Genomic DNA, 57,438 nt, shown 5'->3' with positions numbered 1-57,438 from the left:
GATACCGGTCGACGGCGAGGTGGTCGACGGCGAGGCCGTCGTCAACCAGTCCGCGATCACCGGCGAGAACCTGCCAGTCAGCGTGGTCGTCGGCGCTCACGTGCACGCCGGTTCGGTGGTGGTGCGCGGACGCCTGGTGGTGCGCGCCCGCGCGGTCGGCAATCAGACGACCATCGGACGCATCATCAGCCGGGTCGAAGAGGCGCAGCACGACCGGGCGCCGATCCAGACCGTCGGCGAAAACTTCTCCCGCCGTTTCGTTCCCACCTCGTTCATCGTCTCGGCCATCACGCTGGCGATCACCGGTGACGTCCGCCGGGCGATGACGATGCTGCTCATCGCCTGCCCGTGCGCGGTGGGCCTGGCCACCCCGACCGCGATCAGCGCGGCGATCGGCAACGGCGCGCGCCGCGGGATCCTGATCAAGGGCGGCTCGCACCTCGAGCAGGCCGGCCGGGTGGACGCGATCGTGTTCGACAAGACCGGCACGCTCACCGTCGGCCGGCCGGTGGTCACCAATATCATTGCGCTGCACAAGGATTGGCAGCCCGAGCAGGTGCTGGCCTATGCGGCCAGCTCGGAGATCCACTCCCGGCACCCGCTGGCCGAGGCGGTGATCCGCTCCACCGAGGAACGTCACATCACCATCCCGCCGCACGAGGAATGCGAGGTGCTGGTCGGGCTGGGCATGCGCACCTGGGCCGACGGCCGGACCCTGCTGCTGGGCAGCCCCGGGCTGCTGCGCTCGGAAAAGGTCCGGGTGTCCAAGAAGGCGTCGGAATGGGTGGACCGGCTGCGCCGCGAGGCCGAGACGCCGCTGCTGCTGGCGGTCGACGGCACGCTGGTGGGATTGATCAGCCTGCGCGACGAGGTGCGGCCGGAGGCCGCCGATGTGCTGAAGAAGCTGCGCGCCAACGGTATTCGCCGGATCGTCATGCTCACCGGGGACCACCCGGACATCGCCGAGGTGGTGGCGGGCGAACTGGGAATCGACGAGTGGCGCGCCGAGGTGATGCCCGAGGACAAGCTCGCGGCGGTGCGCGAACTGCAGGACGAGGGCTTCATCGTCGGCATGGTCGGCGACGGCATCAACGACGCCCCCGCGCTCGCGGCCGCCGACATCGGCATCGCGATGGGGCTGGCCGGAACCGACGTCGCCGTGGAGACCGCCGACGTGGCGCTGGCCAACGACGACCTGCATCGCCTGCTCGACGTGCGCGACCTGGGGGCCCGCGCCGTCGACGTCATCCGGGAGAACTACGGCATGTCCATCGCCGTCAACGCGGCCGGGCTGATCATCGGCGCGGGCGGCGCGCTGTCCCCGGTGCTGGCCGCGATCCTGCACAACGCGTCGTCGGTGGCGGTGGTGGCCAACAGCTCGCGGCTGATCCGCTACCGGCTGGATGCGCCGCGGGCGACTGCCACCGGCGACGGCGTTACTCGGTAAACGTGTAGCGGAATACAGTTTCGCGGCGGAAAGGCAATTAACAACATTGCTCGCCGCGCCAGGCACGCACGCCCTGCCACACGGCGATGCCGGCGATCGCGAGCCCCACCGCGGGATCGATCCACCAGGCGCCCGACCACAGCGCCGTCGCGGCGAGGCCGATCAGGACCCCGGCGGCCTGGGCGGCGCACAGATAGTTCTGGATCCCCTCGGCCTCGGTGGCTCCCGAGCCCAGCCGCGCGCCCAGCCGATAGTTGGCCCGGCCCAGCACCGGCATGAGCAGCAGTGCCAGGGCGGTCAGCCCGATGCCGATCGCCGACGTCTCGGCGCGGTGTTCACCGGCCAGCTCGCGCAGGGATTCGGCGGCGATGTACGGCGCGGTCAGCCAGAACGACACCGCGACGCCCCGTTGCGCGCGCCGCTCGGCGCTCGGGGAAAAGGTGCGCGCGCCGCTGAACCGCCACACCACCATGGCGCTGGCCAGCGCCTCCGACGCCCCACCCAGGGCCCAGCCGGTCAGGGCGATCGAACCGACCGAGAGCCCCTGCCACAGCCCGACGACGCCCTCGACGAGCACCACGGCCAGGCTGATCCACGCCAGCCGGCGCGCCCACGCGGCGCCGCGCTGCCAGCCGGCGTCATGCGCGGCGGTGCATTCGCGCGCAAGGGCAGCCGAAGTGGTCATCAGGCCAGGTTAGCGAGCGCGCGGTAGGCCCGGGGCCGCAACACCCGGCCGTGATCGATCTGTGTCGCGCCTGGGCCCGGTCCGCGAGTCGCGGCCGGGCGTTGGTAGTTATTGTGGCTAACCAGTAGACCCGAAGGGATTTCCGCGATGGCGCGCACCGACGACGACACCTGGGACCTGGCGACCAGCGTGGGCGCGACCGCCACGATGGTGGCCGCCGGGCGGGCCCGCGCCACCCGGGACGGGCTGATCGACGACCGGTTCGCCGAGCCGCTGGTGCGCGCAGTCGGTGTCGAGTTCATGACCCGCTGGGCCGCCGGCGAACTCGACTCCACCGACGTCGACGAGCCCGGCGCCGCGTGGGGCATGCAGCGCATGACCGACATGCTGGCCGCCCGCACCCGCTACATCGACGCCTTCTTCGCCGAGGCCGGGGCCGCCGGGATTCACCAGGTGGTCATCCTGGCCTCCGGCCTGGATGCACGCGCCTACCGGCTGCCCTGGGCCGCGGGCACCACGGTGTTCGAGATCGACCAGCCGCAAGTCCTCGACTTCAAGGCCGCCACCGTCGCCGAACTCGGCGCCCGGCCGACCGCCGAGGTGCGCGCCGTCGGCGTCGACCTGCGCCACGACTGGCCGTCGGCGCTGCGCCAGGCCGGCTTCGACACCGCGCGGCCCGCCGCCTGGGCCGCCGAGGGGCTGATCGGCTTCCTGCCGCCCGAGGCCCAGGACCGCTTGCTGGACAACATCACCGCGCTCTCGGCCGACGGCAGCCAGTTGGTGGCCGAGGTCTTCGCGAACACCGGCACCAGCGGGGACGCGCTGAACGCGGCGAGCGAAAAGTGGCGGCAGGGCGGCCTCGACATCGCCCTGGGCGACCTGGGCTTCCCCGGGCCGCGCAATGACGTGGCGGCCTACCTGCAACAGCGGGGCTGGCAGCCGGTGCGCACCCCGCTGAACCAGCTGCTGGCCAACAACGGGCTGCCGCTGCAGTCGACCGACCCCGAGGCACCCTTCGCCCAGAACTACTACTGCACCGCGGTGCTCAACGCGGCGCGTTAACGGAAGGCAGACACCGTGCCCAACAGCAACCCACCCAAGCCGCTCGACGGATTCCGGGTCCTCGACTTCACCCAGAACATCGCCGGGCCGATGGCCGGGCAGGTGCTGGCCGACCTGGGGGCCGAGGTCATCAAGGTCGAGGCGCCCGTCGGCGAGGCGGCCCGCCACATCACCGCGGTGCTGCCCGGCCGCCCGCCGCTGGCCACCCTGTTCCTCCCCCACAACCGGGGCAAGAAGTCGGTGATGGCGGACCTGCGCAGCGACGAGGCCAAGCAGCAGATCATGCGGCTCGTCGATACCGCCGACGTTGTGCTGGAAGGGTTTCGGCCCGGGGTGATGGAACGCATGGGCCTGGGGCCCGACGAGCTGCAATCCCGCAACCCCAAACTCATCTACGCGCGCCTGTCCGCCTACGGCGGCAACGGCCCGCAGGGCAGCCGGCCCGGCGTGGACCTGATGGTCGCCGCCGAATCGGGCATGACCACCGGGATGCCCACGCCCAGCGGCAAACCCCAGATCATTCCGTTCCAGCTCGTCGACGCCGCCAGCGGTCACGTGCTGGCCCAGGCGGTGCTGGCCGCGCTGCTCAACCGCGAACGCCACGGGGTGGCCGACGTCGTGCGGGTCGCAATGTACGACGTCGCGGTCAGCCTGCAGGCCAGCCAGCTGACCATCCACCTGAACAAGCCGAACTCGGAACCCAGGCCCGCCGACTCCACGCCGAAGCCCAAGCGGCGCAAGGGGGTCGGGTTCGCGACCCAGCCGTCGGACGCCTTCAAGGCCGCCGACGGGTATCTGGTGATCAGCGCGTACGTGCCCAAGCACTGGGACAAGCTGTGCGAGATCATCGGCCGCCCCGACATGCGCGACGACGAGCGGTTCATCGACCAGCGCGCCCGCGCGCTCAACTATCCCGAGCTGACCGAGGAACTCGAGAAGGCGCTGGCCGCCAAGACCGCCGACGAATGGGTCCGGCTACTGCAGGACGGCGGCCTGATGGCCTGCCACGCCTACACCTGGAAGCAGGTGGTCGGTACCGAGCTGTTCGCCGAGAACGAGCTCGCCCTGCCGGTCGGCGAGGGTGAGGCCGCGGTCACCGTAATCCGCACCCCGGCACGCTATTTGAGCTTCGACGCATCATCGTCGGGCTATGCGACCGACCCACCCCCGGCCCTCGGGCAGCACACCGAGGAGTACCTGGGCGCACCGCTTTCCGCGCCCTGAGCCTCACGGCGTCAGCTTGACCACCCGGTCGTTGCCGCGATCGGCGACGTAGACGTTTCGGTCCTTGTCGACCGCCACCGCCAAGGGCGTGTTGAGCCCGTTGAACGGCAGCACGGTCGGCGCGTTGGAGCCCGCCGGGAACTTGAGCACGTCACTCTTGTCGTGTTCGGTGACGTAGACCGTGCCGCTGTTGTCCACCGCGATGCCCCACGGCACGGAGATGTTTTGAAACGGCAACTCCGCCTGGGTATTCGAATTGGCGTCGAGCTTGACGATCCTGTTGTTGTCGGTGTCGGCGACGTACACCGTGCCCGCGGCGTCGACGGCGACGCCGTCGGGATTCTTCAGACCGTTGAACGGCAACTCGGTCTGGGTCTTGGATCCCGCCGCCAGTTTCACCACCCTGCTGTTACCGCGGTCGGCGACGTACACGCTGCCCTGGCTGTCGACCGCGACACCCTCGGGATAGCTCAGACCGTCGAACGGCAACACCTTCTGGTCGTTGGAGCCCGCGGCCAGGCTCACCACCCGGTTGTTGAAATCGGCGACGTACACCGTGCCGCCACCGTCGACGGCCAGACCCTGCGGCTGGTACAGCCCGTGGAACGGCAGCACCGTCGTGGCGTTCGAACCGGCCGTCAGCTTCACCACGCGCCCGTACATGCCTTCGCTGGTGACGTAGACATCGCCGGCGCTGTCCAGGGCCACCCCGCCCGGGGACAGGCGGAAGTCAATGCCCTTGAACGGCAGCACACTTTGGCCCGACGCCTCTTGTGGCGGCCCCGAGTTCCGCGTGGACAGGTAACCCGCGACCGCGACGATGAACGCGACGAGGGCGACGAGCGCGATGGCGCCGACGATGATCCACTGCTTGCGTTTGGGGTCCATCGGCATAGGGGGCCTCCTGAAGTCCGGCCCGGACCCGTAGGTGTGGCCGAATGTCGTTGGGGCGGAACGGATCAGTGACGGGTGCTGGCCGGATTGATCGTTCCAGCCGGTGCCGCCCGTCCTCGATGCCACCGGGCCCACCATAGTCTGGGCGCCGGTCCATGACTGCGGCTCGGGTTCCCGGCGCTGGGCCGCGTTCTCCCCCTCGCGCAGGATCGTGGTGGCCTTGCGCTGCTCGGACGTGGTCAGCGCGTCATGGGCGGCCGCGGCGAATTCGCCTGCGGTGCGGTAACGCTCCTCGGGGTTTTTGGCCATGCCCTTGGCGATCACCTGATCCAACGCGGGCGGAAACGCGCCGGGCCGCAACTGGCTGGGCGGCGGGGCCGTCTTCGTCAGGTGCGCGGCGACCAGCCGTTCGATGGTGTCGGCCCGATATGGCGGCGAGCCGGTCAGGCACTCGCTCAAAACGCATGCGAGCGAATAGATGTCGACGCTGTGGGTGACGTCGTCGTCGGTGAATCGCTCCGGGGCCATGTAGTAGTACGTTCCGATCGCCGTCCCCACCTGGGTGAGCCCCGGATCGGTCGCCGCCCGCGCGATGCCGAAGTCCGCCAGGTAGGCGAAGTCGCTGCCGGTGATCAGGATGTTGCCCGGTGTGACGTCGCGGTGGGTCACCCCGGCGGCGTGCGCGGCGTCGAGCGCGGCGGCGACCTGGCGGATGATGGCGATCGCCCGCGGCGCTGCCAGCGGCCCGTCCCGGTGTAACAGCGTGCCCAGATCGACGCCGTCGACGAGCCGCATCTCCACGAAGAATCGCCCGTCGATCTCGCCGTAGTCGTGGATCGGCACCACGTGCGGTTCGGTCAGCCGCCCCGCGATATCGGCCTCGCGCTGCAGTCGCGCCCGGAATTCGGGGTTGTTGGTGAACTGCTGCGAGATCAGTTTGAGGGCCACCATGCGGCGCTTGCGGCTGTCCTCGGCCTCGTAGACCTCGCCCATGCCGCCCTGACGCAGCAGCCGCACCAGCCGGTAGGGGCCGAACCAGGACCCGACTCGCGCGGCCGGCCCGCTATCGCTCACCGTCGAGCCTCCTTCGCTCGTCCTTGACGTCGGTCAGGAAATCGCATTGACCGCGCTCGACAGCTTGGCCGTGAACGAGCTGGGCAGCGGGATGGAGCCGTACTGCTCCAGACCCTCCTGGCCCGGCCCGATCGCGGCCTGCATGAACGCCTTGACGGCCGTGCCCGTCGCCGCGTCCGGATACTTCGAGCAGACGATTTCATAGGTCGCCAGCACGATCGGGTACGCGCCGGACTGCGTGGGCTTGTAGAACGACGAGGTGTCGAGCACCAGGTCGTTGCCCTGCCCCTTGAAGGTGGCCCCGGCGATCGTCTTCTCGACGGAGTCCTTGGTGATCGGCACCGCGTCCGGCCCCGCCGACGTGATGATCGACGCCATGTTCAGCTGCTTGCCCACCGCGAACGACCATTCGTTGTAGGTGATCGACCCCTCGGTGTTCTGCAGCAGCGCCGACGTGCCGTTGTTCCCGGCGGCCCCCTGCCCGACGCCGCCGTTGAACACCTCGCTGCCGCCCTTGCCCCAGGCACCGTCCGACGCGCCGTCGAGGTATTTCTGGAAGTTGGCGGTGGTGCCGGACTTGTCGCTGCGGAAGATGACCGTGATGGGCGTCGACGGCAGGCTGAGGCCCGAGTTGGTCGCCTTGAGCGCCGGATCATCCCACTTGGTGATGGTGCCGTTGAAGATCTTCGCCGCGGTGGGCCCGTCCAGTTTGAGTCCGCTCACGCCGCTGAGGTGGTAGGTGACCGCGATCGGCCCGAACACCGTGGGCAGATCCCACGCCGGCGAACCACACCGCTGCGCCGCCCGGTCGTTCTGACCGGTGGACGGGTCCAGCGCGACATCGGAACCGGCGAGATCGGTTTGGTTGTTCAAGAATTCGGTCACGCCGGCCCCGGACCCGTTGGCGTTGTAGTCGAGCGTGTAACCCGGGCAGGCCCGAACGTATGCGTAGACGAACTGCTCGATGGCGTTCTGCTGCGCGGTCGAGCCGCTGTCTTTCAGGACCTTTTTGCCGCCGCAGTCCACCGGCGCCGACTTGGCGCTCGACCCCGACGAGTTGTCGTCGCCGCATCCCGCCAGCGCGAGCGCGGCGGCGGCCACCATGCCCAGTGCGACGCCAGATCGTCCGACCCTCACGAGACTCCTTTGATCGTCAACAAAAGTTAACCAATCGCGAATATACAAACCCTTGACAAAGAATGAGAGGTTAATGGCCGGTGACTGCGTGCCGGGCGCAAACACGTAGCATCGGTTGTCAATGCGTCGCGAACAACAGTTACCGGCCGCAGTTGCGGCTCCTGTCGCCGATGACGGTGGCCAGCCCATGCGCGCGGTCGACCTCACCCTGGGATTCGGCCCCAAAACCGTCCTCGAGCAGGTCAGCCTGGACTTCCCCGCCCGCTCCGTCACCACCCTGCTGGGCCCGACCGGCTCGGGCAAGACCACCTTCCTGCGCACCCTGAACCGGATGAATGACAAGGTCTCCGGATTTCGGCACACCGGTGACGTCCTGTTGGGTGGGCGCACCATCTTCGCCGGCCGCGACCTGATGGAGTTTCGCCGCCGCGTGGGCATGCTGTTCCAGCGCCCCAACCCGTTCCCCATGTCGATCATGGACAACGTGGTGGCCGGGGTGCGCGCGCACAAAATGGCGCCGCGCAAGGAATTCAAGAACGTCGCCGAGGCCCGGCTCACCGAGGTCGGCCTCTGGGACGCGGTCAAGGATCGGCTCGGTGATTCCCCGTTCCGGCTCTCCGGCGGCCAGCAGCAATTGTTGTGCCTGGCGCGCGCGCTCGCCGTCAACCCGGAGGTGCTGTTGCTCGACGAACCCACCTCGTCGCTGGACCCGACCACGACCGAGAAGATCGAGGGACTCATCCGCTCACTCGCCGACCGGCTGACCGTGATCATGGTGACCCACGACCTCGCACAGGCCGCCCGCACCGGTGACCGGACCGCCTTCTTCTTCGAGGGCAGGCTCGTCGAGGAGGGCCCGACCAAGCAGTTGTTCCTGTCGCCGAAGCATGAGGAGACCGTCCGCTACTTCGCGCCGTTCCGGCCGACACAGGGCTCGGATCAGGGCTCGTCGCACACGGCGGGGGTCTCGGAAAGCGTCTCAGAAAGCCAATAGCGGGAAAGGGTCTCGCCGGAAAGAGGAAGCGAGGACGTGAAGAGTCGTCTGGGTACGCTGCTGGGCCTGGTGGCCATGGCGCCGCCGGTCCTGGGGATCGCGGCTTGCGGTTCGCACGCCGGAACCCCCAGGGGCGGCGCGCCGACCACGGGGCCGGCCGCCGGCAGCGTCGCCACCCTCCCGGCGACGTCCACGATAGAGCTTTCCGAGACCGGCAGCACGCTGCTGTACCCGCTGTTCAGCGAGTGGGGCGCCGCCTACCGCGCGAAGTACCCGAACGTCACCGTCACCACGCAGGGCAGCGGCTCGGGCGCCGGGATCTCGCAGGCCGCGGCCGGCGCGGTCATCATCGGCGCCTCCGACGCCTACCTGTCCGACGGCGACATGGCCGCGCACAAGGGGCTGATGAACATCGCGCTGGCCATCTCGGCGCAGCAGGTCAACTACAACCTGCCCGGCGTGCATCAGCACCTCAAGCTCAACGGCAAGGTGCTGGCCGGCATGTACCAGGGCACGATCAAAACCTGGAACGACCCACAGATCGCCGGCATCAACCCGGGCCTGCAGCTCCCCGATACCCCGGTGGTGCCGCTGCACCGCTCCGACGGGTCCGGCAGCACGTTCCAGTTCACCCAGTACCTGTCCAAGCAGGACCCCGACGGCTGGGGCCGCTCGCCCGGCTTCGGCACCACCGTCGCCTTCCCGGCGGTGCCCGGCGCGCTCGGCGAGAACGGCGACGGCGCCATGGTCACCGGTTGCGCCGCGAACCCCGGCTGTGTGGCCTACACCAGCATCGGCTCGCTCGACGAGGCCGACCAGCACGGGCTCGGTGAGGCCAAGCTGGGCAATGCCTCCGGCAAATACCTGCTGCCCAAGGCCAAGAGCATTGCCGCCGCGGCCGCCGGCTTCGCGTCGAAAACCCCGGCGAACCAGGCGATCTCGCTGATCAACGGCCCGGCCGCCGACGGCTACCCGGTCGTCAACTATGAGTACGCCATCGTCAACGAACACCAGCGCGACGGCGCCACCGCCCAGACGCTGCAGGCGTTCCTGCACTGGACGATCACCGAGGGCAACGGCCCGGCGTTCTTGGACAAGGTTCACTTCCAGCCGCTGCCGCCCGAGATGGTCACGTTGTCGGACGCGCAGATCGCCAAGATCAACGGATAAGCACACAGTCTCAAAGGGACACAAAGGAAAACGAAAGGGAGAAGACCGTGAAAGTTCGTATGAGTAGGTTACTGGCGGCGGCCGCGACCGCGCCCCTGGTGTTGGCCCTCGGGTCCAGCATGGCTGCGTGTGGTTCGAACTCGCAGAACGGCGCGCCGAGCCAGGGTGGGGGCGGCCCGGTCGCGACGACGCCGGCGTCCTCGCCGGTGACGCTGTCGGAGACCGGCAGCACGCTGCTGTACCCGCTGTTCAACCTGTGGGGCCCCGCCTACCACGACAAGTACAACAACGTCACGATCACCACCCAGGGCACCGGCTCCGGGACCGGGATCTCCCAGGCCGCGGCCGGAGCCGTCGCCATCGGCGCCTCCGACGCCTACCTGTCGGAGGGCGACATGGCCGCGCACAAGGGGCTGATGAACATCGCGCTGGCCATATCCGCGCAGCAGGTCAACTACAACCTGCCCGGTGTCACCGAACACATCAAGCTCAACGGCAAGGTGCTGGCCGCCATGTACAACGGCACCGTCAAAACCTGGAACGACCCGCAGATCACCGGGCTGAACCCGGGCGTGAATCTGCCTGCCACGCCGGTGGTTCCGCTGCACCGTTCCGACGGGTCCGGTGACACCTTCCTGTTCACCCAGTACCTGTCCAAGCAGGACCCCGACGGCTGGGGGAAGTCGCCCGGCTTCGGCACCACCGTCGCCTTCCCGACGGTGCCCGGCGCCCTCGGCGAGAACGGCAACGGCGGCATGGTGACCGGCTGTGCCGACACCCCGGGCTGCGTGGCCTACATCGGCATCAGCTTCCTCGACCAGGCCCAGCAGAAGGGGCTCGGCGAGGCGCAGCTGGCCAACGCCTCCGACAAGTACCTGCTGCCCGACGCCAAGAGCATCCAGGCCGCCGCGTCCGGCTTCGCCTCGAAAACCCCGGCGAACCAAGCGATCTCGCTGATCAACGGTCCGGACCCGGACGGCTACCCGATCGTCAACTACGAGTACGCCATCGTCAACAGCGGTCAGAAGGACGCCGCCACCGCCCAGACCCTGCAGGCCTTCCTGCACTGGGCGATCACCGACGGCAACAACGCCTCGTTCCTGGACAAGGTCCACTTCCAGCCGCTGCCGGCCGACGTGGCGAAGTTGTCGGACGCCCAGATCGCCAAGATCAGCGGCCAGTAGGGGTTTGGTGACCGACTTCACGATGGAAGGCGCGCTGCAGCGGATCCGTGGCGTGCGCCGCCCGGGCCTGGCCATCCGCTCCGTGGGTGCGGTGGGCGCGGTGGTTCCGCTGCTCGCGCTGGTGTTCGTGCTCGCGACCCTGCTTCTCGAAGCGCTACCCGCGATCAGGGTCAACGGGCTGCACTTTTTCACCGCCACCGACTGGATCCCCGGCAACACCTATGGCGACGCCGTCGTCACCCGTGGCGTCCGGCATCCGGTCGGCGCCTACTACGGGGCGTTGCCGCTGATCGTGGGGACCCTGGCGACCTCGGCGATCGCCCTGGTCATCGGGGTGCCGGTGTCGATCGGGGCGGCGTTGGTGATCGTGGAGCGGTTGCCGAAGCGTCTCGCGTCGGCCCTCGGGATGGTGCTCGAATTGCTCGCCGGCATCCCGAGCGTCATCGTCGGCCTGTGGGGCGCAATGACATTCGGGCCGTTCATCGCCCACTACGTGGCCCCGGTGATCGCCCGCAACGCCCCCGACGTGCCGGTACTCAGCTACTTTCGCGGCAACACCGGTAACGGGGAGGGCTTGTTGGTGTCCGGACTGGTGCTGGCGGTGATGGTCATTCCCATCATCGCCAGCACCACCCGCGACCTGATCCGGCAGGTGCCGGTGCTGCCCCGCGAGGGCGCGGTCGCGCTGGGGATGACCGACTGGGAGTGTGCGCGGCGGGTGACCCTGCCGTGGGTGTCGAGCGGCATCGTCGGCGCCGTGGTGCTCGGGCTCGGGCGCGCGCTGGGAGAGACGATGGCCGTCGCCATGGTGTCGGGTGCGGTGTTGGGCGCGATGCCGACCAACATCTACGCGACGATGACCACCATCGCGGCCACCGTTGTGTCGCAGCTGGATTCGGCGATGACCGACTTCACCGACTTCGCGGTGAAGACCCTCGCCGAGGTCTCGCTGGTGTTGATGGTGATCACCTTGCTCACGAACGTCGCGGCCCGCGCGATGGTGCGCCGGGTCTCGGGCACCGCGCTGCCGGTCGGACGGGGGGTCTGAGGTGGTCGGTACCCGGCGCAAGGTCCTCAACGCGCTGTTCTGGGCCGCCTGCGTGTGTTGCCTGGCGGTGGTGGTCGTGCCCACGCTGTGGATGCTGCTCGAGGTCATCGGGCGCGCGTTGCCGGTGTTCAAATGGAGCGTGCTGACCGAAAACACCCGCGGCAACGGCGGCGGCCTGCGCAACGCCATCATCGGCACCGTGGTCATCGGCGTCGGGGTCATGTTGGTCGGGGGCACCGTCAGCGTGTTGACCGGGATCTATCTCTCCGAATTCGCCCGCGGCAGAACGCGTTCCCTTCTGCGCGGCGCCTACGAGATCCTGTCCGGCATCCCGTCCATCGTGCTCGGCTACGTCGGCTACCTGGCGCTGGTGGTGAAATTCGGTTGGGGGTTCTCCCTGGCGGCCGGCGTACTGACGCTCTCGGCGATGAGCATTCCGTACATCGCCAAGGCGACCGAGTCCGCGCTGTCCCAGGTGCCCACGTCCTATCGGGAGGGCGCGGAGGCGCTCGGATTGCCGCTCGGCTGGACGCTGCGCAAGATCGTGCTCAAGTCGGCGATCCCCGGCATCGTCACCGGCCTGCTGGTGGCGCTCGCGCTGGCGGTCGGCGAGACGGCGCCCATGCTGTACACGGCGGGCTGGTCGAACTCGGCCCCGACCGGCAAGCTCACCGACTCACCGGTCGGCTACCTGACCTACCCGATCTGGACGTTCTACAACCTGCCGTCGAAGGCGGCGCGCGACCTGTCCTACGACGCGGCGTTCCTGCTGATCGTGTTCGTGTTCCTGCTGATCATCCTCGGACGGCTGATCACCTGGTTCGCGCGGCGCCACTCGGAATCCGAGTAGCCCGATTCCGTTGCGACACAACGTCGTTCAGTTGTACGGTAGCCGCACTACCTGAACGAAGAACTCGTCGATCTGCCGGACTGCCTTCATGAACTGGTCCAGGTCAACGGGTTTGGTGACGTAGGCGTTGGCGTGCAGCTTGTAGCTCTTCAGGATGTCCTCCTCGGCCGAGGAGGTGGTGAGCACGACGACGGGGATCTGGGCCAGGTCGGGGTCGGACTTGATCTTCTCCAGCAGCTGGCGGCCGTCGTATTTGGGCAGGTTCAGATCGAGCAGGATCAGGTCGGGCCGCGGCGCGTCGGCGAACTCGCCGCGCCGGTAGAGGTAGTCGAGCCCCTCCTCCCCGTCGTGGGCGACGTGCAGCCTGTTCTTGAGCTTGTTGTGCTCGAACGCTTCTCGCGTGATGAGCTCGTCCCCAGGGTCGTCTTCGACCAGCAGGATGTCGATCGCTCTGCCTTCGGGCGTTGTCACTGGTGCGCTCCTTCCAAAGCGACTGAGTCCTCTTCCTCGACGGGCTCGGGCATGGGCAACGTGAACTCGAATCGCGTTCCGTCGGTATAGGACGTGTCGATCCGCACGGTGCCGCCGTGGTGCTCGACGATCTTCTTCACCAACGCGAGCCCGACGCCGGTTCCTGCGTACACCTCCCGGCCGTGCAGGCGCTGGAAGATGACGAAGACCTTGTCGGAGAATTCCTCGGGGATGCCGATGCCGTTGTCCGACACGGTGAACAACCATTCGCCGTCGTGGGTGCCCTCGCCGGGCGCGTATTCGATGACGACGCGGGGCGGGCGATCCTTGTGCCGGAACTTGATCGCGTTGCCGATCAGGTTCTGCCACAGCATCGTCAGCAGCGTCGGATCCCCCACGATCTCCGGGAGCGGTTCGGCCGGGCGCACGACCTCGGCGTCGGTTTCTTCGATCGCGATGGCCAGGTTGGCCAATCCGGCGTCGAGCGTCGCGTCGAGCTGCACCTCGGTCTCCGTGGTGCCCAGCCGGCCGACCCGGGAAAAGGTGAGCAGGTCGTTGATCAGGGCCTGCATGCGTTTGGCGCCGTCGACCGCGAATCCGATGTATTCGATGCCGCGCTCGTCGAGCTTGTCGCCGTACCGCTTCTCCAGCAGCTGGCAGAAGGAGGCCACCTTGCGCAGCGGCTCCTGCAGATCATGGGAGGCGACATAGGCGAACTGCTCGAGTTCGGTGTTGGAACGGCGCAATTCAGCGGTCTGTTCGTCGAGCAGGGTTTGGGCCGAACGGGACACGTCGAGCTCTTCGACCATGCGCTTGCGCATGTTCTCGACGTCGATGGCCATGTTGCGAATGTCCTTGGGCCGCTTGGGCGCCGAGATGGTTTCGTCGAAGTTGCCTTCGGTGATGCGGCGGCAGGCCGCGGCCAGATTCGCGATCGGCCGGGTGATCGCCGCGCGGCTCAGCAGCCCCAGCACCAGGGCGGCCCCCAAGACGATCAGCACCATCGCGCCCAGCACCCAGTCGCGCCAGCCGTTGATGTCGTTGAGCTCGTCGACGGCGCCGGCCGCCGCGTCCGCCAGGTGCGTGTTCTGCGTGTCGAAAAGCACTCGGAGACGGTCGAATTTGGCCTTGCCGAGGTCGGCCATCGGGGTGCTGACGACCGCGGGAACCTTGGGGGTCACACCCGCGATGACCGGTTCGGCATAGCTGGTCCGCCAGTCCGCGGCGGCGGTTTCGACCGCCTCCAGGTCGGCCATCAGCTCCGCGCGAGCGCCCACCAGCCGCCGAATCTCGTCGGCGGCCGCCCGTTCGGCGCGTTGCCCGTCGTAATACGGCGCGAGGAACTGCCGGTCGGCGGAGATCAGGTAACCGCGCACGCCCGTTTCCTGGTCCCGCAGGGCCGCCTGCAGGTGGGTCGCCGCGACGCGCGCCGGCTGGATGTCCTCTCCCACCTGGCGCGACACCTGGTCGGTGCGATCCAGCAACACCCCGCCGACGATCGCGCCGAGGAGCACCGTCGCGCCCATGATCCACAGGACGAGGGCCAGCCATCCCCGCACGGTGAGCTGCGCGAGCCGAAGCGGACGCGGTGCCGTCACGTGGTGGTCCTCTCGATTCGGAGCACGGCGATGTCGTCGGTGAGGCCCCCGCGCGGTTCGGCGAGTTTCTGGGCGTCGTCGATGAGGGCGTCGACGAACACCGGGCCGGGTTCGTCGCCGTGTGCGCGGGCCAGCTCGAGCAGGCCGTCCTCGCCGAGCCGCTCCGTCCCCTCCCCCGAATAGCCCTCGTAGAGACCGTCGGTCAGCAACAGCAGGCCGTGCCCGGCGGGCAGCTCAAGCTCGTGGCGCGGCCATTCGCCGGCGTGCAGGCCCAGCGCCGGGCCGCCCGGCGGCTCCACCCACTCCACCGCGCCGCCGCCCTGCAGCAACATCCCCGGATGCCCGGCGCGGATGACGCTGACCGCTGGGTCCTCGGGCGAGATCTCGAGGCTCAGCACGGTGGCGAAGATGCCGGTGCCGGTGCGTTCCGAATACAGCACCCGCTCCAGCTGCCGCATCAGCTCGACGCCGTGCACGCCCGCGAAGGTGAGCGTCCGAAACGCGATCCGCAGCGCGGCACCCAGCGCCGCCTCGTGCGGGCCGTGCCCGGCGACGTCGCCGATCAGGACGTGCACGATCCGGTCGGGGGTCTGGACGACATCGTAGAAGTCACCGCAGAGCAAGGCGTCTTCGCGGCTGGGCCGATAGCGGGCGACGATGTTGACGCCCGGGTTTTCCAGCAGCAGCGGGGAGGGCAGCAGTCCGCGTTCCAGCAGCGCGTTCTCCCGGGCCCGCAGCTGGGTCGCGTGCAGGTCGGCGGCGATGAGTTCGGCGCGCTTGCGCTCGATCGCGTACAGCAGCGCGCGGCGCAGCATCTCCGGCTCGACCCGGCCCTTGACCAGGTAGTCCTGGGCGCCGGCGGCGACCGCCGACGCCCCGAAGTACTCGTCGTTCAGGCCGGTCAGCACGACGATCGGGACGGTGGCGTCCAGCTTGGCGACGCGGTCCAGAGCGTCGATCCCGCTGGCGTCGGGCAGGTGCAGATCCAGCAGCACGCAGTCGGGGCGAGCGGATTCCAGCTCGCGTTCCGCGTCGGCCATCGACTTGGCCCACACCACCCGGATGTCGGTGGCCGCGTCGGTGATCAGGTCCTCCACGAGCAGCGCGTCGGCGCGGTCGTCCTCGACCAAAAGCAACGACAAGGATTGCCAACTCGCCGTCGGCGTGACCGGAGCACGCGCCGGTATCAAATCCCGGCCATCTGTGGACGGGTGTGGGAAGTCATGTTCTCCACTGCAGACCCCCTGGCCGCGGTAAGACCATTGTTCGGTGGCGGTGGTCGGACGGGATCGCCGGTGACTGTTTACCGGCTGTCGGCTTGGACTTCACGCGCCGTGGAGATCCTATGCGGTGCCGGCGACGTTTTCGCAGCGGCCCTGAGGAAGGGAGGAACTCTCAGCGCAGCAGCGCCCGTGACATCACGACCCGCTGAATCTGATTGGTGCCCTCGTAGATCTGGGTGATCTTGGCGTCCCGCATCATCCGCTCGACGGGGAAATCGACGGTGTAGCCGGCGCCGCCGAAGAGTTGCACCGCGTCCGTGGTGACCTCCATCGCGACGTCGGAGGCCAAACACTTCGACGCCGCGGAGATGAAGCCGAGGTGGGATTCGCCGCGCTCGGCGCGGGCGGCGGCGTGGTAGACCATCAGCCGCGCGGACTCCACCTTCATCGCCATGTCGGCGAGCATGAACTGCACGGCCTGGAAGCTGCTGATCGATTGCGCGAACTGCTTGCGGTCCTTGGTGTAGGCGATCGCGGCGTCCAGCGCGCCCTGGGCGATGCCGACCGCCTGCGCGCCGATCGTCGGCCGGGTGTGGTCCAGGGTCGCCAGCGCCGTCTTGAAACCGGTGCCCGGCTCGCCGATGATCCGGTCGCCCGGAATCCGGCAGTCCTCGAAGTACAGCTCGGTGGTCGGCGAGCCCTTGATGCCCAGTTTCTTCTCCTTGGGCCCGACGCTGAAACCCTCGTCGTCCTTGTGCACCATGAACGCCGAGATCCCGTTGGCGCCCTTGTCCGGATCGGTCACCGCCATCACCGTGTACCAACTCGACTTGCCGCCGTTGGTGATCCAGCACTTGGCGCCGTTGAGGATCCAGTCGTCCCCGTCGGCCTTGGCCCGGGTGCGCATCGACCCCGCGTCGCTGCCGGCCTCGCGCTCGGAAAGCGCGTAGGACGCCATCGCCGAGCCGTCCGCGATCGAGGGCAGCACCTGCTTCTTCAGCTCGTCGGAGCCGCGCAGGATCAGCCCCATCGTGCCGAGCTTGTTCACGGCGGGAATCAGCGACGCCGACGCGTCGACGCGGGCGACCTCTTCGATCACGATGCACGCCGCCACCGAGTCCGCGCCCTGCCCGCCGTACTCCTCGGGCACGTGCACGGCGTTGAACCCCGAGGCGTTCAGGGCCTCCAGCGCCTCCTGGGGGAAGCGGGAGTTCTCGTCGACGTCGGCGGCGTGCGGGGCGATCTCCTTCTCCGCCAGCGCCCGGATCGCGGCCCGCAATTCCGTGTGTTCCTCGGGCAACTGGAACAGATCAAAGGTGGGGTTACCGGCCCATCCAGCCATCTCGAGCCTCCTACGCTCTTCTTTGGCGCCCTGCCGAACCGCCCGGCTCCCTGCGCGGGCGCGGCGCGCCTCGTCGCCAAGCTACTAGTCGGTAACTTTACCCTGACGCTGCTGCAGCGCCTCATCCTTGGCCCGCACGGTCTCGGCCAGCTGCTGCTGGAAGTCGGCGATCCGGGCCCGCAGCGCGGGGTCCGACGACCCGAGGATGCGCACGGCGAGCAGGCCGGCGTTGCGGGCGCCGCCGATGGAGACCGTGGCCACCGGGACACCGGCGGGCATCTGCACGATCGACAGCAACGAGTCCAGGCCGTCGAGCCGCGCGAGCGGCACCGGCACCCCGATCACCGGCAGCGGCGTCACGGACGCGACCATGCCGGGCAGGTGCGCCGCCCCGCCGGCGCCGGCGATGATGACCTCGATGCCGCGCCCTGCGGCGTCGCGGGCGTAGTCGAACATCACCTGGGGGGTGCGGTGCGCCGAGACGACCCGGACCTCGGCCGGCACGTCGAACTCGTCCAGCGCCGCCGCGGCGTCGGCCATCACCGACCAGTCGCTGTCGCTGCCCATGATCACGCCAACGCGAGCCTGCTGATCGCTACCCATAATGGCGCCACTCCTCCTCGCGTTTTCCGATCGCAGTGCCCGGTTTATCGTCACCGGCGCGCATGTGCGTCCCATCCATCCGTCCACTGCCCGTGTGACAACCAGTGTGCCGCCAGGTCGGCGCGTTCCCGCAGCTTCGCCACGTTTTCCTGATCCGCCGGGCCGGCGGCGAGGAAGTTGATGTGGCCGACCTTGCGGCCGGGTCGTTCCTGTTTGCCGTACAGGTGGACGCGGGCGTCGGGCATCCGCGCGAACAGGTGGTGCAGCCGTTCGTCCAGGCTCATCTGCGGAGGCCCGGAGGCTTCGGCGGCGCCCAGCACGTTGGCCATCACGGTCAACGGCGCGATGGCATCGGTGTCGCCGAGCGGATAGTCCAGCACCGCGCGCAAATGCTGTTCGAACTGACTGGTGCGCGACCCGTCCATGGTCCAGTGCCCCGAGTTGTGCGGCCGCATCGCCAGCTCGTTGACAAGCAGCGCGCCGTCTGTCGTCTCGAACAGCTCGACCGCGAGCACTCCGACCACCCCGAGCTCGCCGGCCAGCCGCAACGCCAGCTGCTGCGCGTCGGCGGCCAGGTTTTCGGGCAGCTCCGGCGCGGGCGCGATCACCTGCACGCAGATGCCGTCGCGCTGCACCGTCTCGACGACCGGCCACGCCGCCCCCTGCCCGTACGGCGACCGTGCCACCAGGGCGGACAGCTCGCGGCGCAGGTTCACCTGCTCCTCGGCCATCACCGGCACCCCGTCACCGAGGAATGCGGCCGCGATCTCGCGGGCGTGCGAAGGGTCGCGGGCCATCCGCACCCCGCGCCCGTCGTAACCGCCGCGGATCGCCTTCACCACCACGGGTCCGGCTATCGCCCGCGCGAACTCGTCGAGTTCGTCGACGCTGCGGATCTCGGCATAGCGGGGCACCGGGACGCCGAGCGCCTCCAGCCGCCGCCGCATCACGAGCTTGTCCTGGGCGTGCACCAGCGCTTGCGGCGGTGGCGCCACGTTGACGCCCTCGGCGACGAGCTTGTCCAGCAGTTCGGTCGGCACGTGCTCGTGGTCGAACGTCAGCACGTCGGCACCCGCGGCCACCCGGCGCAGGTCCTCGAGATCGGCGTGCGAACCGATCACCACGTCGGGCGCGACCAGCGCGGCCGATTCGCCGGCGTCGGTGGCCAGCACCCGCAGCGTCTGCCCCAGCGCGATCGCCGCCTGGTGGGTCATCCGGGCGAGCTGACCGCCCCCGACCATCGCGACGACGGGGGTGACCCGGGGGACGGCTCGGGCGGCTGCGGGGCGCGATTCGAGGGGGGCTGCGCCCGGCGGGCGTGTACTCGGCACGGCCATCATGGTGTCACGGCTGCGCCGACCGCCGCGAAAGGCGTGTTGACCGGGGCCGACACTGAATTGTTATGTACGATTTTGCGTCGAATTTGTGTCCGTCCGTACACTGACGTGTTGTGTCCTTCGCCGAAGCCACGATCGCGCGTCTGCCAAGGGTTTTGCAGCCCTATTTGCTACGCCACCACGAACTGATCAAATTCGCCATTGTCGGCGGCACCACGTTCGTCATCGACTCGGCGATTTTCTACACGCTCAAGCTGACAATTCTTGAACCCAAACCGGTCACCGCGAAGGTGATCGCCGGCATCGTCGCGGTCATCGCGTCCTACGTGCTGAACCGGGAATGGAGCTTCCGCAACCGCGGCGGGCGCGAGCGCCACCACGAGGCCCTGCTGTTCTTCGCGTTCAGCGGCGTGGGGGTGCTGCTGTCCATGGCGCCGCTGTGGTTCTCCAGCTACGTGCTGCAACTGCGCGAGCCGACGGTGTCGCTGGCCGTGGAAAACATCGCCGACTTCATCTCGGCCTACATCATCGGAAACCTGCTGCAGATGGCGTTCCGTTTCTGGGCGTTCCGGCGCTGGGTATTTCCCGACCAGTTTGCCCGCACCCCCGACAAGGCCCTGGAATCGGCCCTCACGGCCGGCGGTATTGCCGAGATCTTCGAAGACGAGATCGAGGGCGGAAACGTCACCCTGCTGCGCGCCTGGCGCAATCGCGCCGGCCGGCTGGGTCAGCTCGGCGATTCCTCGGAACCCAGGGTGTCGAAGACTTCGTGATACAGCAGCGCGTGCACCTCGCGTAGCCGCGGAATGTCGTAGAACTCCAACGGATCTTGTGACGCCGATTCGATGATCAGGGTCCCGGTGCGAAACATCCGCTCGGTGATCCGGTCGCGGAATTCCACGCTGTTGATCCGGGCCAGCGGGATGTCGATCCCGGTGCGCGTCAACACCCCGTGCCGGAACATCACCCGCCGGTTGGTCACCACGAAATGGGTGGTCAGCCAGCTTCCGAACGGCCACAGCGTCAGCCAGCCGACGATCACCAGCCAGATCCCCCAGATCACCCCGTGGATGATGTTCTTGGCGAGCTGCTCGAAGTGCGTCGAGTTGAGGTAGCCGGAGCCGAACGCCGCCAGCCCGGTCACTCCGATGAGAACCAGCACCGGCCAGATCAACCGCTTCCAGTGCGGGTGGCGGTGCACGATGACGTGCTCGCCCGCGGCCAGCACATTGTCCGGATAGCCCATGCCCGCCGACCTTAGCCGCGCGACGCGACGATCCGCGGGTAACTAGCGCAGATGCACCACGTCGCCGGCGGCGACGACGGCGGTCTGCCCGCCGCTTTCCAGACAGAGCCGGCCCTGGTCGTCGATGGCGGTCGCGGTCCCGTCGATCTGCTTACCGCCGGGCAGGTGGGCGCGCACCCGGTTGCCGAGGGTCAGGCTGCGCGCCCGGTAGTCGGCGGCCAGCGCCCAGTCGGCGCCGCGCGCGGCGCGCCAGGCCACGATGCGCCGCCCCAGCTCACGCAGTAGCGCGGACACCAGCCGGGTGCGGTCGGGTTCGGCGACGCCGAGATCGAGCAGCGACGTCGCGCCGGGCCCGTCGATCTCCTCGGCGGACTGAGTCACGTTGAGGCCCAAGCCGATAACCACCACCGGCTTTGCCACCTCGGCGAGAATGCCGGCCAGCTTGCCCGGCGAATCCGCCGGCCCGGCCAGCACGTCGTTGGGCCACTTGAGCCCCACCCGGGCCCCGGACCCTTCCAGCAGCGGGGCGACGGTGTCGACGACCGCCACCCCGGTGGCCAGCGGCAGCCAACCCCACCCGGTGCTCGGGACGTCGACGACGCTGACACCGACCGACATGGTGATCTGGGCGCGCGGGGTGGCCGACCAGCCGCGGCCGTGCCGCCCCCGCCCGGCGGTCTGGTGCTCGGCGATCAGCACGGCACCGGCGACGTCGGCGCCTGATGCCGCCCGCGCCAGCAGGTCGGCGTTGGTGGATCCGGTCTGCTCGACGACGTCGAGCTGACGCCAGCCCAGCCCGGTGCCGATCAACTCGGCGCGCAGCGCGGCGCCGTCCAGGGGTGCTCGAAATTGATCTCGGTCCGTCACCGCACCCAGCGTAGAACTCAGGGCCGACGGTCGCGCATGTCCAGCACCGCCAGATGGCTGAACAGCATGCTGGTCCCGATCGGGTTGCCGCCCCCGGGATACGCGGTGCCGCTGGGCGCGGCCATCGTGTTGCCCGCCGCGTAGAGGCCCGCGATGGGGTCGCCGGACGGGTCGAGCACCCGCGCCGCGGCGTCGGTGCGCAGGCCGCCCTTGGTGCCCAGGTCCGAGATGCCGAACGCCGCGGCGTGAAACGGCGGTGTGTCGATGGGCACCAGCGGCGAGGCGCCCGCCGAGAACGCGCGATCGAATGCCTCGTCGCCGCGGCCGAAATCCTCGTCGGTGCCGGAGGCGGCAAAACCGTTGAACCGCTTGACCGTTGCCGTTAGCCGCTGGGCCGGCACCCCGATCTTGGCGGCCAGTTCCTCGAGGGTGTCCGCGGAATGCCACAGCCCGGCGGCGACGTACTTCTCGGTCTCGACGATCGAGACGTTGGCCGCCTTGACCGGCGGCACCTCTCCCTCGGAGTCGTCGTAGATCATCCAGTACGGCAACGTGATTGAGCCATCGGCCAGCTGCGCGATGATCTCGCGGCCGGCCCGGTCGTAGGCCCGGGACTCGTTGACGAACCGGTCGCCGTCCTGGTTGACGAAGATGCCGCCGGTGAACCACAGCGCGAAGGCGGACCGGCCGTCGGGATGGGTCATGCCCGGCGACCACCACGCCTGGTCCAGCAGGTCGGTGTCCGCGCCGGCCTCGATGCCGGCCTGCAACGCCAGGCCGCGACTTCCCGGGCCGCCCATGGTGTCTCGCGCCACGCCGGGCACCCCGTACTTCTGCCGAAGCTCGTCGTTGGCTTCGAAGCCCCCGGCGGCCAGCAGCACGCCCCGGCGGGCGCGGATGGCGCGGCGCTGCCCGTCGGTCTCCACGATCGCGCCGGTGACCCGGCCGTCAGAGAGCACGAGTTCGACCAGGGCGGTGTCGCGCCGCAACGTCGCCGTCGGGTATTGGCCGATGGCCTTGAGGAATCGGGCGATCAGCGCGCGGCCCCCGACGTAGTAGTCCGACGGTGGTTGCACGCCGAGCCGGTCGGTGTCCAGCGGCCCGCGGATCGCGTCACGGAATTCGGGGGCGGCGGCCACCGCCAGCGGCTTGGCGGCGATGTGGCGCTGGCCGTCGAGGCGGGCCTTGGGCGCCTTGCCGTAGTAGTCGGGCCAGGGCAGCGGCACGAACTTCAGGTTCGCGTCGGCCTCCAGGTACTCGATCAGCCCGGCGCCGCCGCGGACGAAGGTTTCCTGCAGCTCGCGTGGCGTGCGGTCGCCGACCACGGCGTGGTAGTAGGTGAGCGCGTCCTCGATGGTGTCGTCGGTGCCGGCGCGCACCAGCACCGGATTGCACGGGAACCAGACGCCGCCCCCGCCGGAGTACGCGGTGGTGCCACCGAACTTGTCGGTCGCCTCGACCAGGAGCACGTCGAGGCCTTCGCGCGCCGCGGTGTACGCGCCGGTGACGCCGCCGCCACCCGATCCCGCGACCAGTACGTCGCATTCGTCCGCCCAGTCCGCGGTTTCCAACAGCCGGGCGTCCATCAGCGGAGACTACCTCGCCGCGATCACAGATACTGCTGGCGGCCATGCGACGCGAATTCCGCGTCCAGCGCCCGCTTTTCGTCGGGGCTCATCCGGTGGTACGCGGGCGCTCCCCGCCCGGCCCACCGGTACACCGGTTCGTCGCTGTGCCAGCGCTGTCGTTGCAGCACCCGCTTGAGCACCTTGTTGGAGCCGGTGACGGGCAGGCTCGCGGAAAGCCGCAGGAACCGGGGCGTGCCCTTGCCGCCCAGGTCTTGCTGACGGGACAGGTAAGCGGCGAACTCCGCCGTGTCGAAATTCTCGGGGTCGGCCACCTCGAGGGCCGCCATCACCTGATCGCCGGACCGCGGGTCCGGCACCGCATAAACGCCGGCCGCCACCACGTCCGGGTGCCGGCGCAGGACACGCTCGATCGTCAGCGCGGAGGTGTTCTCGCCGTCGACCCGGATCCAGTCGCCGCGGCGACCGGCGAAGTACAGGAAGCCGGCCTCGTCGCGGTACCCGAGGTCACCGGTCCAGTACCAGCCGTTGCGGATCCGCTCGGCGTCGGCGTCGGCGTTGTTGTAGTAGCCCTCGAACGCGCGGGTGCCCGCCTTGTCAACGATTTCGCCCACTGCCGCATCGGAATTGCGCACCCGGCCGTGTTCGTCGACGACCGCGGGCGGGCAGTCCGTCAGCGTCTGCGGATCGACCACCGCGACGCCGGGGTGCGCCGGCCGGCCCAGCGCCCCGGGCGGCGCGTCCGGATCGTGTGTGACCGCACCGCCACCCTCGCTGGAGCCATAGCCCTCCAACAGTTCCGCGCCGAAGCGGCGCCGGAACTCGGCCTGGTCGTCCGGCGACGCCTCGGTGCCGAACCCGCGGACCAGTGGGTTGTCGGCGTCGTCGGGCCGCTCGGGGGTGGCCAGCAGATAGGCGAGTGCCTTGCCGACGTAGGTGAAAAACGTCGCGCCGAAGTAGCGCACGTCGGGCAGAAACCGCGACGCCGAGAAGGCGGGCGTCAGGCACACGGTCGCGCCGTTGGCCAGCGCCGGCGCCCACAGCGCCATGATCGCGTTGCCGTGGAACAGGGGCATGCAGCAGTACTCGACGTCGGCGCGGACATGGCCGAACTTCTCGCTGGCCGTGTGCGCGATCGCGGCCAGCCGCCCCTGACTGCATTTGACGGCTTTCGACGCGCCCGTCGTCCCCGAGGTGAACAGCAGCAGGAACAACGACTCCGGGCCCACCCCTGCCGCGATCACGGGTTCACAGCGGTGGGCATCGATGCGACGGCGGTAGCCGGGGTCGTCGACGCGCACAAACCGGTCCGGCCGCAGCTGCAAGTCGAGCCCGCTCAATCGCTGGATCCCCGCGGAGTCGGTGACGATCATCTGGCAATCGGTGTGGCGAATCTCGGCGGCCAGCTCGGTGGCGCCCCGCGTCGGGTTGATGCCCACCACGGTCGCCCCCACCAGCGCCGCGCCGCCGAGCCAGAAAACGAAGTCGGGCACGTTCTCCAGCAGCACCCCGATGTGAAACGGCCCCTGGGAAAACGATCTGCGGCGCATCGATCGGGCCAACGCGCCGCGCGCGGCGGATTCGCGGACCACCTCGTCCCAGGTCCAGTCGCGCTCGCGGGTGCGCAACCCGATGTGTTCGTCGCCGAGGCGGTCGAGGAGCATCGTCGCGATGTCGGCGGCCATCTCAGGCCGACGCGTGCACGAGGTCCAGGTACTCCTGCGGGAGCTCGTCGCGGGACACCTTGGTCACGCTGACCACGCCCGGATTGTAGGAGTCCTCACCAATGATCTTGCCGCTCTTGTCGATTGGCCACAGCAGCAGCTGCCGGAACACCACCAGGTAGTCCCCGTCGGGGTCGTCGACCGGCATCCCGAGGATGCGGGACAGTTCCGCCGCGGGGTACAGCTGCTTGAGCAGACCCTCGGTCACCAGGCAGTCGTCGTCGACGACGAGCCGCTGCACCTCGAACTCGAGAATGTTGGTGCGGGTCGCCAGGAAGTCGGCGTAGTAGGCGCGCACCCCGTCGGTGGCCTTGGCGCCCACATCCTCGGCGCCGTGCCAAAAGTGGTAGGCCGGCTCGGGGCTCAGCGTCGCCATCAACCGCTCCAAATCCGGTGCGGCCTCGGCCTTCATGTGCTCGATCACCACGCTCAGCACCGCCCGGTGCCGCTCGTTGGTGGTTGCGGCCAGCCGCCTCTGAAGCGGTTCCCAGGTCCGGTTGGGGTCGATGATCGCCATGGCGTCATCATCACGAATTCGACGGCTCGCGGTCATCCGCCACGCGTCGACCGTATTCGCCGATCCTCCCGACGACCGTCGGTCAGGGTTGTTCCGGCTCCGCGAGTTCGGCCGAGGACAGCGCGATCCGGCGGATCATGAGTACCAACGTGGCGGTGAACCGGTCCATCGGATCGCCCAGGTCCCATCCCATCTGCGACTCGACATGCGCGAGCCGCGCCGCGACCGTGCTGTGGTGCAGATGCAGTTCGGCGGCCGTGCGCCGCAGCGACCCGAAAACGAAGAAGGCCTCCACCGTGTCGACGTCGAGGGCGCCCGTCGGCGACGCAGCGATCTCGTTGACCCGCAATACATCTCGCTGCCGACGCACCCGCTCCAGGGGAATGTCGGCCAACAGCTCCAGCGCGCTGAGCCGCTCGTAGGCGACGGCGCGCCTGCCGTAACCGGTCGAGGACGCGAAGCGCAGCGCGCCCAGAGCCTGATGCCACGACGTCGCGGCGGCCAGCGCGTCGACGCTGGCACCGATGCCGACCCAGGGCCCCCGGCTCGAACCCACGTTCCGCGGTCCCGGGAATGCGGTGACGATCGCGTTTTCGAGCCCGTCGGACAACGCCCGGGTGTCGATGGTCCCCTGGCACAGCACGGCCGTCGCGTTCCCGATGGCGGTCGAGCGCACCGACGAGCCCGGAAGTTGGTGCGCGATGATCCGCAGCGCTTCGGGCGGGGAATCCGCGGACACCGCAAGGACGCAGAGGTTGCGCTTTTCGTCCAACCCGAGCAGGCGAACGGCCCGCACCCGGTCCTCCCGACGCTCCTTGCCGGACAGCACGACCTCGAGCAGCGCGGGATCCCCGATGTGCAGCTCGCCCGACACCCCGGTGCGTGTCGCCACCGCGCGCAGGGTGTGGCCCACCCGATCGAGCAGCACCGGGTCGAGGGCGTGGCCGGGGCCCTCGCGTTCCAGCCACACGCTCGGCTCGTCCGCGGGCGCCGGCGCCGGCGGCGGATCGGCGTCCGGTTCCAGGCGGCCGGTCGCGTCGTAGCGGATCACCGTGCCCGATGCCCATCGCGCACCGACCGGGCATTCGGCCAGCAGCGCCGCGCGACGCACCACCGTGTCAGCGTTGGCTGCCGACTCGTGAAGCCGGTCGAAGCAGGAGATGATCGACAGCACGGAGGCGGAATCTGATCCCAGTTCCGACATCCGCACCGGATCGGCGTTCATCAGCGGAGGTTACCGTCATCGCCCTTCACCGGGGCGGGCTACCAGCCACGCTAAGCTCGTCTCCCATGACGAGCGTTACCGACCACACTGCGGAGCCCGCTGCCGAACACACCATCGACATCCACACCACCGCGGGCAAGCTGGCCGAACTGCACAAGCGCCGCGAAGAGTCGCTGCACCCGGTGGGTGAAGAGGCCGTCGAGAAGGTGCACGCCAAGGGCAAGCTGACCGCCCGCGAGCGCATCCTCGCCCTGCTCGACGAGGACTCGTTCGTCGAGCTCGACGCGCTGGCCAAGCACCGCAGCAAGAACTTCGGCCTGGAGAACAACCGCCCGCTCGGCGACGGCGTGATCACCGGCTACGGCACCATCGACGGCCGCGACGTGTGCATCTTCAGCCAGGACGCCACCGTGTTCGGCGGCAGCCTCGGCGAGGTGTACGGCGAGAAGATCGTCAAGGTCCAGGAGCTGGCGATCAAGACCGGCCGCCCGCTGATCGGCATCAACGACGGCGCCGGCGCCCGCATCCAGGAGGGCGTTGTCTCCCTGGGCCTGTACAGCAAGATCTTCCGCAACAACATCCTGGCCTCCGGCGTCATCCCGCAGATCTCGCTGATCATGGGCGCGGCCGCCGGCGGGCACGTCTACTCCCCCGCGCTGACCGACTTCGTGGTCATGGTCGACCAGACCAGCCAGATGTTCATCACCGGGCCCGACGTCATCAAGACCGTCACCGGCGAGGACGTCACCATGGAGGAGCTCGGCGGCGCCCACACCCACATGGCCAAGTCGGGCACGTTGCACTACGTCGCCTCCGGTGAGCAGGACGCCTTCGACTGGGTGCGCGACCTACTGAGCTACCTGCCGCCCAACAACGCGACCGACGCGCCCCGCTACGCCGAGCCGCATCCGCCGGGCGCCATCGAGGACAACCTCACCGAGGAGGACCTCGAGCTGGACACGCTGATCCCGGATTCGCCCAACCAGCCCTACGACATGCACGAGGTCATCACCCGCATCCTCGACGACGACGAATTCCTGGAAGTCCAGGGCGGTTACGCGCAGAACATCGTCGTCGGGTTCGGCCGCATCGACGGCCGGCCGGTCGGCGTCGTGGCCAACCAGCCGACGCAGTTCGCCGGCTGCCTGGACATCAACGCCTCGGAGAAGGCGGCGCGGTTCGTGCGGACCTGCGACTGCTTCAACATCCCGATCATCATGCTCGTCGACGTGCCGGGCTTTTTGCCGGGAACCGGCCAGGAATACAACGGCATCATCCGGCGCGGCGCCAAGTTGCTGTTCGCCTACGGCGAGGCCACCGTCCCCAAGATCACCGTCATCACCCGCAAGGCCTACGGCGGCGCCTACTGCGTGATGGGGTCCAAGGACATGGGCTGCGACGTGAACATCGCCTGGCCCTCGGCGCAGATCGCCGTGATGGGGGCTTCGGGCGCCGTCGGCTTCGTCTACCGCCAGCAGCTCAAGCAGGCCGCCGCCGACGGCAAGGACGTCGACGCGCTGCGCCTGGAATTGCAGCAGGAATACGAGGACACCCTGGTCAACCCGTACGTCGCCGCCGAGCGCGGTTACGTCGACGCGGTGATCCCGCCGTCGCACACCCGCGGCTACATCGGCACGGCGCTGCGCCTGCTGGAACGAAAGATCGCCCACCTGCCCCCCAAGAAGCACGGGAACATTCCACTGTGAGTGACGAAAACGGTTCTGCGGCAACCCCAGCCGCGCCCGAGCCGCACGAGCCGCACATTCAGATCCTCAAGGGCGAGCCCACCCTCGAGGAGGTGGCCGCGCTGGTCACGGTCCTGGGCTGCGCCGGCGGCGCGCCGGAGCCCGAACAGCCCGAGCAGACCCGCTGGGGCCTCCCGGTCGACCGGCTCCGCTTCGCGATGTCCAACTATCAGCGGCTCACGTTCCAGCAAATGACGCATATGAGGCATTGACCCGCCTGGTGCTGGCGTCGGCCTCGGCCGGCCGGCTCACGGTGTTGCGTCAGGCGGGCATCGATCCGCTGGTCGTGGTGTCCGGCGTCGACGAGGACGCCGTTGCGGCCGCGCTGGGTCCCGATGCGTCGCCGTCCGACGTGGTGTGCGCCCTGGCCCGGGCCAAGGCCGAACAGGTCGCCGCCGGGCTCGATGGCACCGTGGCGGCCGATTGCGTTGTCATTGGCTGTGATTCGATGCTTTTCCTCGACGGCCGGCTGTGCGGCAAGCCCGGATCGGCCGAGGCCGCCGCGAGCCAGTGGCGCCGCATGGGCGGGCGGTCCGGTGGCCTGCACACCGGGCACTGCCTGCTGCGCCTGCGCGACGGCGCGATCCTCCATCGTGAGATCGAATCTGCTTGCACCACAGTGCATTTCGCTGAACCGACGGACACTGACCTGCGGGCCTACGTGGCCGGCGGCGAACCGTGGCACGTGGCGGGCGGCTTCACCCTCGACGGCCTGGGCGGCTGGTTCGTCGACGGAATCGAGGGCGACCCGTCCAACGTGATCGGCGTGAGCCTGCCGCTGCTGCGGCGCCTGCTGGAGCGGGCCGGGCTGGCGGTGTCCGCGCTCTGGGCCTCCAACTGACGCCGGGCGTCGACCGGTGGGGCCGATCCCGCTGAAACGACGACGACTACTCGACGTTGGTGACGAAATCTCGGGATGAGTAGGCTCGGCAGCGTGGCATTACCCCCCGATCCGAGCGCGACATTGTCGAATTACGCCCACCCCGAGCGACTGGTCACCGCCGACTGGCTCTCCGCCCACCTGGGCACCCCCGGCCTGGTGATCGTCGAGTCCGACGAGGACGTGTTGCTCTACGACGTGGGCCACATCCCCGGTGCGGTGAAAATCGACTGGCACACCGACCTCAACGACCCCCGGGTGCGCGACTACATCGACGGTGCCCAGTTCGCGGAGTTGATGGACCGCAAGGGCATTTCCCGCGACGACACCGTGGTGATCTACGGCGACAAAAGCAACTGGTGGGCCGCCTACGCGCTGTGGGTGTTCACGCTGTTCGGTCACCCTGATGTGCGCCTGCTCAACGGCGGTCGCGACCTGTGGCTGGCCGAACGCCGGGAGACCACGCTGGACGTCCCCACCAAGACGTCCACCGGCTACCCCGTCGTCACGCGCAACGACGAGCCCATCCGCGCCTTCAAAGACGACGTGCTGGGGATTCTCGGCAGCCAGCCGCTGATCGACGTGCGCTCGCCGGACGAGTACACGGGCAAGCGCACGCACATGCCCGAGTACCCCGAGGAGGGCGTGCTGCGCGGCGGCCACATCCCCACCGCCCGGTCGATCCCGTGGGCCAAGGCGGTCGACGAAAGCGGCCGCTTCCGCAGCCGCGAGGAGCTCGAGGAGCTCTACGGCTTCCTCGAGCCGGACGACAAGACCGTCGTGTACTGCCGCATCGGTGAACGGTCCAGCCACACGTGGTTCGTCCTGACGCATTTGCTGGGCAAGCCCGGCGTGCGCAACTACGACGGGTCCTGGACCGAGTGGGGCAACACCGTGCGCACCCCGATCGTCGCGGGCTCCGAACCGGGACAGGCACCGGGGCGCGTCTCCGTCTGATGGGTGCGCCATGAGCATGCCCGCGCCGCTGGCCGAGGTGGTCTCCGACTTCGCCGAGGTCGAGGGCCAGGACAAGCTGAAGCTGCTGCTGGAATTCGCCGACGAGCTGCCCGACCTGCCGCCCGAGCTGGAACAGCAGGCCATGGAGCCGGTGCCCGAGTGCCAGACCCCGTTGTTCCTGCACGTCGACGCCAGCGACCCGAACCGGGTGCGACTGCACTTCAGCGCGCCCGCCGAATCGCCGACCACCCGGGGCTTCGCGGCGATCCTGGCCACCGGTCTGGACGAGCAGCCCGCCGCCGACATCCTGGCGGTGCCCGAGGATTTTTACGACGACCTCGGGCTGGCCGCGCTGATCAGCCCGCTGCGGTTGCGCGGCCTGTCGGCGATGCTCGCCCGCATCAAGCGCAGGCTGCGCGAGTCGGCCGGATAAACCCGGACCGCCTCGTCGGCCCAACGGCGCGGCGCTTAGACTTCCCGAGAACTCGTTGTAAGAAATTCTCTTAGAGAAGCCCGCAGAAATACGTCTGCGACCGATGCCATACAGGAGGCGCAGTGGCCAGTCACGCCAGCTCGAGGATCTCCAAAGTGCTCGTCGCCAACCGCGGCGAGATCGCTGTCAGGGTGATCCGCGCGGCCCGCGATGCGGGCCTGTCCAGCGTGGCGGTGTATGCCGAACCCGACGCCGACGCGCCCCACGTGCGCCTGGCCGACGAGGCGTTCGCATTGGGCGGTCAGACGTCCGCGGAGTCCTACCTGGACTTCGGCAAGCTCCTCGACGCGGCCGCCAAGTCCGGCGCCAACGCCGTCCACCCCGGCTACGGATTCCTCTCGGAGAACGCCGATTTCGCCCAGGCGGTCCTCGACGCGGGCCTGATCTGGATCGGCCCCAGCCCGCAGTCCATCCGCGACCTCGGTGACAAGGTCACCGCCCGCCACATCGCCGCGCGCGCCCAGGCCCCGCTGGTGCCCGGCACCCCCGACCCGGTCAAGGACGCCGACGAGGTGGTGGCCTTCGCCGAGGAGTACGGCGTGCCGATCGCGATCAAGGCGGCGTTCGGCGGCGGTGGTCGCGGCATGAAGGTGGCCCGCACCATCGAAGAGATCCCCGAGCTGTTCGAGTCGGCCACCCGTGAGGCCGTCGCGGCGTTCGGCCGCGGCGAGTGCTTCGTCGAGCGCTACCTGGACAAGCCGCGCCACGTCGAGGCGCAGGTGATCGCCGACCAGCACGGCAACGTCATCGTCGCCGGCACCCGCGACTGCTCGCTGCAGCGCCGGTTCCAGAAGCTCGTGGAAGAGGCGCCTGCGCCGTTCCTGAGCGACGCGCAGCGCAAGGAGATCCACGAGTCGGCCAAGCGGATCTGCAAGGAGGCCCACTACTACGGCGCCGGAACGGTCGAATACCTGGTCGGCCAGGACGGCCTGATCTCCTTCCTGGAGGTCAACACCCGCCTGCAGGTCGAGCACCCGGTCACCGAGGAGACCGCGGGCATCGACCTGGTCCTGCAGCAGTTCAAGATCGCCAACGGCGAGAAGCTGGACCTCACCGAAGACCCCACCCCGCGCGGGCACGCCATCGAGTTCCGGATCAACGGCGAGGACGCCGGGCGAGGCTTCCTGCCCGCACCCGGCCCCGTCACCCGCTACGACATTCCCACCGGGCCCGGTGTCCGACTGGATTCCGGCGTCGAGGCCGGTTCGGTGATCGGCGGGCAGTTCGACTCCATGCTGTCCAAGCTGATCGTGTACGGCGCCACCCGCGAGGAGGCGCTGGCCCGCTCCCGTCGCGCCCTGGACGAGTTCCACGTCGAGGGCCTTGCCACGGTCATCCCGTTCCACCGCGCGGTGGTCTCCGACCCCGCGTTCATCGGTGACGGCGAGAGCTTCTCGGTCCACACGCGCTGGATCGAGACCGAGTGGGACAACACCATCGAACCGTTCACCGGCGGCGAGCCCCTGGACGACGACGCCGACGCCCGGCCCCGCCAAAAGGTGGTCGTGGAGGTCGGTGGCCGCCGGCTCGAGGTGTCGCTGCCCGGAGATCTGGCGCTGTCGGGCGGCGGGGGCGGCGGCGAGGCCGGCGTGATCCGCAAGAAGCCCAAGGCACGCAAGCGGGGGGCGCACGCCGGTGCGGCCGCCTCCGGCGACTCGGTCACCGCGCCCATGCAGGGCACCGTGGTCAAGGTCGCGGTCGAGGAAGGCCAGGAGGTTGCGACCGGCGACCTGGTGGTGGTCCTCGAGGCGATGAAGATGGAGAACCCGGTCACCGCGCACAAGGACGGGGTCATCACCGGTCTCGCGGTCGAGCCGGGCGCCGCCGTCACGCAGGGCACGGTGCTGGCCGAGATCAAGTAGCCGTCCCTGAGAGACTTCACAGGGAGCGTTGTCGCCCCTGGCTACCGCGAGTAGGGTGGCGAGCAAGGTTGAGTTCACAGCCGCCCGGGATACGTCGTTGGCGTGGGGACAGGCGAAACTCCCTGCTCCATCGAACTTTTTAACATCGGCTGACGTATTCCTGACGATTCCGTAGCAGGAATCCTGCTCAACAGGATGGAGTCAGCAATGTCTGTGGCCCAATCGTGGCAACAAAGCCGCACAGCGCAGTTCACCGCCCGGTGGGGCCCGGTGGGCACCCTGATCACGGTCGACGGCGAGCTCGACGCGGCCAACGCGGATCAGCTCGCCGCGTACGTCCAACAGAGCGTCAACCGCTCCCGGCGGGTCATCCTCGATTTGCGCGGCCTGAAATTTGTTGGCACCGCCGGCTTTTCGGCGCTGCACCGGATCAACGTGGTGTGCTCGGCCGCCCAGGTGTCGTGGGCCATGGCCCCGAGCCCGGCGGTGGCCAGGTTGCTGCGCGTCTGCGACCCGGACGGCACGCTGCCGGTGACGACGCAAAAGGCCGAGCCGCTGCTCGAGCCGCTACGGGTCGACGACGACGAAAACCGCCGGCCGCTACTGCAACTGGTCCCGCAGCCGCGTTAGCGATTTCGCCAGCAGGCGTGACACGTGCATCTGTGAGATGCCGACCCGCTCGGCGATCTGTGTTTGCGTCATCGACTCGAAGAACCGCAGCACCAGCACCGTTCGCTCCCGCTCGGGTAACGCCTCGAGCAACGGGCGCAGCGATTCCTGGTCCTCGATGCGGTCCAGGCCGGTGTCCACGTCGCCGAGGGTGTCGGCGATCGCCCGAGCTTCCTCCTCTTCGCCCCCGCCGCCGCTGTCGATCGACAAGGTGTTGTAGGAGCTGCCGGCGACCAGGCCCTCGACGACCTCTTCGCGGTCCATCTCGAGTTCCGCGGCGAGTTCGGTCGCGGTGGGCGCGCGGCCCAGCCGTTGGGACAAATCAGCGGTCGCGGTGCCGAGCCTCAGGTGCAGTTCCTTGAGGCGCCGCGGCACCTTGACCGACCAGCTGTTGTCGCGGAAGTGGCGGCGGACCTCGCCCATGATCGTGGGCACCGCGAACGAGACGAAGTCGGAACCCGCGTCGACGTCGAACCGCACCACCGCGTTGACCAACCCGACGCGCGCCACCTGGACGAGGTCGTCGCGTGGTTCGCCGCGGCCCTCGAAGCGGCGCGCGATGTGGTCGGCCAGCGGAAGGCAGCGTTCGACGATCTTGTCCCGTTGGCGCTGAACTTCCATGGAGTCGGGCGCGACGGAGGCCAACTCCCGGAACATGTCCGGAACATCGGCGTATTCGTTCGGGCGCGAGACCGAACCGCCGGCAGCTCGCGGTGTCACCTGCTGGAGGCCGCCCGTCGCGCCGTCAGCGTGATGCCGAAAACACTGCCGGTTTCATTGGGTTCGCGACCATCGTGAAAAGTCTGGACGTCGTCGGCCAACGACGTCAGCACATGCCAACTGAAGCTGCCGGGCGCCACCACATCGTGGGTGTCGCACGCCGCGGAGGCCTCCACCACCAATTGGTCGTCCTGCGGATCGACCACGACGCTCAGCGTGGCGTCGGGAGTGGCCGAGCGAATCAACCGGGTGCACACCTCATCGACCGCGAGCCGCAGGTCCGCCACCGCGTCGAAATCCAGGTCCTCGAAGGTGCCGATCGCGCCGACCAGGGTGCGCAGCATCGCGAGGTTCTCCAGCCGCGCTGCGACGTGAAGTTCGACGGCGCGATGGCCGCGCGGACGCTTGTTAGCGTGCAATCCAGCATCGTTCATATGGTCTCCCGGCATGGTTTGACTGACACTACTACTGCTCCGCAGCCCGCCGTGGACCGTGCGTTCGAGCCGGTTAGTCATGATCGCCGCCGGGTATTCGGCCCGCTATGGACGGGCCTGAGACGACCGATACGGATCGGACGCGCCGGTACAGGCGCGTCGCGGTAATCGCCGGGGTCACGCTGATCGTTTTGCTCGTGGTCGCGGTAGGCATTTATGTCGGTGTGTTCGTGATTCTGTCCCCCATGATGGGGTGACGACGTCTTAATCCGAGCAGACGCAACCGTTCCGGCACTCATCATGGTGCCCTCCTGATACCCACTCGGCGCCGCCCGTAACCTCGGATTCGGGTTTCCCGCAAAATCTCACAACGGGTGGCGTCATAGCAGGTCACCCGTGGGAAACGGCGGTTCGGCGCTTGGCGCTGGACGGTCTCCTAGCTGGCGGGCCGCTGCCGTAGCACCTCGGGATGTTCGGAGTACCAGCGATCCGCGAGCCGGCGTATCCGGCGGTGCTCCAACCCCAACCAGATCAGACCCAACACCGCGGCGATGACGGCGGTGACGCCCGCGGTCATGCCCTCGTGGTGGTGTCCGGTCGCGAAGGCCGCAAGGCTTCCGCAGGTGCCGATCACCCCTGCGACCACTAACAGGTACCCCGGCCAGTGCAGGACGTCGATCAGCGACTCGCCGGCGAGCGGCCGCGTGGTCCTGAGATGGTCGACGGGGTCGTGATAGGTGTCTCCCATTGGCTGCTCCTCACCGCACCATCAACGTTAGATCGCGGGAAAGCAAACCTAAAGGGCCAGTACCGGACCGGCGATCGGGGCGACACCCATGGCGACCATCAGCGCCATGACGGTCAGCAAAAACCAGCCCGCGCCCTGCCATCCCCACCAGGTCCCGCGGGCCTTCCACACGCGGTAGGTGCGCACGAAAGCCCAGATCCCGGCGGCCAGCGCGATCATCGGGCCGCCGAACGCCAGCAGGGTGCGCTGCGGCGGGCCGCAGGCCACCGTGTCGACGCCCCCGGTCGGACACGTGCTCACCCACACCGCGGCGATCAGCAGGAAACCGACGGCAGCTGCCGTGGCCGCGGCGGCGAACCTGACGGCGGCGAGCACCTCGCGGTCTTCCTGCCCTAGGCGGTCACCGCCCGGTCGCTCGCCTGCTTTCTGCATGGTCCTCACCTCCCCAGATTCAGGCCCAGATTCGGCTCCTGACGTGCCCCGCCCCTGGCCCCGCCTATGTTCATCGCTCGCCGCGCCGGTTTGGTTACAAGCCTGCCCGGCGGCTCTAAGAAATACCCTCTGACAAACCGGGGCAAACGGGCTCGGCCTCAGGTCAGGGCAGGGCGGTCAGGGCGTCGCGAATGGCCCGCATCGCCGCGTCGATGTCGGCCCGCGTGACGGTCAGCGCCGGGCGGAACCGGACGCCGTCGCGACCCGAGGGCAGCGCGATCACCGCGCGCTGCCACAGCAGCCGGATCAGCTCGTCGCGGTCGGCGGCGGTGGGCAGGCTGAACGCACACATCAGCCCGCGGCCGCGGGGATCGAGGACGACGCCGGGGAACTCGACACCGAGTTGCTCGAGGCAGCCCAGCAGGTGGGCGCCCTGCGTGGCGGCGTGCCCGAACAGATCGTCGGCCTCGATCACCTCCAGGATCCGGCGGGCGCGCACCATATCGGCCAGGTTGCCGCCCCATGTCGAGTTCAGCCGGGACGGCACCGCGAACACGTTGTCGGGAACCTCGTCGACGCGTCGGCCCGCCATGATGCCGCACACCTGGGTCTTCTTGCCGAACGCGACCACGTCGGGTTGCACGCCGAATTGCCGGTAGGCCCATGCGGTTCCGGTCAGGCCGCAGCCGGTCTGCACCTCGTCGAAGATCAGCAGGGCGTCGTGCCGGTCGCACAGTTCGCGCATGGCGGCGAAGAACTCGGGCCGGAAGTGACGGTCCCCGCCCTCCCCCTGGATGGGTTCGGCCACGAAGCAGGCGATGTCGTGCGGGTGGGCGTCGAAGGCCGCGCGGGCCTGGGTCAGCGACGCGGCCTCGAGCGCGGCCACGTCGATCCCCGGGCGAAGGTAGGGGGCGTCGATGCGCGGCCAGTCGAACGTGGGGAAGCGGTCCACGGTGACCGGGTTGGTGTTGGTCAGCGACAGCGTGTAGCCGCTGCGGCCGTGGAAGGCGCCGCGCAGGTGCAGCACCCGGGAGCCCAGTGCGGGGTCGACGCCGCGCGCCTCGTTGAACCGGCTCTTCCAGTCGAACGCCACCTTGAGCGCGTTCTCCACCGCGAGCGCCCCGCCGTCGACGAAGAACAGATGCGGCAAGGCCGGGTCACCCAGGACGCGGGCGAACGTCTCGACGAACCGGGCCATCGCCACCGAGTACACGTCGGAATTGCTGGGCTTGTTCAGCGCGGCCGCGACGAGCTCCGCCCGGAATTCGTCGTCGCCGGCCAGCGCCGGGTGGTTCATGCCCAGCGCCGAGGAGGCAAAGAACGAGAACATGTCGAGGTAGCGCCGGCCGTCCCGGGCGTCATAGAGGTAGGAGCCTTCGGAGCGGTCCAGATCGAGCACGAAGTCGAAGCCGTCGACCAGCATGCTGCGCGCCAGCACCTGATGGACGCGGGCGGGATCGCGGCCGGGATCCGCGCGCCGGCCGGCGCGGGCGAAACGTTCCAGGGCGGCCGTCATGACGCCCATGCTACGGGTGAAGTGCCTAATTTTTACACTATTATCGAACTATGCCAGGATAATTTATGGAATATGCTGCCGATCTGTGTAAAAAGTATTCAAAATGATGGTACTGCGGGTCTTGACGTTCGCGGCCGTCCGGATCCGCTGCAACAGGTCCTCGAGCGCTCGGGCGGAGGCGACGCGCACGAGCAGGACGTAGCTTTCTTCGCCGGCGACCGAGTGACACGATTCGATCTCCTCGATGTGCTCGAGGCGAGCGGGCGCATCATCGGGTTGAGAGGGATCCAGAGGAGTGATGGCCACGAACGCCGACAGCAGGTGCCCCACGGACTCCGGGTCGATGCGCGCCGCGTATCCGGCGATGACGCCGCGGGCCTCGAGCCTGCGCACCCGCGACTGGACCGCCGAGACCGACAGCCCCGCGCTCGCCGCCAGCTCCGCCAGCGTCGCGCGTCCGTCGGCAACCAGCTGCCGCACCAGGATCCGGTCGACATCGTCGAGCGTCTCACTCATGGCCGGAGACTATCGCAGGAACGGCGCGCCGTGAGCCCCGCGAAATGGCTGCGGACGTGGCAGCTTCGGGCGCTGTTCGCGGAGGGCCTCTCGGCGATGTACGCCGCCGAGGTGCCCGCCTACGGCACCCTGGTCGCGGTGAGCGAGATGGTCAACGCCGATTTCGTGGGCCGCCACACCGATGCCGAACGATTCGGCTCGCTGCGGCGGGTCACGGCCGAGCGGCACGGCGCCATCCGCGTCGGCAACCCGGCCGAACTGGCCGCGGTCGCCGACCTTTTCGCCGCGTTCGGCATGGTGGCGGTCGGCTACTACGACCTGCGCTGCGCGGCCTCCCCCGTCCCCGTGGTGTCGACCGCCTTCCGTCCTGTCGATGCAAACGAGCTGTCGCTCAACCCTTTCCGGGTGTTCACCTCGATGCTGGCAACCCGCGATGCGCGCTTCTTCGACCGTGATCTGCGCCGCCGCGTCGACACCTTCCTGGCGCAGCGCCGGCTGTTCGATCCCGCATTGCTCGCCTGTGCGCGCGCCGTCACCGCCGAGGGCGGCTGCGCCGGCGACCGGGCGCGCGAATTCGTCGCGGCGGCGGTGGCGGCGTTCGCCTTGTCCAACGAGCCCATCGACAAATCCTGGTACGACCAGTTGTCCCGGGTGTCCGCGGTCGCCGCCGACATCGCCGGCGTCGGCTCCACCCACATCAACCACCTGACGCCGCGTGTCCTCGACATCGACGAGCTGTACCGCCGGATGACTCGGCGCGGCATCGCGATGATCGATGCCATCCAGGGGCCGCCGGGCACCGGCGGGCCGGCGGTGTTGTTGCGCCAGACCTCTTTTCGCGCCCTGGCCGAACGCCGGCGGTTCCGCGGCGCGGACGGCCGCATCAGCGAGGGGGCGCTGCGGGTGCGCTTCGGCGAGGTGGAGGCCCGCGGTGTCGCGCTGACGCCGAAGGGCCGCGCGCGATACGACGCGGCGATGCGCGCTGCCGACCCGGCCGCGGTGTGGGCGGATCACTTTCCGCCCACCGACGAGCAGATGGCCGCCGAGGGGCTCGGCTACTACCGCGGCGGTGACCCGTCGGCGCCGATCGTCTACGAGGACTTCCTGCCCGCGTCGGCCGCGGGCATCTTCCGGTCGAACCTGGACTTCGACGGCCAAACCGCGGACGTGCCAGATGAATCCGGCTACGACGCGCAATGGCTGGCCGGGGCGATCGGCCGCGACATCGCTGACCCCTATGCCCTCTACGAGGAGGCCTGCGCATGACCACCGAGCAGTTACGCGCCCGGGTGCTGGGCGCCTTCGACGCGATCGGCGTCACCGCGAGCCTCGGCGAGCCGGACGCCCGTGGGTTGCCCGCCGGGACACCGATCACCGGCGAGGTGCTGTTCACCGTCGAGCCCACCACGCCCGAGCGCGCCGAGCGGGTGATCGCCGAAGCGGCGCAAGCGTTTTCGGTGTGGCGAACCACGCCCGCGCCCGTCCGCGGCGCGCTGGTGGCGCGGCTGGGCGAGTTGCTGACCGAGTACAAGGACGAGCTGGCCACCCTGGTGAGCGTCGAGGTAGGCAAGATCAGCTCCGAGGCGGCCGGCGAGGTGCAGGAGATGATCGACGTCTGCCAGTTCGCCGTCGGTCTGTCGCGCCAGCTCTACGGCCGCACCATCGCGTCGGAACGCCCGGGGCACCGGTTGCTGGAGACCTGGCACCCGCTCGGCGTGGTGGGGGTGATCACGGCGTTCAACTTCCCGGTCGCCGTGTGGGCATGGAACGCCGCCCTGGCCCTGGTGTGCGGGGACCCCGTGGTGTGGAAGCCGTCGGAGCTGACGCCGCTGACGGCGCTGGCCACCCAGGCGCTGATCGCCCGGGCCTCGGCCGATGTCGGTGCCCCGCCCGCGGTGAGCTCCCTGGTGCTGGGCGAGCGCGACCTCGGCGGGCTGCTGGTGGACGACCCCCGGATCGCGCTGGTGTCCGCGACCGGTTCGGTCCGGATGGGCCGAGAGGTCGGCCCCCGCGTCGCCGCGCGGTTCGGGCGGGTGCTGCTGGAATTGGGGGGCAACAACGCCGCAATCGTGACGCCGTCGGCCGACCTGGACCTCGCGGTGCGGGCCGTGGTGTTCGCCGCCGCCGGAACCGCCGGTCAACGCTGCACCAGCCTGCGCCGGCTCATCGTCCACGAATCGGTGGCCGACGAGGTGGTGGACCGGGTCGTGTCCGCCCTGCGGCAACTGCCCATCGGCGATCCGTCCGCATCGGGGACGCTCGTCGGTCCGCTGATCCACGAGACCGCCTACCGCGACATGGTCGGGGCGCTGGAATGCGCGCGCGCCGACGGCGGCGAGGTCATCGACGGCGACCGCCGGCACCCGCCGGGTCGCGAACAGCCGAGCGCCTACTACGTCGCGCCGGCCGTGGTGCGCATGCCCGCCCAGACCGCGATCGTGGCCAGCGAGACGTTCGCGCCGATCCTCTACGTGCTGACCTACGACGAGCTGGACGACGCGATAGCGCTCAACAACGCCGTGCCACAGGGACTTTCGTCGTCCATCTTCACCACGGACCTGCGCGAGGCCGAACGGTTCCTGGCCGAATCCGACTGCGGAATCGCCAATGTCAACATCGGCACGTCCGGGGCGGAGATCGGCGGCGCGTTCGGCGGTGAGAAGGAGACCGGCGGCGGGCGGGAATCCGGCACGGACTCGTGGAAGGCCTACATGCGCCAAAGTACCAATACCGTCAATTATTCCGGTGCGTTGCCGCTGGCCCAGGGGGTGCAGTTCGGATGAGGCCGATGAATCCATTGTGGCCGTCGTCTCATGTCGTATGAGTACTATCTGACACATGCCGACAGCCCGAAGGCGTCTATCCCCCGAGGATCGGCGCGCTGAGCTGCTCGCTTTAGGGGCAGAGGTTTTTGGGAAGCGACCTTACGACGAGGTCCGCATCGATGAGATCGCGGAACGCGCCGGGGTGTCGCGGGCCCTGATGTACCACTACTTCCCCGACAAGCGAGCGTTTTTCGCAGCGGTGGTCAAGGACGAGGCCGACCGCCTCTACGAGAACACCAACATGGACGACGTCACCGGTCTGACCATGTACGAGGAGATCCGGGTCGGCGTGCTGGCCTACATGGCCTACCACGAGCAGAACCCGGAGGCGGCGTGGGCGGCCTACGTCGGGCTGGGCCGGTCCGACCCGGTTCTGCTGGGCGTCGAGGACGACGCCAAGAACCGCCAGATGGAACACATCATGTCCCGGATCAACCGGCTCATCGCCGAGCTGCCCGCAGCCAGCATGGAACCCGACGTCGAGCGGCACCTGCGGGTGATCCTGAACGGCTGGCTGGCGCTGACCTTCGAGATCTGCCGGCAACGGATCATCGACCCCACCACCGACGCCGACAAGCTCGCCGACGCGTGCGCGCACGCGCTGCTGGACGCGATCGCACGCGTGCCCGAGATCCCCGAGGAGCTCGGCGAGGCGATGTCCACCTCGCGGCTCTGAGCGCATCATGTCGGTCCCCGTTGGCACCATGGGTGGGTGAGCACTCGCACTGATTCCGGGCCACCCGGCCCCTCCGACCCCCTGGGCCGGTTCAGTGCCGTCACCCGCGAGTGGTTCACCGGCACCTTCGACGCCCCGACCACCGCCCAGGCGCAGGCGTGGAACGCCATCGCCGACGGCCACAACACCTTGGTGATCGCCCCCACCGGCTCCGGCAAGACGCTGGCGGCGTTCCTCTGGGCGCTGGACAGCCTCGCCGGCTCGGCCGACCGCCCGCGGGGCACCCAGGTGCTCTACGTGTCCCCGCTCAAGGCGCTGGCCGTCGACGTCGAGCGCAACCTGCGCACCCCGCTGGCCGGGCTCACCCGCATCGCCGAACGCCGGGGCCTGCCGCCGCCGGACATCAGCGTCGGCGTGCGCTCCGGCGACACCCCGCCCGCCACCCGCCGCCAGCTCATCAACCGGCCCCCCGACGTGCTGATCACGACCCCGGAGTCGCTGTTTTTGATGCTCACCTCCGCGGCACGCGAAACGCTGGCCGGGGTGCAGACGGTGATCGTCGACGAGATCCACGCCATCGCCGCCGGCAAGCGCGGCGCGCACCTGGCGGTGTCGCTGGAGCGCCTCCAGGACTTGTCACAGGCGCTGCGGGAGGGCAAGCCCGCCCAGCGGATCGGGTTGTCGGCGACGGTGCGTCCGCCCGAGGAACTCGCCCGGTTTCTGTCCGGTGCTGCGCCGACGACCATCGTTGCGCCGCCGTCGGCCAAGACCGTGGAGCTCACCGTGGCCGTGCCGGTGCCCGACATGGCCAATTTGGCGAACAACACGATCTGGCCCGACGTGGAAAACCGGCTGGTCGATCTGATCGAGGCGCACAACTCGACCATCGTGTTCGCCAATTCGCGGCGGCTGGCCGAACGACTTACCGCCCGCCTCAACGAGATTCACGCCGAGCGCAGCGGCGTGGAACTGTCCACGGACGCCAACCCCAAGGTGGCCGGGGGCGCGCCGGCGCACATCATGGGCTCGGGTCAGACCTACGGCGCCGACGCGATACTGGCGCGCGCCCACCACGGGTCGGTCAGCAAGGAGCAACGCGCCCTGGTCGAAGAGGACCTCAAGCGCGGGCTGCTCAAGGCGGTGGTGGCCACCTCCAGCCTCGAGCTCGGCATCGACATGGGCGCGGTCGATCTGGTGATCCAGGTGGAGGCGCCGCCGTCGGTGGCCAGCGGGCTGCAACGCATCGGGCGGGCCGGGCATCAGGTCGGCGAGGTGTCGCAGGGCGTGCTGTTCCCCAAGCACCGCACCGACCTGATCGGCTGCGCGGTCAGCGTGCAGCGCATGCTGACCGGCCAGATCGAAACGATGCGGGTGCCCGCCAATCCACTCGACATCCTGGCGCAGCAGACCGTGGCCGCGGCCGCGCTCGAGCCGCTCGACGCCGACAAGTGGTTCGACACGGTGCGCCGGGCCGCCCCGTTCGCGACGCTGCCGCGCAGCGTGTACGAGGCCACCCTGGACCTGTTGAGCGGCAAGTACCCCTCCACCGATTTTGCCGAGCTGCGGCCGCGGTTGGTCTACGACCGCGACACCGGCACCTTGACCGCGCGCCCCGGCGCGCAGCGGCTGGCCGTGACCTCCGGCGGGGCCATCCCCGACCGCGGGCTGTTCACGGTGTATTTGGCCTCTGAAGCCGAAAAGCCTTCGCGCGTCGGTGAACTCGAAGAGGAAATGGTCTACGAGTCGCGGCCCGGGGACGTGATCTCGCTGGGCGCCACCAGCTGGCGGATCACCGAGATCACCCACGACCGGGTCCTGGTTATCCCGGCGCCCGGGCAACCGGCCCGGTTGCCGTTCTGGCGCGGTGACGGGGTGGGCCGCCCGGCCGAGCTGGGCGCCGCACTCGGCGCGTTCACCGGGGAGCTGGCCGGCCTCTCCCGGGAGGAATTCGAGACCCGTTGTGCCGGGCTGGGTTTCGACGCCTACGCCACCGACAACCTGGTACGCCTGCTCGACGAGCAGCGGACCGCCGCAGGAGTGGTGCCCACCGACACCACCCTGCTCGTCGAGCGGTTCCGTGACGAGCTCGGTGACTGGCGGGTGATCCTGCACTCGCCGTACGGGCTGCCGGTGAACGGACCGCTGGCGCTGGCGGTGGGACGGCGGCTGCGGGAACGCTACGGCATCGACGAGAAGCCCACCGCGTCCGACGACGGTGTCGTGGTGCGGTTGCCCGACACGGTGTCCGATTTCGCATCGGACACGGGTGAAACTCCGCCCGGCGCTGACCTTTTCGTATTCGACGCCGACGAGATCGATCCGATCGTCACCGACGAGGTGGGCGGCTCGGCGCTGTTCGCGTCGCGGTTCCGCGAGTGCGCGGCCCGCGCCCTGCTGTTGCCGCGCCGCCACCCCGGCCGCCGCTCGCCGCTGTGGCAGCAGCGCCAGCGCGCCGCCCAGTTGTTAGAGGTGGCCCGCAAATACCCCGACTTCCCCGTGGTGCTGGAGACCATCCGCGAATGCCTGCAGGACGTCTACGACGTCCCCGCCCTGGTGGCGCTGATGACCGGCATCGCCCAGCGCAGGGTGCGGGTCCTGGAAGCCGAAACGGCCAGCCCGTCCCCGTTCGCCGCGTCGCTGTTGTTCGGCTACGTCGGCGCGTTCATGTACGAGGGCGACAGCCCCCTGGCCGAGCGCCGGGCCGCGGCGCTGTCGCTGGACAGCACGCTGCTGGCCGAGCTGCTGGGCCGGGTGGAGCTGCGCGACCTGCTCGATCCCGACGTCATCGCCGCCACCGGCCGTCAGCTGCAGCACCTTTCGGCCGAGCGGGCCGCCCGCGACGCCGAAGGCGTCGCGGACCTGCTGCGGCTGCTGGGCCCGCTGACCGCGGAAGAGGTCGCCGCCCGCAGTGACGTCGCCGACGGCAAAAGCGTTGCCGGCTGGCTGGAGGGCTTGCGCGCCGCGCGGCGCGCGCTGACGGTGTCGTTCGCGCAGCGCAGCTGGTGGGTGGCCATCGAGGACATCGGGCGGCTGCGCGACGGCATCGGCATCCCGGTTCCGCTGGGCGTGCCGGCCGCCTTCACCGAGGAGGTGGCCGACCCGCTGGGCGAGTTGCTGGGCCGCTACGCGCGCACCCACACCCCGTTCACCACGGCCGAGGCCGCCGCGCGTTTCGGGCTGGGGCTGCGGGTGACGGCCGATGTCCTGGGCCGGCTTGCCGCTGACGGCCGGCTGGTGCGCGGCGACTTCGTCGCCGCGGCCGAAATGCCCGGCGCGCCCGTGGCCGGGGGCGAGCAGTGGTGTGACGCCGACGTGCTGCGCATCCTGCGGCGGCGATCGCTGGCGGCGCTGCGGGCCCAGGTCGAGCCGGTCAGCACCGCCGCTTACGGGCGGTTTTTGCCCGCCTGGCATCACGTGGGCGCAGCCGAATCCGCGCGCACCCCAGGCCATTCCGGCCTGGACGGGCTGGTGTCGGTGATCGATCAGCTGGCGGGTGTGCGAATGCCGGCGTCGGCCATCGAGCCGCTGGTGCTGGCCCCCCGGGTCCGCGACTACTCCCCCGCGCTGCTCGACGAACTGCTCGCCACCGGCGAGGTCACCTGGTCGGGCGCCGGGACGATTTCGAGTAGCGACGGCTGGATCGCGTTGCATACCAGCGAATCAGCGCCGTTGACGCTCGCCGGGCCCGCCGATATCGACCTGGGCGACGCCCACCGCGCCATCCTGGACATGCTGGCCGGGGGCGGCGCCTACTTCTTCCGTCAACTCGCGCAAAGCGGGTTCGCCGACGCCGAGCTCAAAGCCGCACTGTGGGAACTGATCTGGGCCGGCTGGATCACCGGCGACACGTTCGCCCCGGTCCGCGCGATCCTCGGCGGCACCGGAACCCGCAAACGCTCCCAGCCGGCGCACCGGTCGCATCGCCCCCCACGGCTGAGCCGCTACAGCGTCGCGCACGTGCAGGCCCGGCCCGCCGACCCGACCGTGGCCGGCCGATGGTCGATCCTGCCCGCCCCCGAGCCGGACTCCACCCTGCGCGCCCACTACCAAGCCGAACTGTTGCTGGGCCGCCACGGCGTACTGACCAGGGGCGCGGTGTCCTCCGAGGGCGTCTCCGGCGGGTTCGCCACCCTCTATAAGGTGCTCAGCGCCTTCGAGGACGCGGGGCGGTGCCAGCGCGGCTACTTCATCGAGTCGCTGGGCGGGGCGCAGTTCGCCGTCGCGTCGACCGTCGACCGGCTGCGCACCTTCAGCGACGGCGTCGACCCGGAACGGCCCGAGTACCGGGCGATCGTGCTGGCCGCGGCGGACCCGGCCAACCCGTACGGCGCGGCGCTGCCCTGGCCCGCCGCCGGCGGCGAGGGCGCGCGCCCGGGCCGCAAGGCCGGCGCGCTCGTCGTGCTGGTCGACGGCGGGCTGGCCTGGTTCTTGGAGCGCGGCGGGCGCTCGCTGCTGACCTTCACCGACGATCCCGCGGCCCACCAGGCGGCGGCGGCGGCCCTGGCCGATCTGGTGGCCTCCCGCCGCGTGGCGGGGATGCTGGTGGAGCGCATCGACGGGGTGCCGGCCCTGGCGCCCCGCGCGGACGGGTCCGGCCCCCTGAGCGCGCTCGCCGAAGCCGGATTCCACACGACGCCACGCGGGATGCGACTGCGCTGAGATGCCCGAAGGCGACACCGTCTGGCACACCGCCGCCGTGCTGCGCGAGCACCTGGTCGGGGGCACCCTGACCCGTTGCGACGTCCGGGTGCCGCGGTTCGCCACCGTCGACCTCACCGGCGAGGTGGTCGACGAGGTTGTCAGCCGCGGGAAGCATCTGTTCATCCGGGTGGGGCGGGCCAGCATCCACTCGCATCTGAAGATGGAGGGCAGCTGGCGGGTCGGCGCCCGCCCGGTGCGGGTCGACCACCGGGCGCGCATTGTCTTGGAGACCGGCACCGTCCGGGCCGTCGGCGTCGACCTGGGCGTGCTGGAGATCCTGGATCGCGACCGGGACGGCGAGGCCGTCGCGCACCTGGGACCCGATCTGCTGGGCGAGGATTGGGACGCCGCGCGGGCCGCGGCGAACCTGACGGCCGATCCGCGGCGGGCGATCGCCGAGACGCTGCTGGATCAGCGGGTGCTGGCCGGGATCGGCAATGTCTATTGCAACGAACTGTGTTTTGTCAGCGGGCATCTGCCCACCGCGCCCGTCAGCGCCATCGCGGATCCACGCCGACTGGTCTCTCGCGCACGAGAAATGCTGTGGCTCAATCGTTTTCGTTGGAATCGCTGCACCACCGGCGACACCCGCAGCGGGCGCCAGCTCTGGGTCTACGGGCGCGCCGGGCAGCGCTGCCGTCGCTGCGCGACGCAAATCAAGGTCGACGACACCAAAGAGCGGGTGGCCTACTGGTGCCCGTCGTGTCAGCGCTAGTCCCGTGCGTGCGCGAGGAAAAACTGGGCGATGGCTTCCGACCCGTCCAGCGCGTGCGTGGTGGGTCCGATGACGGCCGCGGGCAGGTATTGCTTGCCGCCCGGCCAGGTGTGCCCGCCCTTGTCGACCTTGTAGAAGACCACCTCGGTGGACGCCGAGCACGACGCGGAGACGAACCGGCGGACGACCGTGCCATCCCGGACGTCGGGCAGCACCTCCATCGACGGGTCGCCCGTGCACCCGTCCGCCGCACGCCACTTCGCCACCATGGCGTCGGCCGAGATGGAATGGCTGAGCCCGCCGCGGCCCCGGACCGCGCCGCCCTTGAAGGGCACCAGCGGGTCGGCGGTGCCGTGGGCTTCCCACACCGACACCGGCCGAGACGGGTTGCACGCCACGCCCACGCCCAACGTTCCGGCGACCGGCGCCGCCGCGGCGAAGACGTCGGCGCGATCGCAGGCCAGCCGGTTGGACATGAAGCCCCCGTTGGACATCCCGGTGACGAAAACGTGTCCGGGCGCGATGTTGTAGTCGTTTTGCAGCTTGCCCACCAACCCGACCAGGAAGGCCACGTCGTCGATGTGGCGGCGATCCGCGGGCGACGCGCCGCGGCCGTCGGCCCAGCTCTTGTCGTACCCGTCGGGGTAGACGACCAACAGGTCGTGGGCGTCAGCAACGGAGTCGAATCCCGTCAGCGCGCGCTGGGCGATCCCGGTTCCGCCGCCCCCGTGCAAACTGAGCACCAGACCGATGGGGTCGCCCGCCGGCACGTGCAACATGTAGGTTCGGTCCATGCCGCCGGATCGGAACGTCCCGGAAACGTCGCGAGCGCTTGCCGCCGACACGTGCCGGACCCCGCATCCGACCACACATATCGCCACCACAGCGAGCCACAACCATCGCGCGTTCGGCATGTTGTCAGGGCGCCGGCGGCGCGGCGACGGACAGACGCCGGTTACGCGGCGCCGAAGACGGAGCAAACATTGATGTGGCACGGACCGCATTATGCGTGTTACCCCCTCGGGTAACGCCGCGGCGTGCGAGCATTCGAACTGGCCCCGCCTTCAGCAAGCTACGGCTCTTCTGTTCCACGGGAGTATCACAAATGACGAGCACCCAGATCCGCAAGCCCGGCCGGGCGCGGTCGCTCTTGGCGATCGGCGCCGTGCCGGTAGCCGGGCTACTCGGCGCCATGGCGACACCGGCGAGCGCGCATGCCACCTCCGCCGATGACGCGTTCCTCGCCGCGCTGAAAGCCAAGGGGATCAACTTCGAGTCTCCCGAGGCGGTGGTCAACTCCGGTCACACGGTGTGCCACGAACTCGATTCGGGCCAAACGCCGGAACAGGTCGCCAACAACGTGCTGTCCAGTAGTTCGCTGGACAGCTATCACGCCGGTTACTTCGTCGGCGTCAGCATCAAGGCGTACTGCCCCAAGTACGCGGCGGCGGCATCCGGGTCCTGAAATTTACAGCCGGTTGACAGTCTGGTGACCAATTCGCGGCTAAAGTTGGAACATCCGAAACTAATGTGACGAGCACAAGGCCAAAATGATTCCGAAACTTTTGGTCGGTGTTGCGGGTGTTGCCATCGTTCTTGGCGCTTCCGGCTGGACCGCAGCATCGGCCAGCACCGACCCTAATCCCTTCAGTCATCTCAGCTGCGCCTGCAAGGAGTCAGATCCGCCAGGCAGCCCCGCCCAGCGGGACAAAATCAGCACGGGCATCCAGCACGGTCTTTCCGCCTCACCACCCGTCGCGCAGTGACCGCCTCGCGGGCCTAGAGCCAGTCGCGACGTTTGAACATCACGTACAGCACCACCATCAGAACGGCGATCACGCTGGTGCTGGCGGCGAATCCGGCCGCCGTACCGAAGCCCGGGTAGGGAACGTTCTGCCCGTAGAACCCGGTGATCGCCGTCGGCACGGCGATGATGGCCGCCCACCCCGTCAGCTTCTTCATGACGGTATTCAGCCGGGCGTCCTGCAGCGACAGGTTGGTCTCGAAGATCGTGGTGATCATGTCGCGCAACGACTCCGTCCATTCGGACACCCGCAACACGTGGTCGTAGAGGTCGGCGTACAGCGGGTCGAGCTGCCGGTCGGTGCCATCCGAAATGCGGTGGTGCTGAATCGAATTGACCACCTCGCGCATCGGTAGCGCCACGCGCCGCAGGTTCACCAGGTCTCGGCGAAGCCCGAAGGTGCGGCGCTGAAAGTCGCCCCTGCGCGAGGTGCCGTCGAACAGTTCGTCCTCGATGGCCTCGATGCCGTCGTCGAGGGCCTCGACGGCGGCGAAATGGCTGTCGACCACCACGTCGAGCAGGCCGTGCACCAGGGCGCCGACACCGTAGGCCTGACCGCCGATCTCCTGCCATCGCCGAGACACCTGCGCCATGTCGAAGTCGGGCGTCAGGCGCACGGTGATCAACCCCTGCGGCAGCACGAACGCCGAAATCCGGTGCATTGACAGCGTGCGAACGCGGGCGTCGACGACATTCGTTGCGCCGCAGTCAATCTCGGCGGCGTAAACGGTGAAGAAGGTGTGGGTTTCGTAGCCGGTGGATTTCACCCGTTCGGCCGCCGCCACGGCGTCTTCGACCGCCCAGCGGTTGAGGCCGAGTTCGCCGGCCAGGCCGCTCAGGGTGTCGTGGTCGGGATTGCACAGGTCGGCCCACACGAGGGTGTCGCGCTCGGTGAGGTAGGTCGAGATTTGGTCGAACTCGAAGTCGTCCTGCGCCTTGCCGGCGCGCCACACGCGGCCCTGGATCTGCGGAGCGGTCTGCACCACGCGATCTTCTCAGCCGGCCGACGGCGGACGGTGCATCACGGTGCCCGGAAGCTCCGCGCCGTACTCGATGTCGTCGTAGTCGCGGCCCTTGCGCCGGCGCCCGCCGCTCGCACCCCGGCCCGGGCGCACCGGTGCCATCGGGAGCATGGGTGGTTGCGCGCCGCCCGGGGGAAGCGGGGAGGCCGCCGAGGCGAGCTGCACCGGCGCCTGCGACGGCGCCAGCATCCCCACCGTCGCGGGCGGCATCGTCAGGTGGCCCAACGCTATTCCCACACCCAGCGTCGCCCGCGGCGCCAGGGACGATCCCGCGGCGCCGATCGCGCTGACGAGTCGCGTCTCCGCCGACGCCAACGCCGCGGCTCCGTCCGCCAGCCCCGGAGCGATATCCTCGCCCAACGACTGAAACGCGTGGGCGGTGGCCAATTGCGCCCACACACCGAGGATGTTGACGGGTACCCCGCTCGCGATGAATTGGTTTCCCCAGGTGCTCCAATACCCGAACCAGCCCTCGTTGGGGTCGAAAGCGTCTGCGGCGGTTGACCCTTGGCTGATCGAGTCGGCGGCCAGGATTTGCGCCCCGGAATTGCTCGTGGTCGTCGCCTGCATCACGGCGGCCTGTGTCGTTGCCCCCGACGGGTTCGCCACCTGGGGCGGCGGTGAGAACTGGGGCAGTTTGACGGCGCCCGCCGAGGTCGCGGCGTAGCGATACATGGCGGCCGCGTTGTTCACCCACATCGCGTGGTACTCGGCCTCGGTTTCGGCGATGGCCGGGTAGTTGACCCCGAAGAAGTTGGTGGCCAGCAGCATCGCCAGGCGCGCCCGGTTGGCGGTGACCAGCGATGGGTGAACCACCGTCCAGTGGGTCCATTCGAACGCCGCGGCAACGACTTCCACCGACGCGGCGGTCTGCTGGCACTGCTGCGCGGTGAGCCGCAACCAGGCGAGATAGGGCTCCAGCGCCTGGGTCATCGCCGTCGACGACGGACCGTGCCACGTCGTGGACAGCCACGACAGCTCCGCGGTGTAGCTGCTGGCCGATTGCTCGAGCTCGGCGCTCAATTCGTGCCAGAAGCCGGCGGCTTCGATAAGTGACCAAGCGCCGGGTCCGGAGTGGATCAGCGCCGAGATGATCTCGGGCGGCAGTATCCCAAAATCCATGAACCTTTACCTTGGGGAAGAAGGGGGTGGGGCGAACGCCGCGCGTGGGCGCTGGTACTGGTCGCCTTTGACCGATTGGGCCGGCCTGGTGGATGTGAGCGGCGCTCGCGGTGGCGCGACGCCAACGTCAATGTCATCCGGCCGACGGATTTCGAGGCATCACTTTGCCTTTGACCTCGCGGCCCACGGCAACGTCCTCGTACTTTTGCTGTTTACGTTTTCGCCAGCCGGTGCCCGCCGAGGCGGTCGGCGGCGGCACCATCATCGGCATCATGGGAAAGCCCGTTTCGGCGGCGGGCAGCGGGGAGGCCGCGGACGCGAGTTGCACCCCGGTCGGCGTGCCCGGCAGCAGGCCCACCACGGCCGGCGGCGCGGTCAGCTTGCCCAGCGAGACGCCGACGCCCAACGCGCCGGTCGGCGCCGAGGCCCCCGCGCCGATGCCCTTGATCGCGTTGGCCAGCGTGGCCGAGCTCAGTCCGAGGCCCTCGGACAGGCCCGAGCCGATGTCGCCACCGACGGACGCCACTCCTTGGGCGGTCGCCAACTGCGCCCAGACGCCGAGCATGTTGACGGGGAAGCCGGACGAGATCTCCTGGTTTCCCCAGGTGCTGAGCCAGCCGAACCAGCCGCTGTTGGGATCGAAGCTGCCAAGACCGTTGAGAGCGTCTCCCACGTTCGACCCACCCGAGCCGGAGTCCAAGAGGTTGGCGTTCATCACCGCGGCCTGTTGGTTGGCCGTTCCGTCGGGAGTGGTGTCGGGAAGCGGCGAGGTGAACCGGGACAGCTGCCCCGTCGCCTGCGACGTCGTCGCCTGATAGCGGGTCATCGCCGCGGCGTTGTTCGCCCACATGGTCTGGTATTCGTTTTCGGCCTCGGCGATCGCGGCGGTGTTGGTGCCGAACCGGTTGGTGGCCAGCAACTGCCGCAGGCGGGTGCGGTTGGCCGTGACGATCGAAGGATGAACCACGGTGGACCGGGTGGCGCTGAACGCGGTGGCCGCGGCCTCCGCCGAGGTGGCCATCTGCGCGGACTGCTGCGCGGTCTCGCGCAGCCACAACAGGTACGGCTGGACGGACTGCAGCATCGCCATCGCGGACGGGCCGTCCCAGGATTCGATGAGCGAGGACAGCGTGGAGGCATAGGTGGAGACCGAATTCTCCAGCTCGACGGCCAGGCGCTGCCAGGCGCCGGCGGCCTCGATCAGCGAGCCCGCTCCGGGCCCGGTGTGGATGAGCGTCGAGGTGACCTCGGGGGGTGCTAGTAGATCCATCACGTCTCACAATGCCCACGCTGAGAACGCCTCAGCAAATTTCCGTTAACCAGGCCGCGAAAAAGCCCCAAACTCTTCTACATCGGTGCCTGCCACCTGCGCTCGGTTACCTCCCAGTTCGACCGCGGGCCGCTAGGACACCCTATACCCCCAGCAACGAACCCTCCTCCCATTTAGTTGACCAGGGGCTATGCCCCCACCGCTCACCGGAAGTGGGGCCCGCTATCACACGGTGACCGACGCCCCCCGGTTCACCGTGACGATCCGGTCGCCCAGGCCGCGACGCTGCATCTCCCGGGTGAAGTCGGCCAGCGGCGACGCAAACACCGCGTAGTCGTCGAAGTGCACCGGGACGGCCTTCAACGGGCTGAGCATCGCGACGAGTTCGGCCCCCTGATGGCCGTCCATGGTTACGGTCAGCCCGAACGGAAGCCGCGGGCCGGCCGGCAGCCGGGTGCCGCCGAGGTGCAACATGCCCACGTCGATCGGGTCGAAACGCGCCGGAATCTCTTTCAGCTCCTCGATCAGCAGCGTGTCCCCGGAGATGTAGAGCCGGCGCCGTGGCGAGCCGTCGGCGCCGCCGACCTCGAGCATGGTGCCCATCACCGGCGGCAGCAGGCGTTGGCTCCAGCCCGGTGCGTGGCGCCCGGGCAGCGACGTCAGCGTCAGCGCGGTGTCGCCCTTGGTGATCGTGTGCTGCTGCCAGGTGTGCAGGCCGCGCGCCTGCGCGAAGCCGCGGCGGTGCAGGCGTTTGGCCGCGTGCGGCGTCGTGACGACGGGCAGGCCGTGGTCGAGACCCCGCTGCGACACACGATCCCAGTGGTCGCCGTGCAGGTGGGAGAGCACGATCGCGTCGACGGGCGGAAGGTCGTCGATGCTCAACGCCGGCTCCTTCAGGCGCTTGGACACCAGCCCGTGGCCGAGGTAGGCGCGTTGCCCGCGGTGCAGGAAGTTCGGGTCGGTCAGCAGCGTCAGCCCGCCGACGGAGATCAGCGTGGTGGCGTTGCCGACGAACGTGACGGTGATGTCCATAGGCGCGGGCTACCCGATCCCGGCTGGTCCATGCCGCGGGTGGCCCGGGTCAGTCGATGTGCGTCGGCGGGTCGGCGAACGCGAAATCCGTGGGGCGCTGGTCGGGACCCATCACGTCGCAGTGGTTGTCGGGCACCAGGTAGGAACTGGCGCCGTTGGGAATCAGGCGGGTGACGGCCACGCAGCGCTGCCAGGTGCCGTCGGGCTGGACGGGCCCGTCGCACTTGCTGAGAACGCCTCCCCCGTACTGGCAGCCGGCGCCGGCCGGTGGCGCCCCCGCGATGAGCCCGGCGGCCATCAACAGGGCCGCCGCCGATCCCGAAACGATGCCGCGCTTTATGGTTGCCTCCCGACGACCAAACCAGCAGACACGACGCTACCGCGTAGGCGGGTGTTTTGCTCACGGATCAGCGCAGGGTGCGGTCGGTCTTGGTGACGCAGCGGTAGAGCTCCTCGCGGTAGGGAACCGCGGTGGCGGCGACGACCCCGGCGCCGACCTCGCGCCCGCTGTCCTCGGCGGTGCTGACGTCCGGGCTCAGGGGCAACCAGGCCCTCACGGTCCGGCTCGGCGGCTGACGAACGTGCGACGCTCCCCGCCGCGCGGGTCGGTGAACTCGATGCGCTGCGCCAGCAATCGCAGCGGCGTGCTGAAGTCATCGGCAGCGACGTCAATCACGTTGGGGTACAACGGGTCCCCCTCGATGGGTATCCCCAGCGAGGCCATGTGCACGCGCAGCTGGTGGGTGCGTCCGGTGCGGGGGGTCAGACGGTAGAGGCCGTCCGCGGACACCAGCTCCACCAGTGTCTCGGCGTTGGGTGCACCCGACTCGCAGACGGCCTGCAGCTGACCCCGGCGCTTGGCGATGCGGCTGTGCACCACGCGCGGCAACCGCAGCGCCGGGTCGACGGCGGCCCGGGCCAGGTACGTCTTGCGCACCAATCCCCGCGCGAACAGCGTCTGGAATGCGCCGCGCACCTCGCGGCGCGCGGTGAACACCAGCACCCCGGCGGTCAGCCGGTCCAGCCGGTGCGCCGGGCTCAGCTCGGGCAACCCGAGCTCGCGGCGCAGCCGCACCAGCGCGGTCTGCGCGACGTGGCGTCCCCGCGGCATGGTGGCCACGAAGGGCGGCTTGTCGACGACCACGAGGTCGTCGTCGTGATGGAGCACCGGGATCTCGAACGGCACCGGCACCTCGTCGGGCAGCTCGCGATAGAGGTAGACGCTCGCCCCGGCGGGCAGCACGGTGGCGGCATCGATCACCGAGCCGTCGGCGCCCACCACTTCCCCGGCCAGCACCTTGGCGCGGGCCCGCGCACCGAACCGGGCGGTCAGCTCGGCCAGCACCGGCCCGCCGTGCAGCCGCACCCGCGCCGGGCCGAGCCCGTCGCGCACGGGAAGCGGGGCGGGCCTCAATTGAGCGGGACCGGCTCGAGGATCTCGGCACGCGCCTCGGGGGCGCTGGCCCGCAACTCGTCTGCCGAAACGTCGTCGGGCTGGGCCTGGGACAGCACCTCGGCCTCCACCCGGGCGGTGTAGTTGGCGACCTCGCGGTCGATGTCGGCCGCGGACCAACCCAGCACGGGCGCAACCACATTCGCGACCTCGCGGGCGCAGTCGACACCGCGGTGCGAGTATTCGATGGAGACGCGCATCCGGCGGGCCAGGATGTCCTCCAGATGCAGGGCCCCCTCGGCGGTCACGGCATACAGCGCCTCGACCCGCAGGTAGCCCGGCGCCTCCTTGATCGGGTTGAGCAGGTCCGGGCTTCCGTCCGCCACCGCCAGCACCTCACCGATCAGCGACCCGTAACGGTCCAGCAGGTGGCGCACCCGGTAGGGATGCAGCCCCTGCAGCTCGGCGACGTGCTCGGCCTGGTTGATCAGCGCGAAGTAGCCGTCGGCCCCCAGCAGGCTGACCTTCTCGGTGATCGACGGCGCCACCCGGGCCGGAATGAATTGGGCCGCAGCATCAATCGCGTCCGCGGCCATCACCCGGTAGGTGGTGTACTTGCCGCCGGCGATGGCCACCAGGCCCGGCGCGGGCACCGCCACGGCGTGCTCGCGGGACAGCTTCGAGGTTTCCTCGCTCTCCCCCGCCAGCAGCGGTCGTAGCCCCGCGTACACCCCGTCGATGTCGGCGTGGGTCAGCGGGATGGCCAGCACCGTGTTGACCGTTTCCAGGATGTAGTCGATGTCGGCCTTGGTGGCCGCGGGGTGCGCCAGGTCGAGATCCCAGTCGGTGTCGGTGGTTCCGATGATCCAGTGGCTCCCCCACGGGATGACGAACATCACCGACTTCTCGGTGCGCAGGATGATCGCGACGTCGCTGACGATGCGGTCGCGCGGCACCACGACGTGCACACCCTTGGAGGCGCGCACCTGAAATCTCCCTCGCTGCTTGGACAATGCTTGGATCTCGTCGGTCCACACCCCGGTCGCGTTGACCACGACGTGGCCGCGGACCTCGGTGACCGCGCCGTCCTCGGAGTCGCGGACCCGCACCCCGGTCACCCGATCGCCCTCGCGCAGCAGGGCGACGACCTGGCTGGAGGTCCGCACCACCGCGCCGTAGTGCGCGGCGGTGCGCGCGACGGTCATGGTGTGCCGGGCGTCATCGACAACCGTGTCGTAGTAGCGGATTCCGCCGATCAGCGAGCTGCGCTTGAGTCCCGGGCTCAACCGCAACGCGCCCGCGCGGGTCAAATGCTTTTGCGCAGGAACGGATTTCGCGCCGCCCAGCCGGTCGTAGAGAAAGATGCCGGCCGCGATGTAGGGGCGCTCCCACACCCGGTTGGTCAGCGGGAACAGGAACGGCATCGGCTTGACCAGGTGCGGGGCCAGCGTGGTCAGCGACAGCTCGCGCTCGTAGAGCGCCTCGCGCACCAGGCCGAACTCCAGTTGCTCGAGGTAGCGCAGGCCGCCGTGGAACATCTTCGACGAGCGGCTCGAGGTGCCCGAGGCGAAATCGCGGGCCTCCACCAGCGCCACCTTGAGCCCGCGGGTCGCGGCGTCCAGCGCGCAGCCCGAGCCCACCACGCCGCCGCCGATCACCACCACGTCGAACTGCTCGGCGCCCAGCCGTTCCCAGGCCGCCCGGCGGTGCTCCGGACCCAGCACGGACACCGGCGAGCTTCGCTGGGTGGACGCGTGGATCGGATCAGCCACGACCTGGGCTCCTCACTGAAGAAACTCCCTCGGTTACTCGTCAGTAGGGACGTGCTGCACCCAAGGCTAGCCGCTGTCGACGGCGGCGACCCGCTGCGCCCGGCTGCGCCGCGCTGGCGATCACCGCTAGTCGAGGTCGTCGTGCGCCATCAGGCGCCGGGCGGCCTCGGTGATCGAGCCGGACAGCGACGGGTACACCGCGAGCGTCTGTGCCAGCTCGTTGACGGTGATGCGGTTCTGCACGGCCACGGCGATCGGCAGGATCAGCTCGGAGGCGATGGGCGCCACCACCACCCCGCCGATGACCACGCCGGTGGACTTGCGGCAGAACACCTTCACGAAACCCTGCCGCAGCCCGGACATCTTCGCGCGCGCATTGGTGCGCAGCGGAAGCATGATCGTGCGCGCCGACACCGAACCGTCGTCGATCATCGTCTGCGGCACGCCGACGGCGGCGATCTCGGGGCGGGTGAATACCGTCGCCGCCACCGTGCGCAACCGGATCGGGCTGACGCCCTCACCCAGCGCGTGATACATCGCGATGCGGCCCTGCATGGCGGCGACCGAGGCCAGCGGCAGCAGGCCGGTGCAGTCACCGGCGGCGTAGATCCCGGGCACCGAGGTTCGCGACACCCGGTCCACGGTCAGGTAGCCGCCGCGGTCCAGCTCGATGCCGACCCGCTCCAGGCCCAGGCCATCGGTGTTGGGCACCGAACCGATCGTCATCAAGGCGTGGCTGCCCTCCACGGTGCGCCCGTCGGTCAGGGTGACCAGCACGCCGTCCCCGGTGCGGGTGACCGACGCGGCGCGGGCGTTCTTCACCAGCTTCACGCCGCGCTCGGAGAACGCCGCCTCCAGCACCCGGGCGGCGTCGGCGTCCTCGTACGGCAGCACCCGGTCGCGGCTGGCGACGACCGTCACCGGCACACCCAATTCGGTGTAGGCGTGCACGAACTCCGCGCCGGTGACACCCGACCCGACCACGATCAGGTGCTCGGGCAACGCCTCCAGGTCGTAGAGCTGGCGCCAGGTCAGGATGCGCTCGCCGTCGGGCTGGGCCGACGGCAACACCCGCGGGCTGGCGCCGGTGGCGATCAGCACCACGTCGGCCTCGTACTCGCTGGTGCTGCCGTCCTCGGCGGTCGCCTTGATGTTGTGGCGGGCCAGCCCGGGCGTGGGGTCGACGAGCTCACCGCGGCCGGCGACCACGTGCACACCCACGCTGAGGAGCTGGTCGGTGATGTCGGCCGACTGGTCGGTGGCGAGCTGCTTGACGCGGGCGTGGATCTGTCGCAGCGAGAGCTTGGCGTCGTCGATGTCGATCTCGAACCCCAGCCGCGGCGCCCGGCGCAGCTCGGTGCGCAGCCAGGTCGACGCGATGAACGTCTTGGACGGCACGCAGTCGTCCAGGACGGCGGCCCCGCCGATGCCCTCGGAGTCGATGACGGTGACGTGGGGAGGATCGAGGTGCCTAGCAGGTAAAGCGGCGGCCACCAGCGCGGCTTCGTAACCGGCCGGGCCGCCACCGAGGATCACGATGCGGGTCGCCACAGCCCTAACCTAACGAAGCCGGCCGCACCCCGCCCAACGCTCGGGGGAAGACCGGGCCAGCCCGGACGTCTAAGC

Annotated in this window: 52 protein-coding genes and 1 pseudogene (1 of these 53 only partly in view); 22 read left to right on the top strand and 31 right to left on the bottom strand. The window is 69.4% G+C overall.

Annotated elements, in window-relative coordinates; genetic code table 11:
• Positions 1-1,447, top strand: partial view of a manganese-exporting P-type ATPase CtpC gene (gene ctpC, locus ACZ50Z_RS00265; protein WP_464481743.1) — the 3' portion only. It extends 785 nt beyond the left edge of the window; only the last 1,447 of its 2,232 coding nucleotides appear in the window; the start codon falls outside the window, past its left edge; its stop codon occupies positions 1,445-1,447.
• 37 nt (positions 1,448-1,484) lie between these two features.
• On the opposite strand, the gene ACZ50Z_RS00260 is transcribed toward ctpC, so the two are convergent.
• Positions 1,485-2,132: a cation efflux transmembrane domain-containing protein gene (locus tag ACZ50Z_RS00260; protein ID WP_464481742.1), complete on the bottom strand. Its 648-nt coding sequence runs from the start codon at positions 2,130-2,132 to the stop codon at positions 1,485-1,487.
• Positions 2,133-2,279: 147 nt separating this feature from the next.
• Here ACZ50Z_RS00260 and ACZ50Z_RS00255 point away from each other — a divergent pair, with 147 nt between their 5' ends.
• The gene (locus ACZ50Z_RS00255) at positions 2,280-3,194 is read left to right on the top strand and encodes a class I SAM-dependent methyltransferase (protein WP_464481741.1); all 915 of its coding nucleotides are present in this window, start codon (positions 2,280-2,282) and stop codon (positions 3,192-3,194) included.
• Positions 3,195-3,209: 15 nt separating this feature from the next.
• The gene (locus tag ACZ50Z_RS00250) at positions 3,210-4,418 is read left to right on the top strand and encodes a CaiB/BaiF CoA transferase family protein (RefSeq protein WP_464481740.1); all 1,209 of its coding nucleotides are present in this window, start codon (positions 3,210-3,212) and stop codon (positions 4,416-4,418) included.
• Positions 4,419-4,421: 3 nt separating this feature from the next.
• Here ACZ50Z_RS00250 and ACZ50Z_RS00245 read toward each other — a convergent pair whose 3' ends face one another.
• Both ACZ50Z_RS00245 and pstS (ACZ50Z_RS00240) read right to left on the bottom strand, forming a co-directional pair.
• Positions 4,422-6,386 (bottom strand): serine/threonine-protein kinase PknD, encoded by a 1,965-nt coding sequence (locus tag ACZ50Z_RS00245; protein ID WP_464481739.1) that lies wholly within the window; start codon positions 6,384-6,386, stop codon positions 4,422-4,424.
• A 33-nt stretch (positions 6,387-6,419) separates the two neighbouring features.
• Positions 6,420-7,523, bottom strand: coding sequence for a phosphate ABC transporter substrate-binding protein PstS (gene pstS / locus ACZ50Z_RS00240; protein WP_464481738.1), 1,104 nt, complete (start codon positions 7,521-7,523; stop codon positions 6,420-6,422).
• A 187-nt stretch (positions 7,524-7,710) separates the two neighbouring features.
• Between pstS (ACZ50Z_RS00240) and ACZ50Z_RS00235 the strand changes: the two genes are divergently transcribed.
• Genes ACZ50Z_RS00235 through pstA form a run of 5 tightly spaced genes read left to right on the top strand, consistent with a single transcriptional unit; the run spans position 7,711 to position 12,769 of the window.
• A complete protein-coding gene (locus ACZ50Z_RS00235) occupies positions 7,711-8,517 on the top strand; it encodes an ATP-binding cassette domain-containing protein (protein WP_464481737.1) in 807 nt (268 codons plus the stop codon).
• A 36-nt stretch (positions 8,518-8,553) separates the two neighbouring features.
• Complete coding sequence (pstS, locus tag ACZ50Z_RS00230; protein WP_464481736.1) at positions 8,554-9,687, top strand: phosphate ABC transporter substrate-binding protein PstS; 1,134 nt, start codon at positions 8,554-8,556, stop codon at positions 9,685-9,687.
• A 59-nt stretch (positions 9,688-9,746) separates the two neighbouring features.
• The gene (pstS, locus tag ACZ50Z_RS00225) at positions 9,747-10,871 is read left to right on the top strand and encodes a phosphate ABC transporter substrate-binding protein PstS (protein WP_464481735.1); all 1,125 of its coding nucleotides are present in this window, start codon (positions 9,747-9,749) and stop codon (positions 10,869-10,871) included.
• A 22-nt stretch (positions 10,872-10,893) separates the two neighbouring features.
• Positions 10,894-11,919: a phosphate ABC transporter permease subunit PstC gene (gene pstC, locus ACZ50Z_RS00220; RefSeq protein WP_464486017.1), complete on the top strand. Its 1,026-nt coding sequence runs from the start codon at positions 10,894-10,896 to the stop codon at positions 11,917-11,919.
• Between the two features lies 1 nt (position 11,920).
• On the top strand, positions 11,921-12,769 hold the full coding sequence (gene pstA, locus ACZ50Z_RS00215; RefSeq protein ID WP_464481734.1) for a phosphate ABC transporter permease PstA: 849 nt from the start codon (positions 11,921-11,923) through the stop codon (positions 12,767-12,769).
• A gap of 27 nt (positions 12,770-12,796) precedes the next feature.
• Here pstA and ACZ50Z_RS00210 read toward each other — a convergent pair whose 3' ends face one another.
• The 6 genes and pseudogenes from ACZ50Z_RS00210 to ACZ50Z_RS00185 all read right to left on the bottom strand — a co-directional run bounded on the left by ACZ50Z_RS00210 (position 12,797) and on the right by ACZ50Z_RS00185 (position 19,346).
• A complete protein-coding gene (locus ACZ50Z_RS00210) occupies positions 12,797-13,240 on the bottom strand; it encodes a response regulator (protein ID WP_464481733.1) in 444 nt (147 codons plus the stop codon).
• Positions 13,237-14,838, bottom strand: a complete 1,602-nt coding sequence (locus tag ACZ50Z_RS00205; protein WP_464481732.1) for a sensor histidine kinase — start codon at positions 14,836-14,838, stop codon at positions 13,237-13,239. Before ACZ50Z_RS00205 ends, ACZ50Z_RS00210 begins: the two co-directional genes overlap by 4 nt.
• A complete protein-coding gene (locus ACZ50Z_RS00200; RefSeq protein ID WP_464481731.1) occupies positions 14,835-15,980 on the bottom strand; it encodes a PP2C family protein-serine/threonine phosphatase in 1,146 nt (381 codons plus the stop codon). Before ACZ50Z_RS00200 ends, ACZ50Z_RS00205 begins: the two co-directional genes overlap by 4 nt.
• Before the next feature lie 253 nt (positions 15,981-16,233).
• Positions 16,234-17,403, bottom strand: a complete 1,170-nt coding sequence (locus ACZ50Z_RS00195; protein ID WP_464481730.1) for an acyl-CoA dehydrogenase — start codon at positions 17,401-17,403, stop codon at positions 16,234-16,236.
• A gap of 84 nt (positions 17,404-17,487) precedes the next feature.
• Complete coding sequence (purE, locus tag ACZ50Z_RS00190) at positions 17,488-18,006, bottom strand: 5-(carboxyamino)imidazole ribonucleotide mutase (RefSeq protein ID WP_464481729.1); 519 nt, start codon at positions 18,004-18,006, stop codon at positions 17,488-17,490.
• Positions 17,999-19,346: pseudogene (locus ACZ50Z_RS00185) on the bottom strand (5-(carboxyamino)imidazole ribonucleotide synthase). The gene purE and the pseudogene ACZ50Z_RS00185 overlap by 8 nt, the downstream one beginning before the upstream one ends.
• 110 nt (positions 19,347-19,456) lie before the next feature.
• Between ACZ50Z_RS00185 and ACZ50Z_RS00180 the strand changes: the two are divergent.
• Positions 19,457-20,116, top strand: a complete 660-nt coding sequence (locus tag ACZ50Z_RS00180; protein ID WP_464481728.1) for a GtrA family protein — start codon at positions 19,457-19,459, stop codon at positions 20,114-20,116.
• Here ACZ50Z_RS00180 and ACZ50Z_RS00175 read toward each other — a convergent pair.
• The 6 genes from ACZ50Z_RS00175 to ACZ50Z_RS00150 all read right to left on the bottom strand — a co-directional run bounded on the left by ACZ50Z_RS00175 (position 20,071) and on the right by ACZ50Z_RS00150 (position 26,508).
• A complete protein-coding gene (locus ACZ50Z_RS00175; protein ID WP_464481727.1) occupies positions 20,071-20,589 on the bottom strand; it encodes a PH domain-containing protein in 519 nt (172 codons plus the stop codon). The genes ACZ50Z_RS00180 and ACZ50Z_RS00175 overlap by 46 nt on opposite strands.
• Before the next feature lie 42 nt (positions 20,590-20,631).
• The gene (locus ACZ50Z_RS00170; RefSeq protein WP_464481726.1) at positions 20,632-21,456 is read right to left on the bottom strand and encodes a biotin--[acetyl-CoA-carboxylase] ligase; all 825 of its coding nucleotides are present in this window, start codon (positions 21,454-21,456) and stop codon (positions 20,632-20,634) included.
• A 17-nt stretch (positions 21,457-21,473) separates the two neighbouring features.
• The gene (locus tag ACZ50Z_RS00165) at positions 21,474-23,042 is read right to left on the bottom strand and encodes an FAD-binding protein (protein WP_464481725.1); all 1,569 of its coding nucleotides are present in this window, start codon (positions 23,040-23,042) and stop codon (positions 21,474-21,476) included.
• Positions 23,043-23,065: 23 nt separating this feature from the next.
• On the bottom strand, positions 23,066-24,727 hold the full coding sequence (gene casI / locus ACZ50Z_RS00160) for a steroid-22-oyl-CoA synthetase (protein WP_464481724.1): 1,662 nt from the start codon (positions 24,725-24,727) through the stop codon (positions 23,066-23,068).
• Between the two features lies 1 nt (position 24,728).
• Positions 24,729-25,283: a nuclear transport factor 2 family protein gene (locus ACZ50Z_RS00155; RefSeq protein ID WP_464481723.1), complete on the bottom strand. Its 555-nt coding sequence runs from the start codon at positions 25,281-25,283 to the stop codon at positions 24,729-24,731.
• 82 nt (positions 25,284-25,365) lie between these two features.
• Complete coding sequence (locus ACZ50Z_RS00150) at positions 25,366-26,508, bottom strand: PucR family transcriptional regulator (protein ID WP_464481722.1); 1,143 nt, start codon at positions 26,506-26,508, stop codon at positions 25,366-25,368.
• 65 nt (positions 26,509-26,573) lie between these two features.
• Between ACZ50Z_RS00150 and ACZ50Z_RS00145 the strand changes: the two genes are divergently transcribed.
• From ACZ50Z_RS00145 to ACZ50Z_RS00115, 7 genes are all read left to right on the top strand, one after another.
• The gene (locus ACZ50Z_RS00145; protein WP_464481721.1) at positions 26,574-28,214 is read left to right on the top strand and encodes an acyl-CoA carboxylase subunit beta; all 1,641 of its coding nucleotides are present in this window, start codon (positions 26,574-26,576) and stop codon (positions 28,212-28,214) included.
• A complete protein-coding gene (locus ACZ50Z_RS00140; RefSeq protein WP_464481720.1) occupies positions 28,211-28,465 on the top strand; it encodes an acyl-CoA carboxylase subunit epsilon in 255 nt (84 codons plus the stop codon). The genes ACZ50Z_RS00145 and ACZ50Z_RS00140 overlap by 4 nt, the downstream gene beginning before the upstream one ends.
• Entirely contained in the window at positions 28,462-29,094 is a 633-nt protein-coding gene (locus ACZ50Z_RS00135) for a nucleoside triphosphate pyrophosphatase (protein ID WP_464481719.1), read from the top strand. The genes ACZ50Z_RS00140 and ACZ50Z_RS00135 overlap by 4 nt, the downstream gene beginning before the upstream one ends.
• A 93-nt stretch (positions 29,095-29,187) precedes the next feature.
• Positions 29,188-30,090: a sulfurtransferase gene (locus ACZ50Z_RS00130; protein ID WP_464481718.1), complete on the top strand. Its 903-nt coding sequence runs from the start codon at positions 29,188-29,190 to the stop codon at positions 30,088-30,090.
• A gap of 10 nt (positions 30,091-30,100) precedes the next feature.
• The gene (locus tag ACZ50Z_RS00125; RefSeq protein ID WP_464481717.1) at positions 30,101-30,523 is read left to right on the top strand and encodes a SufE family protein; all 423 of its coding nucleotides are present in this window, start codon (positions 30,101-30,103) and stop codon (positions 30,521-30,523) included.
• A 122-nt stretch (positions 30,524-30,645) separates the two neighbouring features.
• On the top strand, positions 30,646-32,445 hold the full coding sequence (locus tag ACZ50Z_RS00120; RefSeq protein ID WP_464481716.1) for an acetyl/propionyl/methylcrotonyl-CoA carboxylase subunit alpha: 1,800 nt from the start codon (positions 30,646-30,648) through the stop codon (positions 32,443-32,445).
• Between the two features lie 195 nt (positions 32,446-32,640).
• Positions 32,641-33,075 carry an STAS domain-containing protein gene (locus ACZ50Z_RS00115; protein ID WP_464481715.1) on the top strand — a complete coding sequence of 145 codons (435 nt, stop codon included), beginning with the start codon at positions 32,641-32,643 and terminating at the stop codon, positions 33,073-33,075.
• On the opposite strand, the gene ACZ50Z_RS00110 is transcribed toward ACZ50Z_RS00115, so the two are convergent.
• The 6 genes from ACZ50Z_RS00110 to ACZ50Z_RS00085 form a co-directional block, all read right to left on the bottom strand.
• A complete protein-coding gene (locus ACZ50Z_RS00110) occupies positions 33,046-33,834 on the bottom strand; it encodes an RNA polymerase sigma factor SigF (RefSeq protein WP_067166076.1) in 789 nt (262 codons plus the stop codon). The genes ACZ50Z_RS00115 and ACZ50Z_RS00110 overlap by 30 nt on opposite strands.
• A complete protein-coding gene (locus ACZ50Z_RS00105; RefSeq protein WP_067166079.1) occupies positions 33,831-34,268 on the bottom strand; it encodes an ATP-binding protein in 438 nt (145 codons plus the stop codon). The genes ACZ50Z_RS00110 and ACZ50Z_RS00105 overlap by 4 nt, the downstream gene beginning before the upstream one ends.
• Before the next feature lie 436 nt (positions 34,269-34,704).
• Positions 34,705-35,016 (bottom strand): protein UsfY, encoded by a 312-nt coding sequence (usfY, locus tag ACZ50Z_RS00100; protein WP_201358427.1) that lies wholly within the window; start codon positions 35,014-35,016, stop codon positions 34,705-34,707.
• A gap of 48 nt (positions 35,017-35,064) precedes the next feature.
• Positions 35,065-35,448, bottom strand: coding sequence for a hypothetical protein (locus ACZ50Z_RS00095; protein WP_464481714.1), 384 nt, complete (start codon positions 35,446-35,448; stop codon positions 35,065-35,067).
• A 163-nt stretch (positions 35,449-35,611) separates the two neighbouring features.
• Positions 35,612-36,964: an L-lysine 6-transaminase gene (lat, locus tag ACZ50Z_RS00090; protein ID WP_464481713.1), complete on the bottom strand. Its 1,353-nt coding sequence runs from the start codon at positions 36,962-36,964 to the stop codon at positions 35,612-35,614.
• A 63-nt stretch (positions 36,965-37,027) separates the two neighbouring features.
• Complete coding sequence (locus ACZ50Z_RS00085; protein WP_464481712.1) at positions 37,028-37,480, bottom strand: Lrp/AsnC family transcriptional regulator; 453 nt, start codon at positions 37,478-37,480, stop codon at positions 37,028-37,030.
• A 30-nt stretch (positions 37,481-37,510) separates the two neighbouring features.
• On the opposite strand from ACZ50Z_RS00085, the gene hglS reads away from it, so the two are divergent.
• Genes hglS through nei2 form a run of 5 tightly spaced genes read left to right on the top strand, consistent with a single transcriptional unit; the run spans position 37,511 to position 46,397 of the window.
• Positions 37,511-38,746 carry a 2-oxoadipate dioxygenase/decarboxylase gene (hglS, locus tag ACZ50Z_RS00080; protein ID WP_464481711.1) on the top strand — a complete coding sequence of 412 codons (1,236 nt, stop codon included), beginning with the start codon at positions 37,511-37,513 and terminating at the stop codon, positions 38,744-38,746.
• Entirely contained in the window at positions 38,743-40,263 is a 1,521-nt protein-coding gene (gene amaB, locus ACZ50Z_RS00075) for an L-piperidine-6-carboxylate dehydrogenase (protein WP_464481710.1), read from the top strand. Before hglS ends, amaB begins: the two co-directional genes overlap by 4 nt.
• 55 nt (positions 40,264-40,318) lie before the next feature.
• Positions 40,319-40,981: a TetR/AcrR family transcriptional regulator gene (locus ACZ50Z_RS00070; protein ID WP_464481709.1), complete on the top strand. Its 663-nt coding sequence runs from the start codon at positions 40,319-40,321 to the stop codon at positions 40,979-40,981.
• A gap of 36 nt (positions 40,982-41,017) precedes the next feature.
• Positions 41,018-45,640, top strand: a complete 4,623-nt coding sequence (locus ACZ50Z_RS00065; RefSeq protein ID WP_464481708.1) for an ATP-dependent helicase — start codon at positions 41,018-41,020, stop codon at positions 45,638-45,640.
• Between the two features lies 1 nt (position 45,641).
• Positions 45,642-46,397, top strand: coding sequence for an endonuclease VIII Nei2 (gene nei2, locus ACZ50Z_RS00060; RefSeq protein WP_464481707.1), 756 nt, complete (start codon positions 45,642-45,644; stop codon positions 46,395-46,397).
• Here the strand turns inward: nei2 and ACZ50Z_RS00055 are convergent.
• Positions 46,394-47,311, bottom strand: coding sequence for an extracellular catalytic domain type 1 short-chain-length polyhydroxyalkanoate depolymerase (locus tag ACZ50Z_RS00055; RefSeq protein WP_464481706.1), 918 nt, complete (start codon positions 47,309-47,311; stop codon positions 46,394-46,396). The genes nei2 and ACZ50Z_RS00055 overlap by 4 nt on opposite strands.
• Positions 47,312-47,502: 191 nt before the next feature.
• Between ACZ50Z_RS00055 and ACZ50Z_RS00050 the strand changes: the two genes are divergently transcribed.
• Positions 47,503-47,862: a DUF732 domain-containing protein gene (locus ACZ50Z_RS00050; RefSeq protein WP_464481705.1), complete on the top strand. Its 360-nt coding sequence runs from the start codon at positions 47,503-47,505 to the stop codon at positions 47,860-47,862.
• Between the two features lie 314 nt (positions 47,863-48,176).
• On the opposite strand, the gene ACZ50Z_RS00045 is transcribed toward ACZ50Z_RS00050, so the two are convergent.
• The 9 genes from ACZ50Z_RS00045 to ACZ50Z_RS00005 all read right to left on the bottom strand — a co-directional run bounded on the left by ACZ50Z_RS00045 (position 48,177) and on the right by ACZ50Z_RS00005 (position 57,363).
• Complete coding sequence (locus tag ACZ50Z_RS00045) at positions 48,177-49,184, bottom strand: magnesium transporter CorA family protein (RefSeq protein ID WP_464486016.1); 1,008 nt, start codon at positions 49,182-49,184, stop codon at positions 48,177-48,179.
• Positions 49,185-49,196: 12 nt separating this feature from the next.
• Positions 49,197-50,345, bottom strand: a complete 1,149-nt coding sequence (locus ACZ50Z_RS00040) for a PPE family protein (RefSeq protein ID WP_464481704.1) — start codon at positions 50,343-50,345, stop codon at positions 49,197-49,199.
• 133 nt (positions 50,346-50,478) lie between these two features.
• Positions 50,479-51,615: a PPE family protein gene (locus ACZ50Z_RS00035; protein ID WP_464481703.1), complete on the bottom strand. Its 1,137-nt coding sequence runs from the start codon at positions 51,613-51,615 to the stop codon at positions 50,479-50,481.
• Between the two features lie 225 nt (positions 51,616-51,840).
• A complete protein-coding gene (locus tag ACZ50Z_RS00030; protein ID WP_464481702.1) occupies positions 51,841-52,647 on the bottom strand; it encodes an MBL fold metallo-hydrolase in 807 nt (268 codons plus the stop codon).
• Between the two features lie 49 nt (positions 52,648-52,696).
• The gene (locus ACZ50Z_RS00025; protein WP_464486015.1) at positions 52,697-52,987 is read right to left on the bottom strand and encodes a CDGP domain-containing protein; all 291 of its coding nucleotides are present in this window, start codon (positions 52,985-52,987) and stop codon (positions 52,697-52,699) included.
• 67 nt (positions 52,988-53,054) lie between these two features.
• A complete protein-coding gene (locus tag ACZ50Z_RS00020) occupies positions 53,055-53,204 on the bottom strand; it encodes a hypothetical protein (RefSeq protein ID WP_464481701.1) in 150 nt (49 codons plus the stop codon).
• The gene (locus ACZ50Z_RS00015; RefSeq protein ID WP_464481700.1) at positions 53,201-54,061 is read right to left on the bottom strand and encodes a pseudouridine synthase; all 861 of its coding nucleotides are present in this window, start codon (positions 54,059-54,061) and stop codon (positions 53,201-53,203) included. The genes ACZ50Z_RS00020 and ACZ50Z_RS00015 overlap by 4 nt, the downstream gene beginning before the upstream one ends.
• A complete protein-coding gene (locus ACZ50Z_RS00010) occupies positions 54,058-55,812 on the bottom strand; it encodes a glycerol-3-phosphate dehydrogenase/oxidase (protein WP_464481699.1) in 1,755 nt (584 codons plus the stop codon). The genes ACZ50Z_RS00015 and ACZ50Z_RS00010 overlap by 4 nt, the downstream gene beginning before the upstream one ends.
• A 126-nt stretch (positions 55,813-55,938) precedes the next feature.
• Positions 55,939-57,363, bottom strand: a complete 1,425-nt coding sequence (locus tag ACZ50Z_RS00005) for an NAD(P)H-quinone dehydrogenase (protein ID WP_464481698.1) — start codon at positions 57,361-57,363, stop codon at positions 55,939-55,941.
• Positions 57,364-57,438: the final 75 nt, after the last annotated feature.

This window comes from Mycobacterium sp. NTMscope_MAC_269 (genome assembly GCF_976985695.1).
This window is presented reverse-complemented; position numbering and strand designations above follow the sequence as displayed.

Excerpts from the sequence above, each read along its gene's own strand:
- ACZ50Z_RS00260 (WP_464481742.1), bottom strand. The coding sequence starts at position 2,132 with ATGACCACTTCGGCTGCCCTTGCGCGCGAATGCACCGCCGCGCATGAC.
- ACZ50Z_RS00255 (WP_464481741.1), top strand. The coding sequence starts at position 2,280 with ATGGCGCGCACCGACGACGACACCTGGGACCTGGCGACCAGCGTGGGC.
- ACZ50Z_RS00235 (WP_464481737.1), top strand. The coding sequence starts at position 7,711 with ATGCGCGCGGTCGACCTCACCCTGGGATTCGGCCCCAAAACCGTCCTC.
- pstS (WP_464481735.1), top strand. The coding sequence starts at position 9,747 with ATGAGTAGGTTACTGGCGGCGGCCGCGACCGCGCCCCTGGTGTTGGCC.
- pstC (WP_464486017.1), top strand. The coding sequence starts at position 10,894 with ATGGAAGGCGCGCTGCAGCGGATCCGTGGCGTGCGCCGCCCGGGCCTG.
- ACZ50Z_RS00195 (WP_464481730.1), bottom strand. The coding sequence starts at position 17,403 with ATGGCTGGATGGGCCGGTAACCCCACCTTTGATCTGTTCCAGTTGCCC.
- purE (WP_464481729.1), bottom strand. The coding sequence starts at position 18,006 with ATGGGTAGCGATCAGCAGGCTCGCGTTGGCGTGATCATGGGCAGCGAC.
- ACZ50Z_RS00175 (WP_464481727.1), bottom strand. The coding sequence starts at position 20,589 with ATGGGCTATCCGGACAATGTGCTGGCCGCGGGCGAGCACGTCATCGTG.
- ACZ50Z_RS00165 (WP_464481725.1), bottom strand. The coding sequence starts at position 23,042 with ATGGACGCCCGGCTGTTGGAAACCGCGGACTGGGCGGACGAATGCGAC.
- casI (WP_464481724.1), bottom strand. The coding sequence starts at position 24,727 with ATGGCCGCCGACATCGCGACGATGCTCCTCGACCGCCTCGGCGACGAA.
- ACZ50Z_RS00155 (WP_464481723.1), bottom strand. The coding sequence starts at position 25,283 with ATGGCGATCATCGACCCCAACCGGACCTGGGAACCGCTTCAGAGGCGG.
- ACZ50Z_RS00150 (WP_464481722.1), bottom strand. The coding sequence starts at position 26,508 with ATGAACGCCGATCCGGTGCGGATGTCGGAACTGGGATCAGATTCCGCC.
- ACZ50Z_RS00145 (WP_464481721.1), top strand. The coding sequence starts at position 26,574 with ATGACGAGCGTTACCGACCACACTGCGGAGCCCGCTGCCGAACACACC.
- ACZ50Z_RS00125 (WP_464481717.1), top strand. The coding sequence starts at position 30,101 with ATGAGCATGCCCGCGCCGCTGGCCGAGGTGGTCTCCGACTTCGCCGAG.
- ACZ50Z_RS00115 (WP_464481715.1), top strand. The coding sequence starts at position 32,641 with ATGGAGTCAGCAATGTCTGTGGCCCAATCGTGGCAACAAAGCCGCACA.
- ACZ50Z_RS00105 (WP_067166079.1), bottom strand. The coding sequence starts at position 34,268 with ATGAACGATGCTGGATTGCACGCTAACAAGCGTCCGCGCGGCCATCGC.
- usfY (WP_201358427.1), bottom strand. The coding sequence starts at position 35,016 with ATGGGAGACACCTATCACGACCCCGTCGACCATCTCAGGACCACGCGG.
- ACZ50Z_RS00095 (WP_464481714.1), bottom strand. The coding sequence starts at position 35,448 with ATGCAGAAAGCAGGCGAGCGACCGGGCGGTGACCGCCTAGGGCAGGAA.
- lat (WP_464481713.1), bottom strand. The coding sequence starts at position 36,964 with ATGACGGCCGCCCTGGAACGTTTCGCCCGCGCCGGCCGGCGCGCGGAT.
- ACZ50Z_RS00085 (WP_464481712.1), bottom strand. The coding sequence starts at position 37,480 with ATGAGTGAGACGCTCGACGATGTCGACCGGATCCTGGTGCGGCAGCTG.
- amaB (WP_464481710.1), top strand. The coding sequence starts at position 38,743 with ATGACCACCGAGCAGTTACGCGCCCGGGTGCTGGGCGCCTTCGACGCG.
- ACZ50Z_RS00070 (WP_464481709.1), top strand. The coding sequence starts at position 40,319 with ATGCCGACAGCCCGAAGGCGTCTATCCCCCGAGGATCGGCGCGCTGAG.
- nei2 (WP_464481707.1), top strand. The coding sequence starts at position 45,642 with ATGCCCGAAGGCGACACCGTCTGGCACACCGCCGCCGTGCTGCGCGAG.
- ACZ50Z_RS00055 (WP_464481706.1), bottom strand. The coding sequence starts at position 47,311 with ATGCCGAACGCGCGATGGTTGTGGCTCGCTGTGGTGGCGATATGTGTG.
- ACZ50Z_RS00050 (WP_464481705.1), top strand. The coding sequence starts at position 47,503 with ATGACGAGCACCCAGATCCGCAAGCCCGGCCGGGCGCGGTCGCTCTTG.
- ACZ50Z_RS00040 (WP_464481704.1), bottom strand. The coding sequence starts at position 50,345 with ATGGATTTTGGGATACTGCCGCCCGAGATCATCTCGGCGCTGATCCAC.
- ACZ50Z_RS00035 (WP_464481703.1), bottom strand. The coding sequence starts at position 51,615 with ATGGATCTACTAGCACCCCCCGAGGTCACCTCGACGCTCATCCACACC.
- ACZ50Z_RS00030 (WP_464481702.1), bottom strand. The coding sequence starts at position 52,647 with ATGGACATCACCGTCACGTTCGTCGGCAACGCCACCACGCTGATCTCC.